Below are 57,671 nucleotides of genomic sequence, written 5' to 3'. Positions count from 1 at the left end.
TGGAAGGGGCGGCGCACCTGGTCGTATACCGCCAGGCAGTCGTCGGCCATGCGGTGGACGGAGTAGCGCTCCTGCACCACCCGGCGGCCATAGTCCCCCAGCTCCCTGGCCCGGTCGGGGGAGAGGGCCAGCGCCCGCAGAATGTCGGCCCGGAGCAGCTCCGGGGTGGACACAGGGTCGGTGCGGCAGCAGAAGTTGGTGTCCACCGCCTTCTCCAAAAGCTCCGGGCCGAACAGGCCGGTGTGCCCCTGGGCCCCGGAGAGGACCACGGGCTTGCAGGCGGCCATGGCCTCCAGCGCCGCCCGGGATACGCCCACAAACAGGCCGCAGGCGGCCACCAGCTGGTTGACGTCGGTGCGGGGGCCGGTGAGGATGACGCAGGGCCGGCCCAATTTGCGGTTGACCTCCTCCGCCTGGGCGTTCAGGGGCTCGAAGGCTCCGCCGCCCCCCACGATGAGGATGTGCAGCCCGGGATAGTCCTGGCACAGGGCGGGGGCCAGCTCCACCAGCTGACGGGCGGTGTACACCGTCTCCGGGTCCAGGCGGCTGACGTGGGCGATGACGGGGCCGTCTCCCAAGTCGAACTCCCGGCGGACCGTCTCACCGGTGAGGGCGGGGGAGAATTTATCCGTGTCGATGCCGTTGATGGTCAGAGTGATGTGCTCCTGGGGGACATTATACTGGCGGATCAGATAGTCCCGGATGTCCTCGGACACGGCCAGGGTGCGCTCCCCCCAGTTGGACAGCAGACGCAGGGCCCCGCTGACCTGATACACCCCGTGGCAGGAGGTGACGAAGGCGAAGCCCATGGACTTTTGCAGCCGCCCGCACAGAAAGGCGGGGATGCGGGCGTGGGCGTGGACGATGTCGGGCTTCTCCCGGGCGATGATCTGGCGCAGGATGCGCTGGGCCTGGAGCATACTGCCCACAGACCGGCGGTTCAGGGGGGCGGCGTAGTGCCGGATGCCTGCGGCCTCGATCTCCGGGACGTACACGCCCCCATTGGACACCACCGCCACCTGGTGGCCCCGGCTTTTCAGTTCCTTGGACAGCTCCACGATGTGGGTCTCCGCGCCGCCGATGTCCAGGCCCATGGTGGCCATGAGAATCTTCATAGGAAACCTCTCTTTCCGGCTTTAGCCGATGGAAGTCACGGTGCCGGTGAACTGGGCATAGGGGGTGTAGAAATTCCGGGAGGCGTTGATGCCCAGGTCATAGATGCGGTTGAGCTGATAGCGGCCCTCGCTGATGAGACCCTCGCCCTGAATGGTCAGGACCAGGTTCACGCTGTCCTGGGCGGGGGCGCTGACCACCGTGCCGTCATACAGCTCGGTGAGCTTTCCGGAGGGCTGGACCTCAATGCTCTGGATGGCACCCAGGGTGCCGCCGGTGCTGTAGTCCTGGTCATAGACCAGGTCCCCCTCCTGAACGGCATCGGCCACATACTGCCGGACGTTGTACGCCGTCACCTGATAGGTGATGGGGGTGTTGGTCACCCGGGTGCTGGTGTGGGACAGGCTGGTGTTCTTCACATACAGGGCGGCGGCCATCACCAGAACCACCAGGACCACCACCACGTCGATGACGCTGATCTTGCCAAACAGGCGGCCGTTTTTATCCATCAGTTTCATTTGCTCACACCCTCCCGTTCCATGGCGATGACAGGGCCGCTGGCCATATAGCCCTCACCCCGGAGGTACATGGTGGCCCCTACCCGCAGGGCGTAGCCGCCGCCCAGGGTGACGGCCTCGTCAGTCACGGTGCAGGGGGACTCCACCGTGACCAGCACGTCCTCATAGCCGTCCACGTCGGCCAGGACATATTCCCCGTTCACCTGATCCAGGATCAGGCTCTGGCAGGGGACGGCCTGGGCGCTGACCACGGTGCCCACGTCGTAATTTTTGATGTTGTCGGCCAGCTGGTCCCCCTGGTGGATGGCCTGGGCGGACCCGGCGGGCCAGCGCTGGAAGCAGACGGTGTACTGCACCGAGGCGCTGCTCACCCCGTCGCCGGAGGCGGCGGCGGGCCGGGTGAAGCGCCACATCAGAAAGACGGCGGCGGCCAGGGCCAGCACCAGGACGATGCCGTCGAACAGGTTCAGCCGCAGACGGAATTGGTTGTGCTCCTTCATTTGGATGCTCCTTTCAGGACATTCTCATAGATTTGTTCGGTGTTCCGGGCGAATACCTCGCCGGTGAACCGGGACTGATAGGTTTCCAGGGCCTTTTCCCGCATGATGGCCACCTCTTCCGGGTGATCCATCAGCTCGGCCATGGCGTCGGCCAGGGCGGCGCTGTCCTTGCTGGGGAACAGCAGGCCGTTCTGCCCGGAGGTGATGACGAAGGGGTTGCCGCCATAGTCGCTGGCGATGGTGGGCAATCCCAAGCTCATGCCCTCCAGCAGGGCCATGCTGGTGGCCTCGGTGCCGTAGGAGGCGTTGAGCTGCACGTCCAGGATGTTCAGCAGGGCGGCGGCGTCCGAGCGGAAGCCCAGCATCTGCACCACGTCCTCCACTCCCATCTCGGTGACGGCCCGGGTGACCTCCTCCTCAAAGGCACCGGTTCCGGCCACCAGAATGCGGAAGTTGGAATAGCCCCGGTCCTTCAGCAGCTTGGCGGCGTACACCAGATACAGGTGGCCCTTATAGTCCTCGATGCGGGCCAGGATGCCAAAGGTGAATACGTCCGGCTCCAGGCCGAGAGACCGGCGCAGGGCGGCCTTCTCCCCGTCAGAGATGGGAGAGACAGGGGCCACGCCGTTCATGACCACGGTGATCTTTTTGGGGGAGATGCCCCCCTCGGTCAGGTTGTCCCGGGTGGCGGGGCTGACGGCGATGATGTGGTCAGCATAGTGCTCGTTGAGCAGCTTATTCACCCAACGGCCCGGGGGATATTTCAGCTTGGCGGGGACGGGGAAGGCGGAGTGCCGGCTGTAGACCACGGGTACATGGCAGCGCTTGGCGGCGATGCGGCCGGACAGGGCCCCGTGGGTGTGGACCAGGTCGGGCCTGACCCGGCGGATGAGGGCCTGAAGGGCCTTCACGTCCTGGCTGGCATAGGAGCAGTCTGCCATGCCGTCCACCTCGTACACGGTGACCTCTGCCTCCTCCAGCAGGGGCTTGAGCAGGCTGCCCCGGGGGATGGCCACCAGGGTCTCGAACTTGTTCCGGTCGGCGTAGCGCAGGTAATTTAAGATCACCCGGCCTGCGCCGCCGATGTTGGTGTCGCTGATGATGTTCAGTATGCGGATCATACAAAAAGCCTCCCTTCCGGCAGGGACGTGCGCCGGGCGCTGGCGGCACCCAGGGCCAGCACGGCCCAAAACAGGAACATGACCCGATAGTTATAGAAGGAATAGTCCGTCATGGCCTGGACCAAGAAACCGCACACTCCGGCAGTAAAGGCGATCTGGAGCAGTCGGCTGGCCGGGTCCTTCTCCCGGCTCATGGCGGAGCAGAGCATGCGGAAATAGACGAACAGCAGCAGCAGGAACACCCCCAGGGCGGCGATGCCCGCATCGCACACGATCTGCAAAAACAGGTTGTGGGCGTGGGGGGCCACGATGCCGTTATAGCTGTAGGCGGGATAGACCATGTTAAAGGCCCCGTCCCCCGGGCCGATGCCGCACAGCCAATAGTCCTTGAGCATGGCCAGGGTGCCCATCCAGATGTACACCCGGTAAGACGTGGAGTTATCTGTCAGGTTGCCGATGCTGGTAAAGCGGGAGATCACCGTCTCCGGCAGGACGAAGTACAGTCCCACCAGGGCGAAGGGGGCCAGCAAGATCAGCTGGGGGTGCCACAGCACGGCAAACACCGCCCCGGCAAACAGAAGGCCCAGCCAGGCCCCCCGGGAGAAGGTGAGGATCATGCACACGCACATCACCCCGCAGCAGGCCAGGTAGTAAAGCCGCCGGGGCCAGTCCTTTGCCGACAGCAGCTTGGCCCCGCCGACGGGGATGACCAGCAGCAGATATTGGCCCATCATGTTGGGGTTGCCCATGGTGGCGGGGACCCGGAAACGGATGGAGGAGAACATGTCGCTGTCCACCCAGGCCGCCGACTGATAGCCCCAGCCGAAGAGATACTGCAAAATGCCGTAGAAGGACACCAGCGCCCCCACCGTGACCACCAAGGCCAGCAGGGTATCCAGCTGGCGGCGGGTGGTAATGGCGTTGTACAGCGCCACGGCAAACAGGATAAAGGCCACCGACAGCACGCCGGGCAGCAGGCTGGTCTTCAGATTGACGGAGAACAGGGTGCCCGCCAGATAGACGGCGGCGTACAGCAGGATATACCGGTTGGTGGGGGCCCAGGCCAGGGTGCGGTTTTTGTCCCGCACCAGCGCCAGCAGCAGACTGGCATAGCCCACAAGGGCCAGGCCCAGCACCAGAATGGAGGGGCTGAACTTGCACAGCACCGGGGCCAGCACCACCGGCAGGGCGCACCAGAACCAGGTGTGGAGAAAGACGCTGCCGGAGAACAGCCTGTCCAGATGCAGGGCTTTGTACAGCCGGCACAGACCGCCCCGCACCAAGGACCACAGGCGGAAGAACACGCTGTTCTCCGACGCCCCGGGCACCCAGCCCGCAGGGTGCAGGAACCACTGCACCACCCGGCTGCTGCGCCACTGGCGGCCACACCACAGGCACAGAACGGACAGCAGGCGCCACAGACAGCTGCCGTCTAAAATTTGTTTCATTTGTTCCATGACTCGACCTCACTTTGCATGGCGGCGGAAGGGCCGCCGGGATTAGAATTCAAGAGAAGGAGACGGGGGAATCAGTTCCCCTTGCCCCGGGCCAGGGAGACCACCAGCTTGGCCTCGGGCACGGCCAGGGCCAGGGTGAGCAGGAAATAGACCGCCAGGCCGACCAGGGCGCAGCCGCCCAGACAGAGCAGCTCCCCCAGCTTGCCCCCGGGGAGCACGCCGCCCAGCAGGTACAGCGTCCCGGCGGCGGCCAGACCGGTGGCGGCGGCGGAGAGCAGCATTTTCAACAGGTCCCGGGCCATGCCGCCGTCCAGCACCCCCTCCCCCCGGCGCTGCATGGGCAGCAGCAGGAGCAGGGCGTATACCGTGGAGGACACCGCCGAGGAGAAGGCCAGCCCCGCCACCCGGAAGGGCCCGGTGAGCACCATGCACAGGGCGATGTTCACCAGGATGGACACCGCCCCGGCGACCAGAGGCGTTTTCCCGTCCTGCCGGGCGAAATAGGCCCGGCTGAGGATGTTCTGCACGGCGTAGCCCGCCATGCCCAGGGACAGGAAGACCAGGGCGGCGGAGGTGATGTCCACGGCGAAGCCGTCAAACTCCCCGCCCCCGTACAAAAAGGAGATGAGGGGCCGGGAGACCGCCATCAGTCCGGCGGACATGGGCAGCACGAAGTAGAGGCTGCTGTGGACCGTCTGGCGGATGGTGTCCCGAAAGGCGCTCTCGTTGCCCCCGGCGGTGAGCCGGGACAGGCGGGGGAAAATGACGTTGGTGATGGACAGGATAAAGGTGCCCGCAATGACCAGATACAGGTTGTTGGAATACTCCATGGCGGACACGCCGGCCCCGTCATACAGCCGTGAGCCGAAGCGGGAGTTGATGACCAGGTTGATGGGCTGCACCCAGGTGGACACCATCACCGGGCCCATCAGGGCGAAGACCTTGCGCATCCCCTCGCTGCCTATGGCGCACATGGGCCGGAACCGATAGCCCGTGGCCTTGAGGGAGGGCAGCTGGATCAGACCCTGGAGCAGCCAGCCCAGCAGATAGGCCCCGGCCAGACCGTAGATGCCGAAGGTGTGGTCGAAGAAGAGAAAATAGACGATGATGACCAGGTTAGAGGCCGCCGACATCAGCGCCGGGGCGGTGAACCGGTCCTGGGCCTGCAAAACGCCCACCAGGGAGAAGGCCACCCCGGAGAAGAGCACCGTGGGGAACATGACCCGGGTGAGAGAGGCGGCCAGGGCGGTGGTGGCCGGGTCGGCATAGTCGGCAAACAGGGCCACCAGGACCTGGGGGAACAGCATCCCGATCAAGGTGAGGGCCCCGGTGAGCAGGGCCATAACGGTGATAAAGTTCCCGGCAAAGCGAAAGGCCTCCTTCCGGCCCTTTTTCTCTAAAAACTCGCTGAACACGGGGATGAAGCATGCGGCGATGGCCGAGGCGAACACCGCATCGAAAAACACCCGGGGGATGCGGCTGGCGGTGAAAAAGGCGTTGGCTTCTACCCCCACGCTGTAGTGGATGGCCAGCAGGCGGTCCCGGTAAAGGCCCATGACCTTGCCCAGCAGGGTGACCAGCATGACCACGCTGATGGTTTTGGCCGCGTTATTTGACTGTTGCTCCAAGGGTCGACCTCCTTCAGATTTCGGGAGAGGTTTTGAAAAGACGGCGGCAGTGGCCGCAATCGACTTATTGTACACCAATACGGGCACGTTTTCAACTGTCGGGGCAGAGCATTCACAGCTTGTTCACAGTTGCGGGGAACGGCACAGGATTCCAGGAGAAATTCCTGCGCGTTTGGTTGAAAAGACGGGGAAACCCTGCTATAATGTGCGGGAATACAGGGCTCCCGGCCCGGACACGGGGGCTTGGAACGGGAACAGACCGCGTCCGGGAACCGCAAAAGGGCGGAAACGCCGCCCGGATACAAAAAGGAGCGAGCATGAAAACAAGCACAAAGATCGGCCTGCTGCGGCGGGTGACGGCACTGGCCCTGGCGGTGGTGCTGTCCATCCCCAGCGCCCTTGCCGCCGCAGGGGACAAAAAGATACAGACCAGCACACAGCTGGTCAGCGGACTGAGCTATCAGAACACGGTGACGGCCAACAACGGCAGCCGGGTGGAGAGCTTCTCCCTGGAGCTGGAGCCCGGGGCGGCGGCCCGTCCCATCCTGCTGCAGTCGGCGGGCACGGTGTACGGTGCGGCCACCATCAACAAGGCGGTCAGTCGGGCGGAGAGCCTGGGCTATCATGTGCTGGGGGCCATCAACACCGACTTTTTCGCCACCTCCACCGGCGTGCCCATGGGCATCGTCATCGAGGACGGGGACTATCAGTCCAGCCCGGAGAACGAGGCGGCCATGACCGTCACCGACGGCAAGGTAGAGCTGGTGGAAAGCCCCAAGATCCAGCTGACCCTGACCAACCAGACAAACGGCACCCAGATCCACCCCCAGCACCTGAACAAGGTCCGGGCGGCCACCGGGGGCATGTACTTAATGAACCGGCACTTCTCCACCGTGTCCACCCGCACCTCCACCTCCGGCTGGTATGTGCGCATGAAGCTGGTGGACGGCAGCGAGGGGGCCAAGCTGGCCCTGAATACCGATTTGACCCTGCAGGTGACGGAGCTGCTCCAGTCCGCCTATCCCCTGGACATCGGGGAGGACGAGTATGTCCTCACCGCCGACGATGCCTCCGGCTATCTGTTCAACTATCAGACCTTCGCCGTGGGGGACAAGATCACCCTGCGGGCAAGCTGTGACGACCAGACCCTTTCCGGCGCCCAGTGGGCCGGGGGCGTGGGAGATATCATGGTGAAAAACGGCTCCCTCACCGACAGCAGCAAGTGGAACTATATGAAGGATGGCCGGGCCCCCCGCACCGCCCTGGGCGTGAAGGCGGACGGCACTCTGCTGGTGTACGCCGTGGACGGCCGCCAGAGCGGCTATTCCATCGGCCTGAGCCAGAAGGACCTGGCCGAAGAGATGCGGGACCGGGGCTGCCAGTGGGTGGTGAATCTGGACGGGGGCGGTTCCACCGCCATCTCCGTGTGGTATCCGGGCCAGAGCGCCATCTCCATCAAGAACATCCCCTCTGACGGGCGGCCCCGCAGCTGTGCCACCTATCTGCTGCTGGTGGCCGACGAGAAGGGGGACGGCGTCCCCACACGCCTGGCCCTGAAGGAGGAGGGGCAGACCGTGCTCACCGGCTCGGAGTTCACCCTCCCCGGGGCGGTGGCCCTGGACAAGGGGCTGAACGTGACCAGCTCCGGCGTGAGCGATGTCTCGATCACCTCGGGCAGCGGCCTGGGGACCATCACCAATGGCGTATACACCGCCGGGGGCCAGAGCGGCGTGGAGCAGCTCCAGCTCTCCTCGGACAGCCTTGGGGCGATGGGGACCTCTCAACTGAACATCGTCTCCAGCCTCACGGTGCTCACCGTGTCCAAAAAGGGCAGCTCCAACGCCCTGACCTCTATGACGGTGAAGCCGGGGGAGCGCGTGCAGATGGCCATTGCCGGCAGCTACTGGGGCCGTACCGCCCTGCGCAGCTGGAAGGGCGTGTCTGTCTCCGTCGCCGGGGACATCGGCACGGTGGACGAAAACGGCCTGTTCACCGCCGGGCAGAGCGGCGGCAGCGGCACCATCACCGTCGCTGCCGGGGGACAGACCAAAACCGTGAAGGTGACGGTGAAGGACACCCACGCCGACGTGCCCCAGGGCCACTGGGCCTATGAGGCGGTGGAATACTGCTATGAAAAGGGCATCGTGGGCGGCGTGTCCGCCAACCAGTTCGGCCGGGACTATCAGATCCGCCGGGGGGACTTTATGCTCATGCTGTATAACGCCGTGGGCCGCCCCACTGTGTCCGCCGGCTGCACCTTTACCGACGTGAGCCAAAGCGACTATTACTACAAGGCCCTGTCCTGGGCCCAGAGCGCGGGCCTGGCCTCGGGCACCGGGGACGGGAGCTATTCCCCCACCAGCTCCGTCACCCGGGAGCAGGCCTTCACCATCCTGCGCAAGGCCATGCCACTGCTGGGCAAGACCTGCCCGGATGCCAGCCTGTTGGTGCTGGACGCCTTCTCGGATAAGGACAAGATCGCCGACTACGCCAAGGGCCACACTGCCACCCTGGTGGCCCAGGGAGTGGTCAGCGGCAAGGGCACGGGCATCGACCCCAAGGGCAACCTGACCCGGGCGGAGATGGCGGCCCTGCTGTATAAGCTGATGACCTATACCCCCATCACCGACGTGCCCACCGACCCGGTGACCCCCAGCCAGCCGGAGACGCCCGAGCAGCCCAGCCAGCCGGAGACGCCGGACACCCCGGATACTCCGGTGACCCCCGAGCAGCCTGACACGCCGGACACCCCCGCCCAGGAGGTCTCTCTCACCCTGGATGTGAGCCAGCTGGCCCTGAATGCCGGGGAGAGCAGAGCGCTCATCGCCACCCTGTCCCCGGAGCAGACCGGGGCGGTCGTCACCTGGAGCTGTAATGGGGCCTGCGCCGCCGTCTCTGCTGACGGCACGGTGACCAACCTGAACACCGCCGCCGGGACGGTCCAGGCGGTCATCACCGCCGCCTGGAGCGGGAAGAGCGCCAGCTGCGTGGTGGACTGCCAGCCCGCCCAGCGCACAGGCACCGTCTTTAATGCGGACGTGGGCCTGAATGTGCGCTCCGGTCCGGGCACCGACAACCCGGTGGTGGACCGGCGGAAAAACGGGGATGTGCTGATCGTGGAGCGCGTGGAAAACGGCTGGTGCAAGGTGCTGTACCGCAGCGCCGCCGGCCAGGCCGCCCGGGGCTATGTCTCCGCCAGCTACCTCCAGTTGTCCAACTGAATCTGAAACGACAACGAGCCGCCCCGTTTTTGGGGCGGCTCGCTTTATCTGGAAAGAAGCCTTCCCCCTGCCAGGGGGAAGGTGGCCCGAAGGGCCGGGAGACTGTCAAAAAAGCCTGTCATTGCGAGGAGGCCCAACGGGCCGACGTGGCAATCCGTTCCAAAAAGCTATGATTATCGGTATATTTTCGGCTTTTGAGTTACGGATTCCCACGTCGCTTCGCTCCTCGGAATGACAGAAACGGGTTTATTGACACGCTGGCGGCCCGAAGGGCCGGATGAGGGCGGCGCTCAGTCACCCATCACCGGTCATACCCGTTGGGGTGGCTTTTGTGCCAGGCCCAGGCGGTGGCCACAATGGTGTTCAGGTCGGCAAACTGAGGCTTCCAGCCCAGGACGGACTTGGCCTTGTCCGAGGAGGCCACCAGCTGGGCCGGGTCCCCTGCCCGCCGGGGGCAGACTTCCGCAGGGATGGGGTGGCCGGTGACAGAGCGGGCCACGTCGATGACCTCCTTCACAGAGAAGCCCACGCCGTTGCCCAGGTTGAACACGTTGTTCTCCCCCCCGGCGAGGAGATAGTCCAGGGCCAGAATGTGGGCCTGGGCCAGGTCGGTGACGTGGATATAGTCCCGGATGCAGGTGCCGTCGGGGGTGGGGTAGTCGTCGCCGAAGATGGAGATCTTCTCCCGCTTGCCGTTGGGGACCTGGAGGATCAGGGGGATGAGGTGGGTCTCCGGGTCGTGGGCCTCGCCAATGGCCCCGGAGGGGTGGGCGCCGCAGGCGTTGAAATACCGCAGGGCCACATAGCGCAGGCCGTGGGCCCGGCTGGTCCAGCACATCATGCGCTCCATGGCCAGCTTGGTCTCGCCATAGCAGTTGGTGGGCTGGGTGCGGTCGGTCTCCAGAATGGGCACCCGCTCAGGTTCGCCATAGGTGGCGGCGGTGGAGGAGAATACGATCTTGTCCACCCCGTGGGCCACCATAGACCGCAGCAGAGTGGTGGTGCCGCACAGGTTGTTGTCGTAATACTTCAGGGGGTCGGCCATAGACTCGCCCACCTGGGAGGAGGCGGCGAAGTGGATGACGCCGTCGATGTGCTCGGTCTGGAACAGCTTGTCCATAGCTGCCCGGTCCCGGATGTCCGCCTGATAGAAGCGGGCCTTGGGGTGGACGGCGGCCCGGAAGCCGGTGAGCAGGTTGTCGGCCACCACCACGTCCCGTCCGGCCTGGATGAGCTCGTACACAGTGTGGGAACCGATATATCCGGCTCCGCCCAGAACAAGAATTGCCATAGTTTTTTCCATCCTTCCTGTGTCGGGGCGGAAAGGCCCCAAATTCGATAACAGATCGAGATTTTTTCAAATAAAAATACAAATTGAGATACAAACTGCCGCCAGGGACAGCTTGACAAGAACAAAATAGCATGTTCAGCCCCGGTTTTCAAGGGAGTGTATGCTTTTTCCATGGCACTGCGGGCAAAAAAGGACAGATTTCCCCCGGTTTCGGGTCCGGGGCGTGGTATGCTCAGAGGGAAAACAGGCAGAGAGTGGAAAAAGGACGGCTTGACAACGCCGGAGGATACCTTTATTATAATGCGTACTGAACAAACCGCAAGGGCGGTTTCTTCGGCAAGAGAGAAAACAAAAAACACAGGGAGATGGTCAGGCCGTGAACGCCGAGTATATTACCAGCCGAAAAAATCCGCTGATGACCCGCATCCGCCGCCTGACGGCCAGCCGATCCTACCGCCGGGAACAGGGGCTGTTCCTGGGGGACGGGGCAAAGCTGCTGGAGGAGGCGCTGAAGTGGGACGCACCTTTGGAGACCGTGGTGCTGACAGAGGGCGTTGATGCCCCAGAGCTGCCCGACGGGGTACGTCTGGTGCAGGTGCCCGGGGACGTGATGGCCTCTATTTCGCCCATGGAAAGTCCGCAGGGAGCCCTGTTCCTGTGCCGCACGGCAGAGACCGCCCTGCCGGAGAGATTGCTTGGGGCGCACTATCTGGTGCTGGACGGGGTGCAGGACCCGGGGAACGTGGGAACCATCTGGCGCACCGCCGACGCCCTGGGGGCGGACGGCCTGATCCTGGTCAACGGCTGCGCCGACCCCTGGAACCCCAAGACCGTGCGGGCGACGATGGGGGCCTGCTTCCGCCTGCCCGTGTATGAGAGGAATGCCGACGGTCTGGCCCAGTGGCTGGGGGAGCAAGGGATCCCACTTTACGCCACCGCCCTGCGGGAGGACACGGTGGACCTGCGGAAAGCGGAGCTATCCCGCTGCGCCGTGGTCATCGGCAGCGAGGGCCGGGGGGTGTCAGAGGGGCTGCTCTCCCAGAGCGCAAAGACCCTGAAAATTCCCATGCGGGCCCGGTGCGAATCGCTGAACGCCGCTGCCGCCGCCACCGTTGTGCTGTGGGAGATGGGCCGCTAGACCTTCTGCCGGTTTGCCCGGACATAGGCCATGCGCACCAGAACGATGGCCAGGGTGAGCAGGGCGGCGAAGAGGAGATAGGCCGGGACATAGCTGCCCGTCCGGTCGGCCAGGAGCCCGGGCACCGGGCCGAACAGAATGACTCCCACGGTATAGGCCAGGTTGATGGCCTGCACCGCCCGGGGGAAGTCCCCCGGCCCGGCCAGATCGGCGGCCCACACCGACGGGGATACGGCGGAGATGGGCAGCCCCAGGGAGAAGAACCCCACCGCCAGCACGGGCAGCAGGGGCCCCTCCCCGGCGGGGAGGCAGCACAGTGCCGTCCCCGCCATCACACCCAGATAGCAGTAGCTGTCTCCGGCTGCCGCCCCCCAGCGGTCATAGATCTGCCCGCACAGCACCTTGCCCACACAGATGCAAACGCCGGATGCGGATACCAGTCCCGCCAGGAACAGGGGGGCATAGCCCAGGGTGGCATAGTGGACCGTCAGGTGGGAAAAGCCGGGGCCGCCCACGCCGCCGATGAGAAAGCCGGCGGCCATGGCGGCCAGATAGGCCGGAGGACCGGAGGAGCTGCCGGAGTGGGGCGCGTCAGTTTTGGGTGCGGCCCCGCCCAGGGGCTCCAATCCCAGCTGGGCCGGATCGCTGCGCACCAGCAGCCACACCGCTGCGGCCAGGACGATCAGAACGGCCCCCTCCCACCAAAAGGCGGCCTGAAGCCCCTGCTTCTCCATGACATGGGCCAGCAGGGGAGAGGCAGCGATGCTGGCTACCCCGCTGCCCGCTGAGGCCAGCCCCAGGGCCAGGTTCCGGCGGAGCCGGAACCACCGGCCGATGAGCAGAGACAGAGGGACCATTCCCCCATAGCAATAGCCCAGGCCGGTGAAGGCGGCGGCCACGCAGTACTGCCAGAACGCCCGGGCTGCCCCAAAGCAGAAACAGGACAGGGCGATGAGGACCACCCCCAGGGTCATGCTCCGCCGCAGTCCCAGCCGGGCACACACCCGGTTCACTGTGAGCAGAGCGATGAGGATGAACAGACTGCGGACGGTGGTGATGAGGGAGCCCTGGGCGTTGGTAAAGTGCCGCAGGGCGATGATCTCCGGCTGGTACACGGCGAACACGTTGACCCCCAGGCCCACGGTGGACAGCAGGGTCAGCGCTCCGCCCAGGCAGACAAGCCAGGCATAGTGAGGACGGTTCATACGGGATGGCTCCTTCTCTGCCGTTTTTGCGGCAGCTTGCTTTGATACAACCATACCGTAGTGCGATGCATTTGTAAAGAAAAATCCGGTCTAATGTAAGGGGGGGCACTTTTTATGGCGGAGCTGAAATATTGGCTTTGGCTCACCAGCCGCAAAGGGATGGACTCGGTCCGGGCCCTGAAGCTGCTGGAGCGGTTCGTCACCCCGGAGCAGGTGTACTACGCCGACGAGGGGGATGTCGCCGAATTGGGCCTCTCCCCCAATCTGGAGCGGAGCCTGGCCGACAAGAGCATGGATGCCCCGGAGGCCATTCTGGGGGAGTGTGACCGGCTGGACGTGCGGGTGATGACCATTCAGGACGCGGACTATCCCATGCGCCTGCGGCAGATCGCCGACCCGCCGGCGGTGCTCTATCTCAAGGGAAGGCGGCTCCACTTTGACGAGGAGGCGGCCATCGCCGTGGTGGGGGCACGGGAGCCCACCGCCTATGGCCGCCGCTGGGCCGAGCAGTTCGGCATGGAGCTGGCCGGCGGGGGCGCGTTGGTGGTGTCCGGCATCGCCCAGGGCTTGGACACCTGCGCCGTGCGGGGGGCCCTGAAGGGCGGCGGCCCGGTGGCCTGTGTGCTGGCCGGGGGCGTGAATGTGCCCTATCCCGTGCAGAATCGGTTTCTCTATGACGATGTGGCCGCGGCGGGGGTGCTGGTGTCGGAATATCCCCCGGGGTCGCCCCACGACTGGCGGAATTTTCCCCGGCGCAATCGGATCTTAAGCGGCCTGTGCCTGGGGGTGCTGGCGGTGGAGTGCCGCCCCTTCGGCGGGACCATGAGCACGGTGAACCACGCCGTGGAGCAGGACCGGGACGTGTTTGCGGTGCCAGGGGCCCTGGATGCTCCCATGAGCGAGGGGACCAACCGCCTCATCCAGCAGGGGGCCAAGCTGGTCACCTGCGGCCGGGACATTTTGGAGGAATATTGGGGCCGCTTCCCGGACAAGCTGGGCCGGGCAGCCCCATTGACCCCGGAGGCCGCCCGGGCCCGGATGGCGGACAGCGTCCAGGCCCAGGAGCGGGAGAGAGCCGCCCAGCAGGCCGATACCGCCGCCGAGCCGGAGCCTGCCCCGGCCAAGAGCGGACGGGAGCTGATCCCCCGCAGCGAGCAGAAACGCCGCTTTACCGATGACGAGCTGGCCCTGCTGGCCGCTTTAAAAGATGGGGAGCGCACCGCCGACCAGCTGGTGGAGCTGACCCAGATCCCCGCCAAGCGGGTGCTGTCCGCTTTGACCATGCTGCAGATCCAGGCCGCCGTGGCCGAGCATCCGGGCCGGCGCTTCTCTGCCCTGGTGGAACTGGAGGAGTGACCCTCCGACGCAGCAAACAAAACACACAACAGACTTTTTTAGACTTTTTAAGATAGTTCCGGCATTTTTCGCGCCGGACAGGAAGGTGAAGGGAATTGGCGAATAAAACAGACCTGGTGATCGTAGAGTCCCCGTCCAAGGCCAAGACCATTGGAAAATATCTGGGACCGGGCTATGAAGTAAAGGCGTCCATGGGCCATGTGCGGGACCTGCCAAAAAGCAAGCTGGGCGTGGACATCGAGGGCGGCTTTGCCCCCGACTATCAGCCCATCAAGGGCAAAGAGGACGTGATCGGCGACCTGAAGAAGGCGGCCAAAAAGAGCGGCCGCGTCTATCTGGCCACCGACCCGGACCGGGAGGGGGAGGCCATCTCCTGGCACTTGAAGGAGCTGCTGGGCATCCCGGACGACAAGACCTATCGGGTGACCTTTAACGAGATCACCAAAAAGGTGGTCAACGACTCCATTGCCGCCCCCCGGGCCATCGACCAGGACCTGGTCAACGCCCAGCAGGCCCGGCGCATTCTGGACCGCATCGTGGGCTATCAGCTCTCCCCCCTGCTGTGGCGGAAGATCCGCCGGGGCCTGTCCGCCGGACGGGTGCAGTCGGTGGCCACCCGCCTGGTGGTGGAGCGGGAGGAGGAGATCCGGGCCTTCCAGCCCCAGGAGTACTGGTCCATCGAGGCCGCTCTGGCCCGGGTGGCCCCCAACCTGGGCAGCTTTAAGGCCCAGTTCTATGGCCGGGAGAAGAAGATGGAGCTGCACTCCGCTGCCCAGGCCCAGGCCGTAGTGGACGCAGTGGAGCAGGGCGACTTCTCCGTCTCCCGGGTGAAGCGGCAGGAGAAGAACCGCCAGCCTGCCCCCCCGTTTACCACCTCCACCTTGCAGCAGGAGGCCTCCCGCAAGCTGAACATGACCCCCGCCCGCACCATGTCCATCGCCCAGCAGCTGTACGAGGGCATCGACATCTCCGGCGAGGGCGCAGTGGGTCTGATCACCTATATGCGTACCGACTCCCTCCGTCTGTCGGAGGAGGCCCTGGCCGCAGCCAAGGATTTTATCCACCACCGGTATGGCCCGGAGTACTACCCCCCCGCCACCCGGCACTTCAAGACCAAGGGCAGCGCCCAGGATGCCCACGAGGCCATCCGTCCCTCCGACGTGACCCTGACCCCGGAGGACATCAAAAAGGACCTGACCGGGGAGCAGTATCGCCTGTATAAGCTGATCTGGAGCCGCTTTCTGGCCTGCCAGATGGCCAACGCCGTGTACGACAGCCTGTCCATCGAGGTGGAGAACAGCGGCTATACCTTCCGGGCCAGCCACTCCAGCCTGAAATTCTCCGGCTTTACCGCCGTGTATGAGGAGGGCAAGGACGAGGAAGAGGAGGAGCGCTCCTCCCCTCTGCCCGACCTGAAGGAGGGGGAGGCCCTGGACAGCCAGGGGCTGACCCAGAGCCAGCACTTCACCCAGCCCCCCGCCCGCTACTCCGAGGCCAGCCTGATCCGGGCCCTGGAGGAGAAGGGCATCGGGCGGCCCTCCACCTATGCCCCCACCATCTCCACCATCCTGAACCGCTATTATGTGGTGAAGGAGGGCAAGGCCCTGCGGCCCACCCCCCTGGGCGAGGTGGTCACCGGCCTGATGAAGGACAAATTCCAGGATATCGTGGACCCCACCTTCACCGCCCAGATGGAGGAGAAGCTGGACGAGGTGGAGGAGGGCAAGACCGACTGGAAAAAGGTGCTCTCCGACTTCTATCAGGACTTTGAGAAGGAACTGACCCGGGCGGAGAAGGAGCTGGACGGCGAGCGCATCAAGGTCCCCGACGAGGTGTCGGAGGAGATCTGTCCCCAGTGCGGGCGGAACCTGGTGGTGAAGATGGGCCGGTTCGGCCAGTTTTTGGCCTGCCCCGGCTGGCCGGAGTGCGACTTCACCATGCCCATGGTGATCGAGATGCCCGGCAAGTGCCCCAAGTGCGGCGGGCGGCTGCTCAAGCGCACGGGCAAGAGCCGCACCACCGGCAAGCAGTATACCTTCTACTGCTGCGAGCGGTGCAGCAGCCGGGACGAGGCCAACAAGTGCGACTTCCGCACCTGGGATGTGCCCGTGAAGGACAACTGCCCCGTGTGCGGCCAGACCATGTTCAAAAAGGCGGGCCGGGGGGCCAAAAAGCCCTTCTGCATCAACGAGAGCTGCTCCAACTTCACCCCGGAGGACAAGCGGGGCGGCTGGCAGCGCAAACCCGCCGCCGCAAAGACGGAGGATGCCGCCGCCGAGAGCGCAGAAGCCCCCAAGACCGCCAAAAAGCCCGCCGCCAAAAAGACGGCGGCGACGAAAAAGACCACCACGGCGAAAAAGACCGCTGCCGCAAAGAAAACGACCACGTCCAAGAAGACCACCGCCGCCAAGAAGGCGACCACGGCGAAAAAAACCACCGCCGCCAAAAAGACCACGACGGCGAAAAAGACGGAAGAATGATCTGACACAGGGGGGAGACCCCGAAAGGAGAACGCTATGGAACCTGTTATTGTCATCGGCGCAGGGCTGGCGGGCAGCGAGGCCGCCTGGCAGCTGGCCCGGCGGGGCATCCCCGTGGAACTGAGAGAAATGAAGCCCCAGAAGATGTCCCCCGCCCACCACACGGAATATTTTGCCGAGCTGGTGTGCTCCAACTCCCTGCGCTCTGACCAGCTGGAAAACGCCGTGGGGCTGCTGAAGGAGGAGCTGCGCCGCTGCGGCTCCCTCATCATGGCCTGTGCCGACGCACACCGGGTGGAGGCCGGCGGCGCCCTGGCGGTGGACCGGAACGCCTTTGCCGCCGCCATTACCGAGAAGATCCGCAATCACCCCAACATCACTGTGGTGGAGGGGGAGGTGACGGAGATCCCTGCCGAGGGCAACGTGATCTTCGCCACCGGGCCCCTGACCTCGGAGAACCTGTCCCAGGCCATCGGCGGGCTGTTCCCCGACAGCAAATACCTCAACTTCTTCGACGCCGCCGCACCCCTGGTCACCTTCGAGAGCGTGGACATGGACAGCGCCTGGTTTGCCTCCCGGTATGACCGGGGCACGCCGGACTACATCAACTGCCCCCTGAGCCGGGAGGAGTACGAGGCATTCTGGCAGGAGCTGACCCACGCCCAGGAGGCGGAGGTACACGGCTTTGAGGATGCCGGCGTGTTCGAGGGCTGTATGCCCGTGGAGGTCATGGCCCGCCGGGGCCTGGACACCCTGCGCTATGGCCCCCTGAAGCCCGTGGGCCTGAAGGACCCCAAGACCGGGGAGGAGCCCTATGCCGTGGTGCAGCTGCGCAAGGACAACGCCCAGGGCTCCATCTACAACATCGTGGGCTTTCAGACCCACCTGCGCTGGCCGGAGCAGAAGCGGGTATTCTCCATGATCCCCGCCCTGAAAAACGCCGAGTACATTCGATATGGCGTGATGCACCGCAATACCTTCCTGGACTCCCCCCGGCTGCTGGACCGGTATTACCGGGTGAAGGGCCAGGAGCGGCTGATGTTCTCCGGCCAGATCACCGGCGTGGAGGGCTATGTGGAGTCCACCGCCTCCGGCTGCCTGACGGCCATGGAGCTCTCACGCCGTCTGGAGGGCAAGCCCCCCATCAACTTCCCCCGGGAGACGGCCATGGGGGCCATGGCCCTGTATGTCAGCGACCCCAGCGTGGTGAACTTCCAGCCCATGAATGTGAACTTCGGCCTGATCCCCCAGCTGGGCTATCGGGTGAAGGGGAAGCGGAATAAGAACGCCGAGATATCCAAGCGTGCCCTGGAAAAGCTTGCCGAGCTGGACCTGGGCTGAGGGAAAGGACGGGATGGATATGAAGATCATTGTAGATGCCATGGGCGGAGACAACGCCCCCCAGGCCCCTGTGATGGGTGCCGTAGAGGCCAACCGGGAATATGGCGTTGGCGTTATTCTGGTGGGCCGGGGGGAGACCATCCTGAAGGTCCTGGAGGACAACGGCATCAAGGAGCTGCCCGCCGGGGTGGAGATCGCCCACGCCAGCGAGGTGGTGGAGATGTGCGACAACCCGGCCACCGCCTTCCGGGAGAAGAAGGACTCCTCCCTCACCGTGGGCCTGAACCTGCTGAAAAGCGGAGAGGGGGACGCCTTTGTCTCCGCCGGGTCCACCGGTGCCCTGCTGTCCGGGGCCACCCTGGTGGTCAAGCGCATCCGGGGCATCCGCCGGGCCGCCCTGGCCCCCGTGGTGCCCACAGGCAACGGCGGCGCAGTGCTCATCGACTGCGGGGCCAACGCCGAGTGTCCCCCAGAGTATCTGCTGCAGTTTGCCTATATGGGCTCCTACTACGCCGAGCACGTCCTGGGCCGCCCGGAGCCCCGGGTAGGTCTGCTGAACATCGGGGTGGAGCCCTCTAAGGGCACCAGTCTGCAGACCGCCGTCTATCCCATGCTGGTGGAGGCGGGAAAGGCGGGCCGCATCAACTTTGTGGGCAATGTGGAGGCGCGGGAGGCCGTGGAGGGCGCGGTGGATGTCATCGTGTGCGACGGCTACTCCGGCAATATCTTCCTGAAGACCATGGAGGGCACCGGCCTTTACCTGGTGCGGGAGCTGAAGGGCGTGTTCACCAAGAACCTGCTGACCAAGCTGGCCGCTGTGCTGGTGTCCGGCGGGCTGAAGCAGATGAAAAAGCTGCTCAGCTCCAGCGAAGTGGGGGGCACCGCCCTGGTGGGCATCTCCAAGCCCGTCATCAAGGCCCACGGCTCCTCCGATGCCTACGCCATCAAAAACGCCGTCCGTCAGGCCAAGCAGTATGTCTCCTCCGGCATCATCGAGAGCATCACCGAGAACGTGGACGTCATGCGCCTGGACCCGCCTTTAAAGGCGAAGGAGGCCGCCAAGGAAACAGCCCCCGAGCAGGCATAAGCACACCGCCCTGATTTCGGCGGGGATATTCGTGCAGTATTTCCGCCGGGAGTTTGGCCGGGAGGGGTAAAACGAAAATCCCCCGGGCGGGGGATTGCAGCGTGTCGATAAACCCTTTTCTGTCATTCCGAGGAGCGCAGCGACGTGGGAATCCGTAACCAAAAAGTCGAGAATGTGCTGATACTCGTGAGTTTTAGGAACGGATTGCCACGTCGGCCCGTTGGGCCTCCTCGCAATGACAGGCTTTTTCGACAGTCTCAAATCCCCCGGGCGGGGGATTGACAATTTACCAAATCATGTTATACTGAAATCAAAGGGAGGCGCTGCCGGTAGGACGGGAGCCCCTCCAATCATTACCTGAAGAAGTAATCGTTAGCTGGGCAAGCTAAGGCGGTTACTTCTTTTTATTGTTAACTTGCAGGAACAAGTTAATGACACCAACGACCAGAATTCCAATTTGGACCAAATCAGAATAAGTAAAAATGGCAATATTAAACAGAGCGTTGTCTGAATTTCAGACAACGCTCTGTTTTACTTTTGGTATTTAGTCCTCTTTGTTTTTCATCAGCAGGTACATAACGGCCTTTTGGGCGTGGAGCCGGTTCTCGGCCTCGTCGAAGATCTCCTGGGCGTGGGCCTCGAAGACGTCGGCGGTGATCTCCTCCCCACGGTGGGCGGGCAGGCAGTGCTGCACCATGCAGTCGGGGTGGGCCAGGTCCATCAGCTCCTGGTTGATCTGATAGCCCTCAAAGGCCTTGGCGCGGATGGCACGCTCCTCCTCCTGGCCCATGGAGGCCCACACATCGGTAAAGATCACGTCTGCGTCCACGGCGGCATCCTTGGGAGCGCGGTGGAGGGAGAAGCGGAAGCTGGGGTCGCTGCGGGCAAAGTCCAGCACCTGCTCGTCGGGCTCATAGCCCTCGGGGCAGGCCACTGCCACCTCCATGCCGCACTTCAGACCGCCCACGATGAGGGAGTTGGCCATGTTGTTGCCGTCGCCGATGTAGCACATTTTCAAGCCCTCCAGAACGGCCTTGTGCTCCCGCACGGTCATCAGGTCGGCCAGCACCTGGCAGGGGTGGCAGAAGTCGGTCAGGCCGTTGATGATGGGGATGGTGGTGAAGCGGGCCAGCTCCTCCACCTCCTCCTGGGCGAAGGTGCGGATCATAATGCCATCGCAGTAGCGGTCCAGCACCCGGGCGGTGTCCTCCACAGGCTCGCCCCGGCCAATCTGGCTCTCCTTGCCGGACAGGAACAGGGCGTGGCCGCCCAGCTGGAACATGCCCGTCTCAAAGGAGACGCGGGTGCGGGTGGAGTTCTTCTCGAAGATCATGGCCAGGGTCTTGCCATGGAGATAGTCGTGGACGATGCCGTGCTTCTGGTTATATTTCAGCTGGTCCGCCGTGTTCAGGATGTTCAGAATGTCCTCCTTGGACAGGTCCAGCAGCTTTAACAGGTCTTTCTGCATGATAAACGCCTCCCGGTGATTTTTTCAGCTTAGGACAGGGTGTTTTTGAGGATGGCCAGCCCCTTGTCCATCTCCTCCTGAGAGATGACCAGAGGGGGCAGCAGTCGCAGGCCGGGCCCGGCGGTGAGACACAGCAGGCCGTGCTCCGCCAGCGCGGCGGCCAGCTCCCGGTTGGTCCTGTCGCCCTTGACCTCGATGCCGATCATCAGGCCCATGCCCCGGGTCTTGCCCAGGCAGGGGATGTTCATGGCCTCGATCTGGGTGCGGAGATAGTCCCCCTTCTCCTTCACCTTGTCCAGAAAGTCCTGGTCGATGGTGTCCAGCACGCAGCAGGCGGCGGCGGCTCCCACGGGGTTTCCCCCGAAGGTGGTGCCGTGGGTGCCTGCGGTGAACACATTGCGGCACTTCTCGCTGGCCATCACGCCGCCGAAGGGCAGGCCTCCGGCGATGCCCTTGGCGAAGGACACCGCATCGGGAGTGATGCCGTACTGCTGGAAGGCGAACAGGGAGCCGGTGCGGCCCACGCCGGTCTGTACCTCGTCAATGAGCAGCAGCCAGTCCCGCTTTTCACACAGGTCGGCCACGGCAGAGACAAAGGCCCGGTCCAGGGGCAGCACGCCGCCCTCCCCCTGAATGAGCTCGAACATCACAGCGCACACGTCGTGACCGGCCACCGCCTCCACGCTGTCCAGGTCGTTGGCATCGGCATAGCGGAAGCCCTCGGGGAAGGGGAAGAAATAGTCGTGGAACTTGTCCTGACCGGTGGCGGTGAGGGTGGCCAGGGTGCGGCCATGGAAGGAGTTGTGCAGGGTGAGAATGGTGCCACGGCCCTTGCCGTATTTGTCATAGGAGTACTTCCGGGCCAGCTTGATCATGGCCTCGTTGCCCTCGGCCCCGGAGTTGGCGAACATCACGTTGGACATGCCCGCCCGGGTGCACAGCTTTTGGGCCACCTTGGCATAGGGCTCGGCGTAGTACAGGTTGGAGATGTGGGCCAGCTTGGCGGCCTGGGAGGACACCGCATCCACCCAGGGCTGATAGTCATAGCCCAGGGAGCACACGCCGATGCCGGCAGTAAAGTCGATATACTCTTTTCCGGCCACATCCCACACGGTGGCCCCCTTGCCGTGGTCCACGGCCACGGGGAAGCGGCTGTAGGCGGGCATCACATACTGTTCGTCCAGGGCACGGATCTCTTCAAATGTCATAAAAATTCCTCCGCTTTCAGTGTACCAGCATGGTGCCGATGCCCGCGTCGGACAGCAGCTCAATGAGGATGGAGTGGGCCACCCGGCCGTCCAGAATGATGGCGGAGTCCACGCCGGAGCGCACTGCCTCCACGCAGCAGTCCACCTTGGGGATCATGCCGCCGGAGATGACGCCCTCCCGGACGAGCGCGGGGACAGAGGACAGCTGCAGCTCGGAGATGAGGGTAGCGTCGTCCTTGGGGTCCCGCAGCAGGCCGCGCACGTCGGTGAGGAGGATGAGCTTCTCCGCCTTCAGGGCCACGGCCAGCTTGGCGGCGGCGGTGTCGGCGTTGATGTTATAGGCGCAGTCGGCATCCGTCCCCTGGGCCACGGTGGACACCACGGGGATATAGCCGTCGTCCAGGGCATCGGTGACGGGGCTGGGGTCCACATGATGGATCTCGCCCACCAGGCCCAGCTTCTCGCTGAGCTGCTTGGCCTGGAACATGCCGCCGTCCATGCCGCACAGGCCCACGGCCCGGCCGCCCATGCGGTTCAGAGTGGCCACCAGGTTCTTGTTCACCCGGCCGCACAGCACCTGCTGCACGATGTCCATGGTCTCTTCGTCGGTATAGCGCAGGCCGTCCACAAACTTGGACTCCTTGCCGATTTTGGTCAGCATCTCGTTGATCTCGGGGCCGCCGCCATGGACCACCACCACCCGGATACCCACCAGGTTCAGCAGCACGATGTCAGAGATCACGGCCCGGCGCAGGTCCTCGGAGATCATGGCGTTGCCGCCATATTTGACCACGATGGTCTTGCCGGAATATTTTTGGATATAGGGCAGCGCCTCGGCCAGCACCTGAGCGCGGTCCACCTCGTTAAAAGCCATGGGAAAGGCCCCCTTTTCAGTATGTTTGGTTTAGATTTCTTGTGAATTGCCCGATGGGCGCAGATCAGGTGCGGTAGTCGCCGTTGATCTTCACATAGTCATAGGTCAAATCGCAGCCCCAGCACTCGGCGCTCTCGTCCCCCTCGTGCAGGTCCACGTCGATGATGACCTCCTTCTCGGTGAGGATGGTCTTGGCCTTGTCCTCGTCAAAGTCCACGCCGTCGCCCTGCTTGCACACCAGGATAGACCCGGCCTGGGAGCAGAAGGACACATCCACATGCTCGGGGCGGAAGGGGGCCTTGGAATAGCCCATGGCGCACAGCACCCGGCCCCAGTTGGCATCGGCGCCGAACATGGCGGCCTTTACCAGGGAGGAGCCCACCACGGCCTTGGCCAGGCGCTCGGCGCTCTCCTCGCTGCGGGCCCCGTGCATCTTGCAGGTGACCAGCTTGCTGGCCCCCTCGCCGTCCCCGGCGATGGCGCGGGACAGATGGCGGCAGACCTCCTCCAAAGCGGCCAGGAAGGTCTCATAGTCCTGGTCCTTCCACTCAATGAGGCTGTTGCCTGCCATGCCGTTGGCCAGCACCACGCACATGTCGTTGGTGGAGGTGTCCCCGTCCACAGTGACCCGGTTGAAGGTGCGGGCGACCACCTCGTGGAGGGCATCGCTGAGCATTTCATGGGTGATGGCGCAGTCGGTGGTGACAAAGGCCAGCATGGTGCCCATGTTAGGGTGGATCATGCCGGAGCCCTTGGCGATGGCGCCCAGGCGGACCTCCTTGCCCCCGATGGTCAGGGAGACGGCGATCTCCTTCTTCACCGTGTCGGTGGTCATGATGGCGTGGGCGGCGGCATCGGAGCCGTCGGCAGACAGGGCGGCGGCGGCCTGGGGCAGCCCGGCCTGGATGGCGGAGATGTTGATGGTCTGGCCGATGACACCGGTGCTGGCCACCACAAAGTCGCCGGGCTCCCGGCCGGTGGCGGCGGCGGCGGAAGCGCTCATGGCCTCGGCGTTCTCATGGCTCTGGGGGCAGCAGGCGTTGGCGTTGCCGCTGTTGGCCACCACGCCCCAGGCCACGCCGTTTTCCAGGTGGTCCATGGTCACATACAGGGGGGCGGCCTTCACCCGGTTCATGGTATAGGTGGCGGCGGCGGCGCACTCCTTCTCCGACAGGATCAGGGCCAGGTCGTTCTTATCCGGGCTGCTGCCCGCCTTCACGCCGCAGTGGACACCGGCGGCGGTAAATCCCTTGGCGGCACACACGCCGCCGGAAATCTGATTCAGCATAGTGATCTTCCTCGCTTTCCTTAGATGACAGGGGCCGCGCCCCTGGAAGTTGTTTGGATGACTGATCAGTCCATGTTCAGCCCGGTGGTCTCCGGGAAGCCCAGCATGATGTTCATGTTCTGCACCGCTGCGCCGGAGGCACCCTTGCCCAGATTATCAAACTGGGCGGTGAGCAGGGTCTGGTCGGTGTGGCCGGATACGGTGATGGTCAGATAGTCTTTGCCCGCCAGGGCGCTGGTGGCCAGACGGGGCGTCTCGCCGCCGAAGGGCAGCACCCGCACCATCTCCTGCCCCTCGTAGTAAGAGGAGAGCATCTCGCAGATATCCTGGGCGGTGGGGGAGCCGTTGAGCAGGCGATTTTGCAGCATGACGGAGGTCATCATCCCCTGGCGAATGTCCCCCAGAATGGGGACGAACACGGGGGCGCTGTCCAGTCCGGCCAGCTTTTGCATCTCGGGCAGGTGCTTGTGGGCAAGGCCGATGGAATAGAGGCTGGGGGCATCCAGCAGGGGGCTGCGGTCGGGGGCCTCGTACTCGGCGATCATCTTCTTGCCCCCGCCGGAGTAGCCGGTGAGGGAGAAGCAGGTGACGGGATAGTCCCGGGGAAGAACACCCAGTTCGGTGAGAGGGGCGGCGGTGGACAAAAAGCCGGTGGCGTGGCAGCCGGGGTTGGCCACCCGGCCGGCGAACTTGATGCGCTGGCGCTGGCCGGGCAGCAGCTCGGCAAAGCCGTATACCCAGCCCTGGGCGGTGCGGTGGGCGGTGGAGGCGTCGATGACCCGGGTTTTGGGGTTGTCGATCAGGGTGACCGCCTCTTTGGCAGCGGCGTCAGGCAGGCAGAGGAACACCAGGTCGGCCTCGTTCAAAAACTTTCGGCGTTCCTCCAGGTCCTTGCGCTTGTCCTCGTCAATGAGCAGCAGCTGGATGTCGTCCCGGCTGCCCAGGCGCTCGTAGATCTGCAGGCCGGTGGTGCCCTCTTTCCCGTCAATATATACCTTGGGTCGATTCATACGATGATCCTCCCTTATGCGTTGCGCTGGTCTCAGCCGTTATAACCGGCAAAGCCCTCGCTTTCATTTACATTATAAAGTCCATAAAAGGACAGGGTGTCCTCCGGGCTCACTTCTTCCTTGGGGCCCTGATTGGTCCACAGGAGAAAATACTCCGGCAGGTCGGCCAGTTTGGCCCCGGGGCAGTAGAGCATGACCTCCTGGGCGTTGTCCAGACCATAGGGGTCGGTGCTGACATAGCGCATCTGGTCCCGGATGACCTCGTTGCCCGGGGTATCGTACAGGTGGATAAATTCCAGCTCCATAGAATAGATGCAGGGCCCCTGCTCCACAGGAGGGCTGAACCGGCCGCTGAAATCGCACTGGTACACGGTGGCATCATAGCCGTCCCCCGTATCCCCGGCATCGGTGTCCTCGTAGTGGCCGGTGAAGGTCCCGTCCGCCTGGATGGAAACTTGGGTGGACCAGGCCCCAGTGCCGCTGGAGAAGACAAAGATTTGGGGCAGCTGGGAGAACAGGTCCTCCTGAGGCTCCTGCGCCTGGGGTTCCGGCTGGCCCGGATCGGGCTGCTGGGACTGGTCCGGGTCCTGGGAGGGCTGGGGGGCATCCTCTTGCCCCGGAGCGCTGTCGCCGCTCCCCTCTGCCGGGGACTGAGGCGTGCTTTTGGCGGCGGCGGGCGCTTCCTCTCGGACCGCCGCAGAAGTGCTCACTGCGCTCTGTGACGGCTGAGACTGATCCAGCGGGCTCTCATCCCGGCTGCCGCATCCGGCCAGCAGCAACAGCGCCGCCGCCAGGGCCAGGGCCCGCTTTTTTATGTGATACATCGGTTCTCTTCCTTCCCGGATAAAATGCGCAGGCGGGGGCTTGCCCCCGCCGCGAAAGGCTTTTCGCCACAATCATACCCGGTCCGTGGCCCTTTTGCAACTGTTTTCCACAATGTCCTGCATTTTTGTGGATTATTTCTGGGGTCAGCAAGTGCTTTTTTAGGCTGAACGGAGAACGGCCCTCTCAGTCACGGCTTACGCCGTGCCAGCTCTCCCGCAGGGAGAGCCAAGTATGCTGCGCTGTTATTGCCAGGAGCGCAGCACCCGCAAGGGGTACGCCGCATCCGTATCCCCGTCCAACAGCAAAGGGAGGTGGCACGGGCGCAGCCCGTGACGGAAGGATTCCGGCCCCCGGAAAGCTGTCCTAAAACCGGAATCCCTCAGTCAGCTTCGCTGACAGCCCCCTTTAACAAGGGGGCCAAGGGACGGGGGTTACGGATTGCCACGTCGGCCCGTTGGGCCTCCCTATCCCTTTTGTCCCTTCGGGACATTTCCCCTTGACAAGGGGAATCGGCCTCGCAATGACAGGCTTTTTTGACAGTCTTGCCTCCCCCTTTGGGGGAGGTGTCCAGTGCGCACACTGGGCGGAGAGGGCCTGCCGCCTTACTTGGTGTGCTCGCCGACAAACTGGCGGATGAGTTCGATCTGCTTCTGCACGCTCTCCTTTGCGGGGCCGCCATAGACCTTGCGCTCGTTGACGCAGGTCTTCAGGGCCAGGGCATCGTACACGTCCTCGTCGAACAGGGAGGAGATGGCCCGGAAGTCCTTCAGGGTCAGGGTGTCCAGGGTGTCGCCGGACTTGATGCACATGTTCACCAGGCGGCCCACGATCATATAGGCCTCCCGGAAGGGCAGGCCCTTCTTGGTCAGATAGTCGGCACAGTCGGTAGCGTTGATAAAGCCGCCGGCGGCAGCCTTGGCCATGTTCTTGGGCCGGACGGTGAGGGTGTCCACCATGGCGGCGAACACGGGCAGGCACAGCTCCACGGTGTCGATGGCGTCGAAGATGGCCTCCTTGTCCTCCTGCATATCCTTGTTATAGGCCAGGGGCAGGGACTTCATCATGGTCAGCAGGGTGACCAGTGCGCCGTAGACCCGGCCCGTCTTGCCCCGGACCAGCTCGGCCACGTCGGGGTTCTTCTTCTGGGGCATGATGGAGGAGCCGGTGGAATAGGCGTCGTCCAGGTCCACATACTTAAACTCCCAGGAGCACCACAGCACGATCTCCTCAGAGAAGCGGGACAGGTGCATCATCAGGATGGACAGATCGGCCATCAGCTCGATGGCGTAGTCCCGGTCAGAGACGGAGTCCATGGAGTTGTCCGTGGGCTTGTGGAAGCCCAGGGCGTGGGCGGTCTGGAACCGGTCCACGGGATAGGTGGAGGTGGCCAGGGCCCCGGCACCCAGGGGGCACTCGTCCAGCCGCGCCAGGCAGTCCTCCAGCCGGGTCACGTCCCGCTTGAACATATTGGCATAGGCCATCATATAGTGGGCGAAGGTGGTGGGCTGGGCCCGCTGCAGATGGGTGTAGCCGGGCATCACCGTGTCCAGGTTGGCCTCGGCCTTTTTCACCAGCACCTGCTCCAGGTCCAGGACCTGCTTGATGATGGCGGGGATCTCTTCCTTTACATACAGGCGGGTATCCACGGCCACCTGGTCGTTCCGGGACCGGGCGGTGTGCAGCCGCTTGCCCGCGTCGCCGATGCGCTGGGTCAGCATGGCCTCGATGTTCATATGGATGTCCTCGTTGTCCATGGAGAACTCCACCTTGCCGTCCTCAATGTCGGCCAGAATGGCCTTCAGGCCCTCGATGATCTTCTCGGCCTCGTGCTCCTCGATGATTCCCTGCTTGCCCAGCATGGCGGCGTGGGCGATGGAGCCCCGGATGTCCTGCTGATACAGCCGGGCATCAAAGCCGATGGAGGAATTAAAGTCGTTTACCAGTGTATCGGTCTCCTTCTGAAACCGTCCAGCCCAAAGCTTCATAGCATATTCTACCTTTCATCATTCTCCCGCTTCGTCCATTGCTGTAGGGGCGGCCTGTGGCCGCCCGCAGGGAGCGAATGGCATCCCGGGCGGCCACAGGCCGCCCCTACGGGGGATCATTTAAACGCACAATTAAAATCCAATATGAAATTGAGAGTGGAGACGCGCGGGTCCCCACTCTCAAAAGCGTCTATTTGCGTCTTACTTCAGCTTGCCCTGGTCCCGCAGCGCCTGAACGGTGTCGGGCAGGCCCCACAGGTTGATAAAGCCCTGGGCGTCCTTCTGGTCATAGTCGCTCTCCTCAAAGGTGACCAGGTCCTCGGAGTACAGGGTCTCGGGGGAGGTGACGGAGGCGGTGATGATGTTGCCCTTATAGAGCTTGAGCTTCACAGTGCCGGTGACGTGCTTCTGAGTGTCCACGGCGAAGGCCTGCAGGGCCTCCCGCAGGGGGGTGAACCACTTGCCGTTGTACACCAGGTCGGCAAAGTCCACGGCCAGCTTCTGCTTCATATGCTTGGTGTCCTTATCGATGGTGATCATCTCCAGCACCTCGTGGGCGCGGTAGAGGATGGTGCCGCCGGGGGTCTCGTACACGCCCCGGTCCTTCATGCCCACCAGACGGTTCTCCACGATGTCCAGAAGGCCGATGCCGTTGTCGCCGCCCAGCTTGTTCAGCTTGCGGATGATGTCGCTGGCCTTCATCTTCTCGCCGTCGACAGCCACGGGCCAGCCCTTCTCAAAGTCCAGGGTGACATAGGTGGCCTGGTCGGGGGCCACGGCGGGGGACACGCCCATCTCCAAAAAGCCGGGCTCGTCATACTTGGGCTCGTTGGCGGGGTCCTCCAGGTCCAGACCCTCGTGGCTCAGGTGCCACAGGTTCTTATCCTTGGAGTAGTTGGTCTCACGGGAGATCTTCAGGGGCACATTGTGGGCCTCGGCATAGTCGATCTCCTCGTCACGGCCCTTGATGGACCACTCACGCCAGGGGGCGATGATCTTCATCTCGGGGGCGAAGCGCTTGATGGCCAGCTCGAACCGGACCTGGTCGTTGCCCTTGCCGGTGCAGCCGTGGCAGATGGCATCGGCGCCCTCCTTCTTGGCGATCTCCACCAGGCGCTTGGCGATGACGGGACGGGCAAAGGCGGTGCCCAGCAGATAGTCCTCGTACTTGGCGCCCATCATCATAGAGGGGATGATCACGTCGTCCACCATCTCGTCGGTCAGGTCCTCAATGTACAGCTTGGAGGCACCGGTCTTGATGGCCTTCTCCTCCAGACCGTCCAGCTCGCTGCCCTGGCCCACGTCGGCGGAGACGGCGATGATCTCGGGGTTATTGTAGTTCTCCTTCAGCCAGGGGATGATGATGGAAGTATCCAGACCGCCGGAATAGGCGAGCACAACTTTTTTCACTTCAGCCATGATGCATTTCCTCCATAAAAGACAGTTTGGAAGGGGAATTCCGCACGTTTTGCGGAAGAATGGGCCTTCCTGTTGTTTCAGTGTTGTCAGTCTATCACTCCTTGGACGGAATTGCAACCCCCTATTCGCATAGTTATCCATATTTTTTCCCGGCTTATCCGTATATTTTCACCAAAAATGAATATTATGCAGAAAATCACTGAATTTTATACATTGTCGTGCATACAGAAGCAGCCAGGGACTTGCCTTTTGGGCCGGAATGGGGTACACTGAGAAAAATTCAAACAAATAAAAAAGAGTGAATATCGAAACAAACGAGGTGCATCTTTATGCCAAGGCTCTTCTGGCAGGTTCTATCCTATTATCTCATTGCGGTGAACGTCCTGGCCTTTGTCCTCATGGGCCTGGACAAGCGCCGGGCCAAAAAGAACGCCTGGCGCATCCCGGAGAGGACCCTGTTCCTCCCAGTCATTTTCGGCGGGGCCCTGGGGGGCGTGGCGGGGATGCGCCTGTTCCGCCACAAGACCCGCCACTGGTATTTTCAATATGGCTTCCCCCTGCTGCTGCTCCTCCAGCTGGCCGGGGCGGGCTGGTGCCTTTGGCGGTTCCGGGGATAAAAAAATTTCTTCTTTCGGTATAGTTCTCCAGCGATCGGTCCAGACTATCCCCAGACCCAATGCAAAGGAGGCTTGGACCATGCAGGCAAAGCACAAGGACCGCACCCAGCGCACCCAGACCCAGGATGCCCGGCAGCCCCAGGAGCCGCAGAAGCAGCCCCAGACACAGAACAGCCGGCAGACCCCCAGCAGCCGCTGAGACGCCCGACTCATGTGCATCCTCCCGCCGCCGGACCGCAGCCACGGTCCGGCGGAATTTTTGCGTTTCACACAAAAGTTCACAAATAAAATCTTGACTGCTGGGACAAATATTATATAATTTGCTTAGAAAGCCGGAGAAAGGGGGGCTGATCCATGAAACGAAACATCGTGATCCCGGCGGCAGTGACAGCTGTCCTGCTGCTGGTCATCAGCGGCGTGCGGGAGAGCCGCTATACCTATGAGACCCAGCCCGGCGGCTGCGTGCAGGTACAGGGCGGCGGCTTTGCCGGGCGGCAGTATCCCGGCGGCATGTCCATGGGGACGGGGACCGGGGGCGGCCTGCTGTTCTGGGTGGACCAGGGCGGCCCCGAGCTGGAGCTGACAGCGGAGTTTCCCGACAGGGCCGTCCCGGTGACTGTCTCCCTGGGGGAGCTGGGCGGCACGGACGGAACGCCGGTGTTCGTCCCGGCCGACGAGAACTATTATAAGGTCTGGGTGGATGTGTCTGCCCAGGTGATGCGGACGGATGTCTATCGGGTGGACCGGCGCACCGGGATTCGGGAGCTGTGGAACAGCACCTATGCCACGGAGGAGGTCCAGGCCGTGCCGGAGGCCGTCCCGGTGGAGACATAAGAAACATAAGAGAGCAAAATTGGCCGCCGCTAGAGCCCTGAAATGGGGCTTTGGCGGCGGTCTTTAACATTTCTTAAGAAAATTCGCCCTTGCAACTTCATAACGGTGTGTTATGCTAGACACAAGAGACAAGAAATCTGATGACGCAAGGGAGAGCAGCCTATGTATACCATTTTGATCTGTGACGACGACAAGGACATCGTCTCCGCCCTGGACATCTATCTCACCAGCGAGGGCTATCGCACCCTGAAGGCCTATAACGGCCGGGAGGCCATCCGGGCTGTGGAGCAGAACGAGGTCCATCTCATCCTGATGGACGTGATGATGCCCGAGCTGGACGGCATCCGGGCCACCGCCAAGCTGCGGGAGGGGAACAACGTGCCCATCATCCTCCTCACCGCCAAGAGCGAGGACGCAGACAAGATACTGGGCCTGAACATCGGGGCGGACGACTATATCACCAAGCCCTTCAACCCCCTGGAGGTGATGGCCCGGGTGAAGTCCCAGCTGCGGCGGTATACCAGCCTGGGGGGTGCGGACAAGGGCCCCGGCCTGCTCACCGTGGGACCCATCACCATGGACGACGGGGCCAAGCGGGTGACGGTGGACGGGGAGCCGGTGGCCCTCACCCCCATCGAGTACAACGTACTCAAGCTGCTGCTGTCCCACCCGGGACAGGTGTTCTCCTCCGCCCAGATCTATGAGCAGGTGTGGAACGACCCGGCCTATGGCTCGGAGAACACGGTGGCCGTCCACATCCGCCACCTGCGGGAGAAGATCGAGATCGACCCCGCCGACCCCCGGTATTTAAAAGTGGTGTGGGGCCTGGGCTATAAGCTGGAGGAGGGCGTGCGATGAAGGAGACGAGACACGCCGGCCGCAGCGGAGTATGGGCGGCCGCAGCGGCTATGGCGGTGTGCGCCCTGCTGGCGGCCTATTTAGGACTGAGCGCCCTGTCCACTCTGGAGTGGCAGGGGGTCTATTGGCAGGACAGCCGCCAGTTTCAAACGCTGTGCCAGAGCTGGAACGACCGGGTGGCCACCTCCGTGGCCGACTCCATCGCCCTGGAGAGCGACACCATCAGCTATGTGGAGCGCCAGCAGCTGGAGGGCGCCATGGCGGAGTTTGAGGCGGATGCGGACGCCAGCCAGACCAACTATCGCTTCCGCCTGCTGGACCGGAGCGGGAAGGAGCTGTCCTCCAACCTGGGGGATGGGGAGAGCCTGCTGACCGCCGTGGATCACATCGGCTATGCCAGCTTTGTCCCCGGGGCCTACGCCGCCGAGGGGCTGGACAGCTATGTCTATTACGCCCAGTACTACGGCTGGACGCGGCAGCCCAACCAGACGGCCTCCGACCGGGAGGACGTGGCGAGAAACGGTGAGGACGCCGACGGCCAGTATATCCTGGAGTATGGCGTGGCGGCTGAGCCGCAGATCGACGACAGCTTCTACCGGCTGCGGCAGGAGATCACCCGGGCCCAGGGGCAGTTTGCCTTTCGGGTGGGGGTGGGTGCGGCGCTGCTGCTGGCGGCGCTGGCCAGCCTGGTCTGTCTGCTGTGCCTGTCGGCGGGGGAGGGCTGCGTCCCCACCTGGCAGGAGAAGATCTATCTGGAAGTCTATCTGCTGGGGGCAGGGGCTGTGGACGTTCTGCTGACAGCGGCGGCGGGAATGGCCTGTCAGGCGGCCGCTGCGGGTGAGATATGGTCAGAGCGGGCGGAGATGCAGTGGCAGGCGGACCTGGTGATCGCAGGGGGAGCTGCCGCCTTCGCCGGGGCCATGCTGTGTACAGCACTGCTGCTGCGCACGCTGGCGGTGCGCCTGCGCACGGGCACCCTGGGCCGGACCAGCCTGCTCTGCCGGGGCTGGAGCGCAGTGTATCGGGGCGTGGGGGACTTGGTCCGCCAGCTGCCCCTGACCTGGCGGACCATCGCGGGCTTTTTCGTCTATCTGCTGGCCAATGTTCTGTCTGCGGCCATGGGCTATGGCGGCGGGCTGCTGGTCATCCTGGTCAATGGGGCGGCCCTGGTGCTGCTGTGCCGGTGGACGACCAGCTTTGCCCGCCTGCGCCGGGGCAGCCGGGCCATCGCCGCCGGGGACCTGAACTATCGGGTGGACACCGCCCGGATGCCCGCCGACCTGCGGGCCTATGCCGAGGACCTGAACAACATCTCCATCGGCCTTGCCGGGGCGGTGGACGAGAAGATGAAGAGCGAGCGCTTTAAGGCCGAGCTCATCACCAACGTCTCCCACGACCTGAAGACCCCCCTTACCTCCATCATAAATTATGTAAACTTATTGAAGACCACCCAGCAGACCGACCCCAAGGCGGCGGAGTATATCGAGGTGCTGGACCGCAAGTCCCAGCGGCTGAAAAAGCTCACCGAGGACCTGGTGGAGGCCAGCAAGGCATCCACCGGCGTGCTCAGCGTCAGCCGGGAGAAGATCGGCATGTCCCAGCTGCTGGACCAGGCCCTGGGGGAGTGGACAGAGAAGCTGGAGGAGCGGAAGCTGACGGTGGTGACCACCGTGCCCGAGGGGGAGACCTGGGTCTATGCCGACGGGCGGCACCTGTGGCGGGTCATCGACAACCTGCTGTCCAACTGCGCCAAATACGCCATGGAGGGCACCCGCATCTATGTGGAGCTCTCCCGGGGGAAGGGCCAGGTGACCCTGTCGGTGAAGAACGTCTCCCGGGAGGCGCTGAACGTCCCGGCGGAGCGGCTGATGGAGCGCTTTGTCCGGGGGGAGGAGTCCCGCAGCAGCGAGGGCTCCGGCCTGGGGCTGTCCATCGCCCGCAGCCTCACCGAGCTGCAGGGGGGCGAGTTCCGGCTCACTGTGGACGGGGACCTCTTTAAAGCAGAAGTCACCCTGCCCCAGGCCAACTAAAGAGCCTGTGCGGGACTTGAAAAGAGGGCTGTTCCAGAGAAAATTGGAATAAAAATGGGAAAACAAAAAAGAAATCGCATAAAATATGAACAAACATCACTTATTTTGTTAACATTAGCACTCGCCTATTGACTCTGCCAAAATTGGTGCTATGATATAGTTGTTCCAAGAGAGAGGGGCTTGAGAGAGTCCCCCGGGAGGAACGATAAGATAACAAACAACGGTAACAAGATTCGACAACGTCCGGTTTGGCCGGACGGCCTGAGAACGGTTTCAAGTTGAATGGAGGAATAATTATGTTACCTAGCATTTTTGGTGAGAATTTGTTCGATGATTTCTTCTCTGATCCCTTCGGTATGATGAATCCCCACGGCCACGACCCCCTGTATGGCAAGCACGCCAAGAACCTGATGAAGACCGACGTGCGGGAGACCGAGAACAGCTATGAGCTGGATGTGGACCTGCCCGGCTTCAAGAAGGACGAGGTCAACGTGGATCTGAAGGACGGCTACCTGACCATCAGCGCCGCCAAGGGCGTGGACAAGGACGAGCAGGACAAGGCGGGCAAGTACATCCGTCAGGAGCGCTATGCCGGCGCCTGCAGCCGCAGCTTCTTCGTGGGCGAGGCCGTCAAGCCCGAGGAAGTCTCCGCCAAGTACGAGGACGGCATCCTGAAGCTGTCCGTGCCCAAGGCCGGGGAGAAGGCCCTGCCCAAGACCACGACCATCGCCATTGACTGACGGGTCGCCTGTCACAGGTAAACGCAGAACATAACAAACCGCCCCCGCCGCTGCAAGCAACGCAGCGGCGGGGGCGGTTTGCTGTCTTGCGGGGGAGCGCCGAAAGCCGGGTTCACCCCAGCTTCCACTGGCTGCTCTCCTGCTGGAGCTGCTCCATGTGGGCGAAGATGCCGCCGGACTGGCGCAGCTGGGCGGGGGAGCCCTCCTCGGCCACGGCGCTGTCCTTCAGCACCACGATCTTGTCCGCCCCGGCCACGGTGCGCATCCGGTGGGCGATCATCAGCACCGTCTTGTTCTGGATGAGCCGGGACAGGGAGGTCTGGATGGCGGTCTCGTTCTCCACGTCCAGGCTGGCGGTGGCCTCGTCCAGGAGGATGATGGGGGCGTCCTTTAAAAAGGCCCGGGCGATGGACACCCGCTGGCGCTCGCCGCCGGAGAGCTGACAGCCGTTCTCCCCGATGTTGGTGTCCCAGCCGTCGGGCAGCTTTTCGGCGAACTCGTCCACCTTGGCCAGGCGGGCGGCGGAGAGGACCTCCTCGTCGGTGGCGTCCTTGCGGCCGATGCGGATGTTCTCCATCAGGGTGTTGTTGAACAATGTCACGTCCTGGAACACGATGGAGTACAGGCCCATCAGGGTCTCCGGGGCGATCTGGGATACGTCCATGCCGCCCACAGTGATCCTGCCCCGGGTGGCGTCCCAGAACCGGGCGGCCAGGCGGGACACGGTGGTCTTGCCCCCGCCGGAGGGACCGACCAGGGCCGTGACCTCCCCCTGGCGGGCGGTGAAGGACACGTCCCGCAGGACGGCCTCCCCGTCGTTGTAGGCAAAGCCCACGTGGTCAAAGGTGACGTCGCAGCCGCTGTTGGTCAGCTGCTCGGCCCCGGTCTGAACGGGGCAGTCCATGATCTCGTTCATCCGCTGGATGTTGGTGCTGGTGGCGATGATGGCCGCCAGGTTTTGCAGGCTGCCCTCCAGGGGGTCATACAGCCGGGAGACGGTGAGCAGGAACAGGAAGAAGGTGAGCACGTCCAGCTCCCCCCGGGTGAGCAGCCAGGCCCCGGCCAGGGCGGTGGTGGCCATACCCAGCCGCAGCACCAGCCCGGCGGACACCACAAAGGTGGCCGTGCCGAATTCCGAGATAATGGCCCGGTGCTCCATGGCCCGGATCTTTCCGGCCAGGCCCTGGAAATAGGTATCCTGGGCGTTGTTGGCGCGCAGGTCGGCCATGGTCTCCACATACTCCTGGATGCCGTCCTCACAGGCGATGCGGGCGGCCATAGACCGGCGGGAGAAGCCCTCCTGCACCCGGGCGGCCAGGGCCACAATGGCAAAGGCCACGGGCAGGGGCCACACGGCGGCCAGAGCCATCTTCCAGTTGAAGGCCAGCAGCCCCAGGGCGATGACCACGGTGGAGACGCAGGCCCCGATGAGGGGACAGACGAAGTGGGACTGGCTGGTCTCCAGCACGGCGCAGTCGTTCATGATGGAGGCGGTGAGGTCGGCCAGGTCCTTTTTCCCGAAGAAGGACAGGGGCAGCCGCCGCAGCTGCTCGGCCAGACTGACCCGGCGCACCCCGGTCTCCACGTAGGTAGCCAAAAAAGTGCCGTTATATTGCAGCCAGGTGCTGACCACGATGAACAGGCAGCAGGCCACGCAGGCGATGAGATAGAAACCGCCCCGGCCCGCCAGGCCGCCGTTCAGCAGGTCCCGCACCAGGCAGTAGAGCAGGCCAACAGGCAGCATAAAGGCGACATTTTGCAGGGCGCAGAACAGACTTCCGCGGATGGTGTCGTCCGCCCCCTTGGAGGACAAGGCGAAGCGGCGCTGTAATTTTTGTTTCATGGTTCAAGCCTCCTTTGCCACGTTCCAGGCCACCGACTGCTGATACTCGTTCCACATGCGGCCAAACAGGCCGGGGCTCTGACTCAGCTGGGCGAAGCTGCCCTGCTGGACCAGGCGGCCCTCCTCCAGCACGAAAATTTTGTCCGCCCCGGTGACGGTGGACAGCCGGTGGGCGATCATCAGCACCGTGCGGCCCTGGGCCAGGCGAGTGAGGGCGGCCTGGACCTTCCGCTCGTTGTCCGGGTCGGCAAAGGCGGTGGCCTCGTCCAGGATGAGGACGGGGGCGTCCTTTAAAATGGCCCGGGCGATGGCGAGGCGCTGCATCTCGCCCCCGGAGAGATAGACCCCCTGGCTGCCGATGACGGTGTGGACCCCCTGGGGGAACTTTTCAATGATGTCCATGCACTGGGCCTGCTCCAGGGCGGCCATCACCTGGTCCTCGCTGGCGTCCGGGCGGCCCAGGCGCACGTTGTCCAGGATGCTGGCCTTAATGAGACGGCTGTTTTGCAGCACAAAGGACACGGTGTCCATCAGCTGGCCGGGGTCCATATCCTTCACGTTCACCCCGCCGATAGACACGGTTCCGGAGGTGGGGTCGAAGAACCGGGCGGCCAGGCTGGCCAGGGTGGACTTGCCGCCGCCGGAGGGACCGACCAGCGCCGCCGTCTCCCCCGCGCCGATGGTGAGGGAGATATCCTCCAGGGCGTTTTTCGTCCCGTCATAGCGGAAGGTGACGTGGTCAAAGACCACAGCGCTGTCCTTGGGGGACTGGGGCCGGGCCGGGCGGCTGAGGGCGGGGGCATTCAGCACCGCGTCCATGCGCTTGAGGGCGTCGGTCACCAGCATGGTGTTCTCGCTCATCAGCATCAGCTTGGACAGGGTGAGGGAGATCACCGGGGTAATGATGATGTAAAACAGCAGGTCCAGCAGCAACGCCGCCGTGACCCCCTTGCCGGAGAGCCAGAAGCCGCCCACGATCAGGAAAACGAACACGCTGTTCACCGCCAGGGTATAGGCGGTCATGGGCCCCCGCAACTGCTTGGTATAGGCGATGGTCCAGCGCTGGTAGTTGTCGATGGTGTCCTTGAACTTTTGGAAGGAGAACACCGTCTGGCCAAAGGTCTTGACCACGGGGATGCCCCGGACATACTCCACCGCCTGGTTGGACATGTCGGCCAGGGCGTTTTGATACTCGGTCATCTTCTCCTGCATGGACTTGCCCGTCATGGCGGACATGCAGGCAAAGCCCAGGGCCACGGGCAGCAGACTGAGCAGGCCCAGCCGCCAGTCAAAGGCCAGCAGCAGCACCAGCAGTCCGGCCACCGTGGCCATGGCCCGGTATTGGTCGGGGAGCTGGTGGGCCAAAAAGGTCTCCGCCGCCCCGGCGGTGTCGGCAATGGTGCGGCGGAGCTTGCCGCTGCCGGACACCTGGATCTGCCCCAGGGGCAGGCGGGCGATGTGCTCTGTGAGGGCCAGGCGCAGATTGGTGGCGATGCGGAAGGCGGCCAGGTGGGAGCACATCAGCCCCGCGATGTACAGCAGGACGGACAGCACGGCAAAGCCCACCGCCCGCCAGCCCCAGGGGACGATGTGAATGGCGGCGGCAAAGTCGGGGGCGGTCTCCAGCACCTCCTTTAAGATGCGCCAGATGTACCAGAATGGGACCAGCGCCACCAGGGCGCTGACGGCGGACAGGACCCAGGAGAGATAGGTCAGCACCCGCCGCCCCCCGGCATAGCCCAGCAGCCGGGAGAGATCGGACGATTTTTTCAAGTGGCATACCTCCTAGAAAAAGAGTGATAGCCAGTTAGTTATAACTAACCGACGGGGAAAAACTAAGGGGCAAAAGCCCCGTAGTTTGCAAAGGGAACTTACGCCTGCCCCATGATCCTGGCCCAGCCGGCGGTGAAGAAGTCGTTCAGCTCCTCCAGATAGCGCTGGGCGGCGGCGGGGGGCATGTCGTGGAGGACGATCTCGAAATAGCCCTTCATCATGGCGGTGACCAGGATGTGCTCCAGCCAGGGATCGATGGGGGGGACGGGCTGGTCCAGCTGGGCCAGGGTCTGGTAATACCGGTGGGTGGAGTCTACCTCCCGCTCCACGATCTCGTCGATGAGAAAGGCATATTTGGTGCCCTCGGCGCACCGGAGCAGCAGATGGCAGGCGTCCCGGTGGGCGAACATATATTGCAGCATGTCCTTCATGCACTGGCGGCTGATCTTGCCCATCTGCTCGGGCTGCTGCTCTAAGGGCAGACTGGCAAAGGCGTCTAAGGCGGCCTGATAGGTGGCCAGGATGGTGTCGTACACCTCCCCCACCAGGGCGCGGAACAGCTCGGCCTTGCTGCCGTAGTAGCCATAGAAGGCCCCGGTGGTCACCCTGGCGGTCTTGACGATGTTCCGCAGGGAGGCCTCCTGAAAGCCCTTCTCCAAAAACTCGTCCCGGGCGGCGGCGTGGATGCGCTCCAGGGTGGAGGGATGTTCTGCGCTCATAGGCGGGCCTCCTCTTATTTTCAGATCATTCTCAGAAATATAGCAGTGTTATATAACGGTGTTATAATAAAACAACGGGAGAAGTTTGTCAAGAAAAAACCGCCGCGCAGAAGAAAATTTCTGCGCGGCGGCGGTCAAGTTCCAATTTGCTTACAGGTTGGCCTTCAGGGCGTCCACCCGGTCGGTCTTTTCCCAGGTCAGGTCCAGGTCGTCCCGGCCGAAGTGGCCATAGGCGGCCAGCTGGCGGTAGATGGGGCGGCGGAGCTTCAGGTCCCGGATGATGGCACCGGGGCGCAGGTCAAAGGTCTTTTCCACGGCCTGTTCCAGCTGGGCATCGGACACGGTGCCGGTGCCGAAGGTGTCCACCCGGATGGAGACGGGGCGGGCCACACCGATGGCGTAGGCCAGCTGCACCTGGCAGCGCCGGGCCAGACCGGCGGCCACCACGTTCTTGGCCACCCAGCGGGCGGCATAGGCGGCGGAGCGGTCCACCTTGGTGGGGTCCTTGCCGGAGAAAGCGCCGCCGCCGTGGGGGGCGCTGCCGCCGTAGGTATCCACAATGATCTTCCGCCCGGTGAGGCCGGAGTCCCCCTGGGGGCCGCCCACCACAAAACGGCCAGTGGGGTTGACATAAATTTTAGTCTCCTCGTCCAGCAGGTCGGCGGGCAGGATGGGCTTGATGACCAGGTCGATCATGTCCCGGCGGATCTGCTCCAGATCGACCTCGGGGCCGTGCTGGGTGGATACCACCACCGCGTCGATACGCTTGGGGGTGTTGTCCTCGTTGTACTCCACGGTGACCTGGGTCTTGCCGTCGGGCCGGAGGTAGTTCACCAGACCGTCCTTGCGGACCTGGGTCAGGCGCATGGACAGCTTGTGGGCCAGGGACAGGGGCAGGGGCATCAGCTCGGGGGTCTCGTCGCAGGCATAGCCGAACATCATGCCCTGGTCGCCGGCACCGTTGTCCAGACCGTCGTCCTGCTCCCCCTCCTTGGCCTCCAGGCACTTGTCCACACCCATGGCGATGTCGGGGGACTGCTCGTCGATAGAGGTGATGACGGCGCAGGTGTCGCAGTCAAAGCCGAACTTGGCCCGGTCATAGCCGATGTCCCGCACCACCTGGCGGGCGATCTTGGGGATGTCCACATAGCAGGAGGTAGTGATCTCGCCCATCACATGGACCAGGCCGGTGGTCACTGTGGTCTCGCAGGCCACCCGGGCCTGGGGGTCCTTGGCCAGGATGGCATCCAGCACCGCGTCAGAGATCTGGTCACAGATCTTGTCGGGATGCCCCTCGGTGACGGATTCGGAAGTAAATAATCTTTTTGCCATTTTGAAATTCCTTTCTTGTCGGGAGGATGAAAAAACGCTCCGTACCAGACGGAGCGCGAACAGCCTTCACACCCTCATCTTGCGATACGCTTCGCCGGATTTGGCACCTTGCATTTAAGCAGGTTGCCGTGGTGTCATAGGGCCGGTCCCTCAACCACTCTTGATAAGGCTATTGAATTTTACATCCTGATTATATCAGTTTTTTTTCCGGTGGTCAACTGGTTTCAGAGAAAAATCCGGCTCCCAGCGAATGCTGAGAGCCGGATGCATTCTATCGGGGAAAAGAGAGACTCAGTGCTCCTCGGAGAAGTGGTGCTCACGCTGCAGCACGGGGTTGACGCCCACCTTCTTGCCGTCCTCGTAGATGTAGAAGCCGGCACCGCTCTTGCGGCCCAGGAAGCCGGCAGTGACCATCTTCCGCAGCAGCAGGGAGGGGTGATACTTCTCGCCATACTCGTGAGACAGCACGGTCATCACGTTCAGCAGAATGTCCAGACCCACCATGTCGGCCAGCTCCAGGGGGCCCATGGGGTGGTTGCAGCCCAGCTTCATGCCGTTGTCCATGTCCTCAACGCTGCCGATGAAGGAACCCACGACCACACAGGCCTCGTTCAGCATGGGCAGCAGAGCGCGGTTGACGATAAAGCCGGGCTTGTCGTCGGCCAGGATCATGGTCTTGCCCAGGCGCTCGCCCACTTCCTTGATGTCGTCCAGGACCTCCTGCTCGGTGAGCAGGCCGAAGATGACCTCGCACAGCTTCATCTTGGGCACGGGGGAGAAGAAGTGCATGCCGACCACGCGGGAGGGACGCTTCGTGGCAGCGGCCAGAGCGGTCAGGGAGATGGAGGAGGTATTGGAGGCGAAGATGGTCTTGGCGGGGCACAGGTCCTCCAGCTCGGTGAACACGGCCTGCTTGGCCTCCAGGTTCTCGTAAATGGCCTCGATGACCAGGTCGGCCTTCTTGGCACCCTCCATGCCGCTGTCCACGGTCAGATGGGTCAGAGCCTCATCCATGGCCTCCTGGGTCATGCGGCCCTTGCTGACCTCCCGGGCCAGGGCCTTTTTGATGACCACCTGGGCGCGCTCCACGGCGGCCTGCTGCTTATCATTCAGGGTGACATCAAAGCCGCTGGTGATGGCGTTCTGGGCGATACCGCTGCCCATCAGACCGGCGCCGACAACAAAGATATTCTGAATCGCCATTGCAATATCCTCTTTTCATTTTTTTGAATTTTATGTTTGGGTCTCTCATCCCGCCCTTCCAGCTGCGGAAAGAGAAACGCTCACTTACATTTGCATATCTTAGCACAGCGGCGATTTCCTGTCTTAGCGGAAATCGTCTAAAAATCGTCTTATCTTAACCTTAGATACTTGGGATACCTGGGAAGGCGGCATTAATAGCGGTTGAGCTGGGCGCTGCCGTCGTCCTGACCCTTCTCAATGGTGCGGACCACGGCGTAATAGCCATAGTCCTTGTTCACCTGCACCCAGAAGCGGTCGCCCGCCCGCTTCCCCATGAGGGCTGCCCCCATGGGGGACTCCTTGCTGATGAGGCCGTGGAGCACGTCCTGGCGCACGGTGGTCACCACCTGCCAGGTCTCCTCCTCGCCGTCCTCCTCCAGATACACTGTCACCTTGTCGTAAAGGCCCACGGTGTCGCTGGCTGAGTGGTCCTCGATGACAACGGCGGTTTTGATCATGTTTTCCAAAAAGCGAATGCGGCTCTCGTTCTTGTTCTTGTCCCGCTTGGCCGCCTTATATTCAAAGTTCTCACTCAGGTCGCCGAAGGAGCGGGCCACTTTTACCTCCTCCAGCAGCTGGGGGCGCAGGGTGATCCGGCGGTAGTCCAGCTCCTCCTGCATTTTTTTCAGGTCCATTTTGGTCAATTCGTTGTGCATGTCTGCCTCCACAAGGGGCCTGCGGCCCCACGCAAATAAACCGTCTATTTTTCGTCTGCAAACTTAAAGAAGAAAAGTGAAGAGATGAAAATGAAACGGTTTTTTAAGCCTCCCATCCGGCCAGGTAGTCCTTCTGCTCCTGAGTCAGCTGGTCGATGGCCAGGCCCATGGCAGCCAGCTTTACCCGGCCGATCTGATCGTCGATCTCGTCGGGCACCTGATAGACCTTCTTCTCCAGCGTGTCCTTGTGGCGGGCCAGCCACTCCAGGGACAGGGCCTGCACGGCGAAGGACATATCCATGATCTCCGCCGGGTGGCCGTTGCCCGCGGCCAGGTTGACCAGGCGGCCCTCTGCCAGCACGTTCAGAGTGCGGCCGTCGGCCAGGCGGTAGCCCTGGATGTTTGCCCGGCGGGGGAAGTTCTCCTGAGCCATGTCCGCCAGGGCGGCCACGTCCACCTCGCAGTCGAAGTGGCCGGAGTTGCACAGGATGGCATTGTCCTTCATCACGTCAAAGTGCCGCCGGACGATCACGTCTTTGCAGCCGGTGGCGGTGACGAAAATATCGCCCAGACGGGCGGCCTGATCCATGGGCATGACCCGGAAGTTCTCCATGGTGGCCTCCAGAGCCTTGAAAGGGTCCACCTCGGTGACGATCACGTTGGCACCCATGCCCTTGGCCCGCATGGCGATGCCCTTGCCGCACCAGCCGTAGCCGGCCACCACCACCGTCTTGCCCGCCACCATCAGATTGGTGGTGTGCATAATGGCATCCCAGGAGGACTGGCCGGTGCCGTATTTGTTGTCGTAGTAGTGCTTGGCCTTGGCATCGTTCACCGCCATCATGGGGCAGGGGAGGATGCCCGCCTTCTCCCGGGCCACCAGGCGGTGGATGCCGGTGGTGGTCTCCTCGCACCCGGCGATGAGGCGGTCGCCATACTGGGCGCACTTGCCCCCCAGCAGGGAGATGAGGTCGCCGCCGTCGTCCACGATCAGGTGGGGGCGGCACTTCAGGGTCTCCACCAGCAGATCCTCATACTCCTCCGGGGTGACACCGTGGACACCATAGGTGTCCACGCCCAGGTCGGCCATGGCGGCGGCCACGTCGTCCTGGGTGGACAGGGGGTTGCAGCCGGTGAGATGTACGTCGGCCCCGCCCTCCCGCAGTACCAGGCCCAGGTTGGCGGTTTTGGCCTCCAGGTGGACGGACACGGCGATGGTCAGCCCGGCAAAGGGCTTCTCCCGGCGAAAGCGCTCCTCGATGCCGGACAGGGCGGGCATAAAGTCCCGCACCCACTGGATCTTCTGGCGGCCGGAGGGGGCCAGACTGGGGTCTTTGACGATACTCATGGCGGATTCTCCTTATTATATAATGATATATAGTCTGCCGCCGAAAACCGGGCGGCCTGTGCTTGTCAAACTATCTTATCACATTTCCCCGGGCAAAAAAAGGCTTTCGTCCCGGAATTATTCACAGTTTAGATATAGACTTTCCAGCCTAAAGCGGGTAGAATATTTTTTAAAGTTTAATTCACAACGAGGAGGCATGTCCATGAAAGCCATCTCCCGCTGGCTGGACCGGTTCTGCTATGACCACCCCAACTTCGGCATTCCCGAACTGATGAAATACATCGCCGTCGGAAACGTCATCGTCTTTGTACTGGATATCGTTACCCGTGGCTACGCCACCATGATGCTCATGTTTTCCCCCAGTGCGGTGCTCCATGGACAGATCTGGCGGCTGTTCACCTTTATTCTGATCCCCTTGAACCGCTTTAACCCCAGTCGGCCGCTCACCCTGCTGTGGTTTGTGATGAGCACCTTTTTCTATTATTGGCTGGGTACGTCGCTGGAGCGGCAGTGGGGCACCACCCGGTTCAACGTGTTCTATTTCCTGGGCGTGGTGCTGAACCTGATCCTGGGCTTTGTCCTTAATGTGGGCGTGTCCATGTATTATGTCAACATGTCCCTGTTCTTCTCCTTCGCCACCCTTTACCCGGACATGCAGGTGCTGCTGTATGGCATCCTTCCCCTGAAGGTGAAGTGGCTGGCCTGGTTTGATGTAGCGCTGTTCGGGTATGACATCGTCAGCAATCTGCTCTCCAGGGCCTGGGCCTGGGCGCTGATGCCTGTGGTCGCCATTTTGAACTATCTCATCTTCTTCTGGGAGGACCTGGCGGGGATGCTGGGCCGCGGCCGGGAACGGGCAGCCTACCGGACCAACCACCGGACCATCCAGTTCAAAAAGGCCCAAAAGGACATCCAGCAGCGCAAGGGCTACCTCCACAAATGTGCCGTCTGCGGCATCACCGACGCCGACGACCCCAACATGGAGTTCCGCTACTGCTCCAAATGCAACGGCTATTACTGCTATTGCATGAAGCATATCAATGACCACGTGCATGTGCAGTGAGGGGATGGAGCAAAAAATTCGGCGGGCCCGAAATATGGGCGATAATCTCCGCCGCCTGCGGGGAATGCACGGCCAGTCCCAGGAGAAGTTGTGTGTCCAGCTCCAGCGCATGGGCTGCGACATTGGCCGCACCACCTACGCGAAATACGAGGCAGGGGAACTGAATATCCGCGCCAGCGTGCTCATTGCCTTAAAACAGATTTATGACTGTACCTATGACGACTTCTTTTTGGGGTTGGATGTCGTACAGGAAAAGACCGCGCTGTAAGATAACAGGGCGGTCTTTGCATTTATTCCGGCTTTTCTCTTAAAATTCCCCACTCTGGCAGGGGCAGCCTTTGCATGGCACCGAAGGTGCGCTCTTTCAGTTTGGGATAGCGGCCCTGGAGTTCGTAGATCAGGTCTTTGATCTCTTGGCGCTTGGTATAGCCGTCAGCGGGACACGGATTGTGGACCACGGGCAGCTGGAGGCGCTGGGCGGTGTGGCGGACAAGATTTTCTCCGCAGTAGAGCAGGGGGCGGATCTGGGTGATGTCGGTGCGGCTGAGATAGGTGACGGGTTGAAAGCAGGACAGCCGCCCCTCGAAAATAAGGGACATATAAAAGGTCTCCACGGCGTCGTCATAGTGGTGGCCCAGGGCGATCTTCCGAATGCCCCGCTCCTGAATGGCCTGGTGCAGGGCACCCCGGCGGAGCTTGGCGCACAGAGAGCAGGGGTTCTTCTCCTTCTTGACATCAAAAATCATGTGATGGATGTCGCTCTTCAGCAGGGTATAGGGTACGTCCAAACGTTGACAATAGTCGGCCACAGGCGTAAAGTCCATCCCCTTGCGCCCCTCTGCGTGGCCCATGTCCAGGGTGAATGCCTCCACTGTGAAGGGCACGGGGTAAAAGGTCTGCAGTTTTGCCAGTGCGGTGAGCAGGATGAGGGAGTCCTTGCCCCCGGACACCCCTACGGCTACCCGGTCACCGGGCTGTATCATGTCATAGTCGGCCACGCAGCGGCGGACCAGGGATACGATCTTATTCATGGTAAACCTCCTTGACGGAACGAAATAAGTTCCCGCAGCAGAAAAGAAAAACGAAAATTGAAATCGAGATTTAAAGAGCAAACAACAGGAAACACGAGGAATCGAGAGATTTTATCGAGATAAATCAATTTTTCTCAAAAAGACCGTTGACACCCGGCCACCATCGTACTATAATACAAAACGCTCCGATTGTACAGCGTCGGGGCGCTATCTTTGTATCCGCGACCAGAAATGGTTGAGATCATTATTTAGGATTGGAAAATGGAGGTTTCACCTATGTCCACGTTTATGGCAAACAAGGGGAACATCGTGCGTAAGTGGTATGTCCTGGACGCCGCTGGCAAGCCCCTGGGCAAGACCGCTGCCCTGGCCGCCGACCTGCTGCGCGGCAAGCGCAAGCCCGAGTACACCCCCCACGCTGACTGCGGTGACTTTGTCATCGTCATCAACGCTGAGAAGGCCGTTCTGACCGGCAAGAAGCTGGATCAGAAGTTCTATCGTACCCACTCCGGCTGGGTGGGCGGCCTGAAGGAAGTCAAGTACCGCACCCTGATGCAGAGCAAGCCCGAGCTGGCCATGAAGCTGGCCGTTCGCGGCATGATGCCCCGCAACGTCATCACCAAGGACTCCCTGTCTCGTCTGCACATCTACCGCGGCGGCGAGCATGAGCACGCCGCCCAGAAGCCCGAAGTCTGGGCCGCCGAGTAAGAGGAGGTAACGAAGCATGTATAAGAGCAAGAAGCCTTATTTCTATGGCACCGGCCGTCGGAAGTCCTCCGTGGCCCGTGTGCATCTGTTCCAGAACGGCACCGGTGCGATCACCATCAACGGCCGTGACATCGACGAGTACTTCGGTCTGGAGACCCTGAAGCTGCTGGTCCGTCAGCCCCTGGCTGCCACCGAGCAGCTGGGCAAGGTGGACATCGTTGCCACCGTCACCGGCGGCGGCGTCACCGGCCAGGCCGGCGCGATCCGCCACGGTGTTGCCCGCGCCCTGCTGCTGGTCAACGAGGAGTACCGCCCCATCCTGAAGGCCGCCGGTCTGCTGACCCGCGACCCCAGAATGAAGGAGCGCAAGAAGTACGGCCTCAAAGCCGCCCGTCGTGCGCCTCAGTTCAGCAAGCGCTGATTTATCTGGGTTACAAGCCTCAAACCCGGGAATCCCAAGGATTCCCGGGTTTTCTTTTTTGTAGACAGCCGCTGCCAGTCATTGCCGTTTTCTGTCACACGCAGCCACAAAAAGCAGCGGCACCCCGCAATTTTACCGCTTTGACCGTCCGACCCAGCCGGGATTTCCCTATATGCTGGAGTTTTTTTCCCGAAAGGGCGACATTTTTGAGAAGGAAACGGTAGGCCCGTGCGTCCCGATTCCCTTGGGGAATGAGGTCTCCAGCCCGTCATCTCCTGCCCACCATTCAGTGGGAGATGCAGGATGAAGCTGGCCCGGGTGTACAGCCATTTGAATCGCCTGGTATGAAAATGAGCTGACCAATATCGTATGTGAGGGGCGCAGCAATCCCTCTGTCCCCATTATTCTGATTGGAATAGAACCATGAAGCAAAAAAGCTCCCCCGCCCTTAGGTCCCGGATGAGACCCTTGGGCGGGGGAGCTGCTGGTTTAAGAAACTCAGGCGTTGCCGAACTCGCTGAAGAAGCGGTCGTGGATGGCCTGGACGGCGCGGTCCGCGTCCCGCTCGTCCACCAGAACGGACACCTTGATCTCGCTGGTGGAGATCATCTGGATGTTGATGCCGGCGGAGTACAGGGCCTCGAACATCTTGGAGGCCACGCCGGCGTTGTGGGCCATGCCGGCACCCACGATGGACACCTTGGCCACATGGTCATCCACCTGGATGGACTTAAAGCCGATGGACTCCTTCAGCTCCTCCAGAATGGCCTTGGCGGTCTGGGCGTCGTCCCGGGCCACAGTGAAGCTGATGTCCTTGCTCTCGTCCCGGCCGATGGACTGCAGGATGATGTCTACGTTGATGTCCTTCTTGGCCAGCAGGGAGAAAATCTTAAAGGCGATGCCGGGCTGATCGGCCAGACCCACCAGGGCCAGGCGGGCTACGTTCTTATCCTTGGCAACGCCGCTGACGTGAATTTTTTCCATGGTTTTTACAACCTCCTTGACTTTCGTGCCGGGCTTTCCGCTGAAGCTGGAAAGGACCTCCATATTGACGTTATACCGCTTTGCCATCTCTACCGAGCGGTTGTGCAGCACCTGAGCACCCAGGCTGGCCAGCTCCAGCATCTCGTCGAAGGTGATCTCGTCCAGCTTGCGGGCCCCGGTGACATGGCGGGGATCGGCGGTGTACACGCCGTCTACGTCGGTGTAGATCTGGCACAGGTCTGCGTGCAGGGCGGCGGCCAGGGCGACGGCAGAGGTGTCGGAGCCGCCGCGGCCCAGGGTGGTGATGTCGTCATACTTGTTGATGCCCTGGAAGCCGGCCACCAGCACGATCTTCTTCTTGTCCAGCTCCTTCTGGATGCGCTCGGTGCGGATACGCTTGATCCGGGCGCTGCTGTAGGAGGAGTCGGTGAGCATCCCGGCCTGCCAGCCGGTGAGAGACACGGCCTGATAGCCCATGCGCTCGATGGCCATGGCGCACAGGGAGATGGAGATCTGTTCGCCGGTGGCCAGCAGCATATCCATTTCACGCTTAGAGGCGCTGGGGTTGATCTCCTGGGCCTTTTCAATCAGGTCGTCGGTGGTGTCGCCCTGGGCGGAGAGGACAGCCACAACGCTGTGGCCCTTGCGATAGGTTTCGGTGATGATGCGGGCCACATTGCGGATGCGGTCGGCATCGGCGACGGAAGTTCCGCCGAATTTTTGTACGATCAGTGACATATGTGTCGTTCCCCCTAAAGGTCAAATCATATGAGGCGGTGAAAAGCGGATGGTCCGCTCTTCATTTTATGTCCGCGCCCCGGCGGGCGAACTTCAGTCCAGCACGCGGAAGCGGGAGCGGACATCCAGACTCTGAAGCTTATCCTTGATCTGAGGCTCGGTCATGGCCGCGGTGAGGAAAGCAACTTCACCGGCAGGTGCCCCGGCACGGGCCAGCAGCTGGATATCGCCGCAGGCCAGACGGACCTGGTCCACAGGGGCCTGGGCCCGGACATACCACCGGGAGGTGATGATGTCGGGGGAGACCACCAGATCGGTGGCACCGGGGCCCCACTCGTTGCGGTGATCCCGCTTCAGGTCCTTGGCGATGTCAATTACGTCTGCCACCACGGCGGAGGCAGTGGGCAGCTTGCCAGCCCCCCGGCCATAGAACATCACGTCACCGATGGCGTTGCCGGTGACGGCGATGGCGTTGAACACGTCCTCCACGCCGGAGAGAGGATTGCTGGCGGGCACCAGGTGGGGGGCCACAAAGGCGCACACCTTGCCCTCTGGCTGGCGGATGCAGCGGCCCAGCAGCTTGATCTTATAGCCGCAGGAGTCGGCATAGGCCACGTCCTCCAGGGTGACGTTGCGGATACCCTCGGTGGGCACCTGGTCGGGATAGACATGCTGACCGAAGGACAGGGCGGCCAGAATGCAGATCTTCCGGCAGGCATCGTGGCCGTCCACGTCGGCGGTGGGGTCCTTTTCGGCATAGCCGTTGTCCTGGGCCTCCTTCAGGGCCTGCTCAAAGGTGAGACCGGCCTTGATCATCCGGGTGAGGATATAGTTGGTGGTGCCGTTGAGAATGCCGGTGACCTGGGTCAGCTCGTTGGCCGCCAGGCAGGAGGTGAGGGGCCGCAGGATGGGGATGCCGCCGCCCACGCTGGCCTCGAACAGATAGCTCACGCCGTGCTCCTTGGCCAGCTGAAGCAGCTCATAGCCGTGGGTGGCCACCAGCTCCTTGTTGGAGGTGACCACGCTCTTGCCCGCCTTCAGGGCCCGGGTGGTAAAGTCCAGGGCGATCTTGGCACCGCCGATGGTCTCCACCACGATGTCCACCTCGGGGTCGTTCTCGATGACGGAGAAGTCCTTTACAAAGCAATCCTTATAGGGGCTGTCGGGGAAATCCCGCACGTCCAGGATGTATTTCAGGCGGAGCAGATCGTCCACCCGCTGGTCAATGAGACCGCCGTTTTTCGTCAGCACCTCGGCCACGCCGGAGCCCACAGTGCCAAAACCCAAAATCGCTACGTTTACCATTGCATTCACCTCATAGTTTCTGTCTTGCGGTCGGGCTGTCCGGCCCGCCGCCGAAAGTCGAAGATCATCCGGCCAGTATCTCGCACTTGAGCACCCCGGGGCTGGCCTTGGCATCCCCCAGGACATCCTCCAGAGAGCGGCGGAGTGTAGAGGTCTCCGCAGTCATGGTGACCACGGCGCAGCCGTTGGCGGGGATGTTCTGGTTGATGGTGAGGATGTTCACGCCCGTCCCGGCGAACACGTTCAGCACGCCGGACAGAATGCCCGGCTCATCCTTCAACAGGATCTGGAACGTGACGATGCGCCCGTGAAGCATGTCGTTGAAGGGGCGGACAGAGTCCTTATATTTATAAAAGGCGCTGCGGCTGATGCCTACGACCCGAGTGGCACTGTTTACGGTAGTTTCCTCCCCGGTCTCCAGCAGGCGTTTGGCCTCGGCCACCTTGCGGAAAATCTCGGGCATGGCGTCGGCCTCTACGATGAAATACTTTGCCGGCGTGTTCATGGCCTCTCCTCCAGTCTACTCGCCCTGCGTGTCCGTGTTGCGCGGGCATTTGTTTTCCGATGGGAACTATTGTAGCACAGGTCGGAGGAGGGCGCAACGGTTACTTTCCCCAACAAGTGTAAAAAAATTCAGCCGTATTTTTCCCCCTTCCGTCGAATTGTACAACAATACACAGAAACAGATGTTTTCGCAGAGACAACAGGGGGTATCCCCGCGGAATAAAACCAAGGCCCTCCGCCTGGGTTTCCCCAAACGGAGGGCCTTGTGTGGATAACGAAATGGGTTTGTCTCACCCGATGTCCTGAGAGGGGGGCGGCTCCGGTGTGGTGGGCTGGGTCTGTCCACCGGTGTTTCCACCGGGCTCGCTGGGAGCGGCGGGGTCGGTGCTGGAGCCGGAGGGATCGGGGGCGGGCTCGTCCGGGTCTTCCGGGTCAGCGGGGGCCGGGTCGGGGACCACAGTGCTGGAGGTGTGGACCTCACAGCTGCCGTAGGACTCCACCACGCTCTTGCGGTACATGTTGTCATTGGCGGTGGCGGTGCCGATCTGCTTGCGGTCATAGTCGGGCAGGCACATGGTGATGATGCTCTCCTCCGGGCAGTACTCCCCGGCCAGGTGATAGAGTCCGGTGGGATTGCCGTTAGAGCCCAGAATGGGGGAGTCCTTGCACATGCGCACCACACTGTCGGCGGTGTGGATGGTGCAGGCCCCGGTGGGCACGTCGCTCTGGAAGACGGAGTCGCTGGCGGCACGGCTGCCCCGGGGGTCCATGGCGCAGTACTCTGTGGCCAGCATGCCGCTGTCCAGGCAGTACTGCACGCTCTTCAGGCCGTTGGCAGAGAAGAAGGACTTGTTTTCCAGCCCCTGGTGGACCTGGCTCATCACCTTTTTCCACAGCTGGGCGGCGGGGTTGCCCGAGGTGCGCATCTTCTCGTTCTGATCATAGCCGGTCCAAACGGCAGCGGTGTAATAGGGGGTATAGCCCACGAACCACCGGTCATAGTTCTGGCTGGTAGTACCCGTCTTGCCGGCGGCGGTCATGTTGGACAGGGCGGCCTCGTAGCCCGTACCGCTGGTGACCACGTCCCGGAGCATGGAGTTCATATAATAGGCGGTGGACTCCTTGATGACGGGCTCATGCACGGTGCTGTTGTCCAGCAGGACCTTGCCCGTGCTGTCCTCCACCCGGGTATAGGTGCGGGAATAGGTGTACACGCCCTTGTTGGGGAAGGTGGCAAAGGCTTCGGCCATGTCACGGGTACACACGCCCTTGGTCAGGCCGCCCATGGCCAGAGGGGCCACGTCGATATCGCTGCTCACCTTACCGTTTTTGGAGATCATAGAGTCTACCAAATCGATGTGATACCGGTTCTGGACAAAGTTGAAGCTCTCCTGGGGGGTGACCATGTCGGCCAGCAGGCGCACGGCGATGGTGTTCACCGAGTGGGTCAGGCCGCTGCGCACCGTGGTCAGGCCCTTGTACCGGGCGGCACCCGAGTTGATGGGCCAGCCGGTGCCGTTGCTGTCGTTATAGGGGTAGTCATCCACCACCGAGATGGGGGAGACCTTGCCCAGCTCGATGGCCGGGGAATAGACAGACAGGGGCTTTAAGGACGAGCCCGGCTGCCGCTGGGCGGTGTTGGCGTAGTTATTCAGCAGGTTCTGGGTCTTTTCCCCGAACTGGCCCACAATGGCCACCACGTCGCCGGTGGAATTGTCGACGATGGTGATGGAGGACTGCATGGCGTTGCCCCGGGCGGAGGTATAGTTCAGGTTGGCCCGGTTGGAATAGACCTCCTCTGCGATGGCCTGGATCTTGGGATCGATACAGGTATAGATGCGCAGACCGCCCCGGCTGAGCAGCTGGGCCACCCGCTTGTCGGACAGGTCATACTTCTCTTTCAGATCCTGCTTCACGTCGGACAGGACGGTCTCCTCATACCAGGAATACACCTCCTGCTCGCTGGAGGCGGCGTTTTCGCCCCGGACGAAGACCAGCTCTTCGGCCACGGCCTGGTCATGCTCGGCCTGGGTGATCATGCCCTGGGCCAGCATCTGGTCCAGCACATTCTCCTGCCGCCACTTGTTCCACTGCTTGGCATCCCACACCTCGCCCTCCTTGTTTTTCACCCGGGCCAGGGAATAGGGCCCGTAGCGGGAGGGGTTGTTGGTGATGGAGATCAGGCTGGCGCACTCGGCCAGGTCCAGTTCGGACACGGACTTGCCGAAATAGGTGTAGGCGGCGGAGCCAACCCCCTCACACCGGCTGCCCAGGGGGATGACGTTGAGGTACCAGGTGATGGTGTCCTCCTTGGAGTTGTTCTGGGTGAAGCGCAGGGCCCGGACGATCTCGGTGACCTTGCGCTTGACGGTGGTCTCGTTATAGCCGGTGAGGTTTTTGATGAGCTGCTGGGTGATGGTGGACCCGCCGGAGATATCTCCGCCGGTGAACATGTCCAGAACAGCCTTGGATGTGCGCCTCCAGTCCACGCCGGAGTGGTCCCAGAACCGCTTGTCCTCAATGGCCACGGCGGCGTTGATGAGATCCTGGGGGATGTCGTCATAGTCCACCCAGATGGAGCTGGTGTCGCTGAGGAGGGTGACCAGCTCCTTGTCCTCCCCGGTGTCCGGGTCGGTGTAATACATCACGCTGTTTTGCCCCAGGGTGAAGTCGTCCAGGCTCAGGTCGGCCATGGGGAAGATCACCGTTTTGACATATACGGCGGCAAAGCAGCACAGAATGGCCCCTGTGCACAGGAATACCAGCAGCAGAGTGCCCAGGATAAAGGACAGCCGTCCGTGTTCCCGGCGCGGCCGGCGGGAGCGGCTCCGCCGCGGCGCGGCCCGGCGGTCTTCGTGGGTGTGCTCCGCCTCCCGGCTGGGATGGCGGCGGGGGGGATAGTCGCTGTTTTCATAAAGCGAGCGGTCGGAATGATACTGATCTGACACGTTGTTACCTCCAGTCGGGTGCGGCAAGCCGCCCTCGACGGTCATATTGAACGGAAAGAACGAAACTTTCCAGGGTACTTTTGTCCCAGCTGCCCAAAGCAGCAGCAAAAAGACAAATAACATTATACCATATTTTACTCGTTTGTCCACTGTAAGCTGTGACAGAGGGCGGTTTTAACGGCCCACCCTCTCAGTCACGGCTCTGTCATTGCGAGGAGACCCAGCGGGTCGACGTGGCAATCCGTAACTCTCGTCCCTTGCCCCTTTGTGAAAAGGGGCTGTCAGCGAAGCTGACTGAGGGACCCGGTTTCCTGGCAGCTTTCCTGTGGCCGGAATCCTTCCGTCACGGGCTGCGCCCGTGCCACCTAGCCCTATCCCTTTTGTCCCTTCGGGACATTTCCCCTTGATAAGGGGAATCGGCCTTTGACAAGGGAGGCTGATGTTGCAGAAAACATATCGTCCCCGCAATTGCGAAAAAGAGGAAGCCCAGAGCGGGCTTCCCCAAAAGTCGATTTTAATTGTGGCGCATGGCTTTTATCGTTTGCAGAATGGCGGCCTTTTGCGGCAGCGTCAAGTCTACCCAGCTGTCGAACAGCTCTTTCAGTTCCGGTGTCAATTCTACCATTTCTCCCTCAGCAAAGAATTGAGACAGGGAGATGCCGAATCCGGCACAGATCGCTTCCAGCGTGGTGATGGACGGAACCGTGTTGCGGTGGTAGATGTTTGCAATGGTGGAGTTGGAAAGACCGCAATTCTTGGCCAGCCGGTATTCCGACCATCCCCGCTCGTCCAATAGCTGGTGCAGCCGCTGAAGTGTATCCATCCTCTCGCCACCTTTCTGTTCTGAATCTATTTTACCGTTTTGTTGAATGACATAATACTGTTCACATGTATCGTTTGTATGACTTGATTAAACGACATGGATGATCGGAGGAATTTTACTGCCAGGATAAAGTGTACGGAAGCGGATAAGGTATGCACAAAAAAGCCGGTAAAACTGCCCAAAATTTGCTCTGCAAAAATTTACAGCCCCGGCTCTTGCATTTTTTCCGCTGACGGGGTAAAATAGGGTCATCAAAGCAAGGAGGTGCCCTCTGCATGAGTGAAGAGTTCGGCCCCGATTTTATCTCAGTCACCGACGAAGACGGCAACGAATTCGAGTTGGAGCTGATCGACACCCTGGAGCACGAGGGCGTCACCTATTATGCCATGCTTCCCGCTGTGGAAGAGGATGAGGAGACCGGAGAGCCCGTGGACGTGGATGCGGACGACGAGGAGTTCGGTCTGGTCATCATGAAGGCCATCGAGGAGAACGGCGAGGAGATCCTCTCCACCCCGGACACGGACGAGGAGCTGGATGCCATCTATAATCTGTTTATGGAGCGCTTCTTCGAGGACGAGGACGATCAATAAACGCACCACATATCTTCCTGCTCGGTGCGTGATGGGCTCTTTTAAACCCACATTTCTTAAACGGGACGCCAACTCACGGCGTGGCTTGCAGGCCTCCCGGCCCCCTTTGAGGTGCGTTGGAAGTTGGAAGCAGATAAACGGCGTGGAAGCGACCCACCTGCCATTTCGTGCAGGTTCTAAACGGGTTCACACGGCCAGAGCGGGGGATATAGAAAAAGAAATTCTTTTGGCCGCGGCGCACAGGCGCTGCGGTCCTTTCTTTTGCACGGTTTTCCGTTTATGGAGGTCAGGGCGGAAGACAAAAAATAACGTAAACAAAATGTAAATCCGTGCCACAGATGCCGCCGCCCTCTTGTCATCGGGGCGGTTTTTTAGTATAATACCCTGGAAACGCCGCCAAAGGGCAGCCATCACTTTGAGAGGACTGAACAAACCGTGAGTGAGAACAAGCACAAAAAAGCCCAGGAGGAGAAGCACAGCAACGTGAAGTACGCCGTAGTGGGCGTGCTGAGCGTGGTGTTGGTGGCTTTCCTGCTGGTTTGGAACACCGGGATCATCCAGCGCAATGCCGCTGCCGTCACCGTGGACGGGGAGAAGTACTCCGCCGCCGACGTACAGTATTACCTGCGCAGCCTGATGCTGCAAAACGGCATCAGCTCCACCTCCTCCCTGAAGTCCATGACCATGAACAGCACCACCGGGGAGACCATGTATGACTATCTGAAGAGCCAGGCTGTGGAGCGCCTGGTCACCTGCGCCGCCCTGGATAAGCAGGCCGGGGAAGAGGGCTTTGCCATGTCCGACGACACCCAGACCCAGGTGGACGACCAGCTCAAGCAGCTGGAGGAGCAGTGGGTCTCTGCCGGTTATCAGAGCCGGGATGCCTTTATCCGCGCCAACTACGGCCCCTATATGACCTATGACCGGCTGGTGGAGCTGTTCACCCGGGATATGCGGGTGAGCGAGTACTCCACCCAGTTCTCGGATGGCCTGAGCTATTCCGATGCCGACTATGAGAAGTATTACCAGGAGAACGCCAACACCCTGGACGAGTACACCCTCACTCAGTTTGTGTTCAACGCCACGGTGGACACCGTGGATGCCGACGGCAACGCCATTGAGATGACCGACGACGAGAAGACCGCCGCCCTGGAGCAGGCCAAGACCGAGAAGCAGGCCCAGGCCCAGGAGCTCCAGTCCAAGCTGGAGGCCGGGGAGGACCCCGCCCAGCTGGCCCAGGAGTACGCCGACCAGCTCACCGGCGACCCCAGCGTCTCTCAGGTCATGTCCGGCAGCAGCGTGGCCTCTGCCTCCTATGCCCAGTGGGCCCAGGACACCGCCCGCCAGAAGGAGGATGTGACCCTCAGCGAGTATGATGCCGGTCCTTCCAGCTATTATTACTATGTGGTCCGCTTCGAGGGCCGCGCCCGCAACGATGAGAACACCGCCACCGTCCGCCACATCCTGGTGGCTGCAGAGCAGGACGAGGGTGCCTCCGAGCCCACCGAGGACCAGTACGCCGCCGCCAAGACAAAGGCCGAGGAGCTGCTGGAGCAGTGGAAGTCCGGCCCCGCCACCCAGGAATCCTTTGCTGAACTGGCCAAGGCCAACAGCGCCGACACCGGTTCCGCCGCCGACGGCGGTCTCATCACCGACATCTACTCCGGCTCCGGCTATGTGTCCACCTTTACCGACTGGGCCCTGGATGCCGCCCGCCGGCCCGGCGATACCGGTATCGTTCAGAACACCGGCAGCAGCGTGAAGGGCTGGCACATCATGTATTTCGTGGGCCGGGACGGCGACCCCGTGTGGAAGCTCACCGCCAAGACCGCCATGGAGAACAATGATTACACCACCTGGCAGAACGCCGCCAAGGAAAAGGTGTCCTACACCACCGGCCTGGGCCTGAAGTTCGTCCAGTGATCTGAACCCAAACAAACACCCCGGGATGCCAGCCGTCCCGGGGTGCTTTTTGCCCCCAAACAGACCGCTGGTGAGAAAATCAGAGTTTTTTCAAAAAAACGAAAAAAACTGTTGACAAACGCTGCATCAGCAGTTATACTAATCAATGTTCTGACGAGCACGGACGATTAGCTCAGCTGGTAGAGCATCCGCTTGACGTGCGGGAGGTCACAGGTTCAAGTCCTGTATCGTCCACCAAACAGTTTGTACCCGAACCCAGTTCTTTATGAAAAGGGTTCGGGTATGTTTTTGTTCGCAGAAAGTTTTGCGAAAGGACTGCTCAGAACGGCAGACGAACAAAGGCAGGGTATCACCGTGGCGGTGGTATCCTGCCTTTTGTTCTGCGGAATCAAGTTCGCTTTGTGCGAACTTGGTCGTCATACCAGGGATGTTCTTTCCTTGGCGGATGTGGTATACTCGGCTTAGTTCAACAAAGTGGAATTGTTTTAAATCTTCTCGATTGCACCTTCTTGACCTTCGGACGAGGAGTCTCCCTCGTTCAAAGTTCTCACAAAATTTCTCTTTAACGATTTCTTTTTCCGGTATTTTCTGTCCCTCGGATTTCCTCATGATAGAAATAATCCACGATCACCGGATGTCCCTGCGGGACTCTTCCATAAGGCATTTCATTATCCACAAAGGGACAATCATACTTCTTAGCCATTTCCTCAGCTTTTACTTCAAGCGCTTCAAAGTAGCTGCGGTTATGCTTGTTATAGATCTCATCGTAAAGCGGTACAAGGTCAGGATATTTTCCGGCGATATATTCCATGATCGTCTTCTTGAAGCCGCCCCGAAGATTGAGGTTTTCGAGCCAGAACAGATCACACTGATCCTTTACCCGCTCAAAGATGGATTCAAAATCCGTGATGCCAGGGAATACCGGAGATACGAAACAGACTGTACGGATACCTGCATCATATACCTGCTTCATAGCAGCGATGCGCCGCTCAATGCTCGAAGCAGAGTCCATATCGTTCTTGAAATTTTCATCCAGTGTGTTGATCGACCATGAAACGGTCACTCGTCCAAGGTTCTTCAGCAGATCAATATCCCGTACCACAAGATC

General features: G+C 62.0%; 47 protein-coding genes, 1 tRNA gene, 1 other RNA gene and 1 riboswitch (1 of these 50 running past the window's edge). Of the genes, 19 read left to right on the top strand and 30 right to left on the bottom strand.

Annotated elements, in window-relative coordinates; all coding sequences use genetic code 11:
* The 6 genes from csaB to murJ all read right to left on the bottom strand — a co-directional run.
* On the bottom strand, window positions 1-1,115 hold the 5' portion of the coding sequence (csaB, locus tag H8S55_RS12145) for a polysaccharide pyruvyl transferase CsaB (RefSeq protein WP_186879173.1). It extends 1,096 nt beyond the left edge of the window; only the first 1,115 of its 2,211 coding nucleotides appear in the window; the start codon lies at window positions 1,113-1,115; the stop codon falls past the left edge of the window.
* Window positions 1,116-1,136: 21 nt separating this feature from the next.
* On the bottom strand, window positions 1,137-1,631 hold the full coding sequence (locus H8S55_RS12140) for a DUF4330 domain-containing protein (protein WP_186879172.1): 495 nt from the start codon (window positions 1,629-1,631) through the stop codon (window positions 1,137-1,139).
* Window positions 1,628-2,131 carry a DUF4330 domain-containing protein gene (locus H8S55_RS12135; protein WP_186879171.1) on the bottom strand — a complete coding sequence of 168 codons (504 nt, stop codon included), beginning with the start codon at window positions 2,129-2,131 and terminating at the stop codon, window positions 1,628-1,630. The genes H8S55_RS12140 and H8S55_RS12135 overlap by 4 nt, the downstream gene beginning before the upstream one ends.
* Window positions 2,128-3,252 (bottom strand): glycosyltransferase family 4 protein, encoded by a 1,125-nt coding sequence (locus H8S55_RS12130; RefSeq protein WP_186879170.1) that lies wholly within the window; start codon window positions 3,250-3,252, stop codon window positions 2,128-2,130. Before H8S55_RS12130 ends, H8S55_RS12135 begins: the two co-directional genes overlap by 4 nt.
* Window positions 3,249-4,709 (bottom strand): O-antigen ligase family protein, encoded by a 1,461-nt coding sequence (locus H8S55_RS12125; protein ID WP_207721852.1) that lies wholly within the window; start codon window positions 4,707-4,709, stop codon window positions 3,249-3,251. Before H8S55_RS12125 ends, H8S55_RS12130 begins: the two co-directional genes overlap by 4 nt.
* 71 nt (window positions 4,710-4,780) lie before the next feature.
* Window positions 4,781-6,337, bottom strand: coding sequence for a murein biosynthesis integral membrane protein MurJ (gene murJ / locus H8S55_RS12120; protein WP_186879168.1), 1,557 nt, complete (start codon window positions 6,335-6,337; stop codon window positions 4,781-4,783).
* Window positions 6,338-6,654: 317 nt separating this feature from the next.
* Between murJ and H8S55_RS14395 the strand changes: the two genes are divergently transcribed.
* On the top strand, window positions 6,655-9,558 hold the full coding sequence (locus tag H8S55_RS14395; RefSeq protein ID WP_186879167.1) for an S-layer homology domain-containing protein: 2,904 nt from the start codon (window positions 6,655-6,657) through the stop codon (window positions 9,556-9,558).
* Window positions 9,559-9,859: 301 nt separating this feature from the next.
* On the opposite strand, the gene galE is transcribed toward H8S55_RS14395, so the two are convergent.
* A complete protein-coding gene (gene galE, locus H8S55_RS12110) occupies window positions 9,860-10,849 on the bottom strand; it encodes a UDP-glucose 4-epimerase GalE (protein ID WP_186879166.1) in 990 nt (329 codons plus the stop codon).
* A gap of 376 nt (window positions 10,850-11,225) precedes the next feature.
* On the opposite strand from galE, the gene H8S55_RS12105 reads away from it, so the two are divergent.
* Window positions 11,226-11,987: a TrmH family RNA methyltransferase gene (locus tag H8S55_RS12105; RefSeq protein WP_366467958.1), complete on the top strand. Its 762-nt coding sequence runs from the start codon at window positions 11,226-11,228 to the stop codon at window positions 11,985-11,987.
* Here H8S55_RS12105 and H8S55_RS12100 read toward each other — a convergent pair.
* Complete coding sequence (locus H8S55_RS12100; protein WP_186879165.1) at window positions 11,984-13,192, bottom strand: MFS transporter; 1,209 nt, start codon at window positions 13,190-13,192, stop codon at window positions 11,984-11,986. The two genes, H8S55_RS12105 and H8S55_RS12100, sit on opposite strands and share 4 nt — an antisense overlap.
* A gap of 114 nt (window positions 13,193-13,306) precedes the next feature.
* Here H8S55_RS12100 and dprA point away from each other — a divergent pair, with 114 nt between their 5' ends.
* From dprA to plsX, 4 genes are all read left to right on the top strand, one after another.
* The gene (dprA, locus tag H8S55_RS12095; RefSeq protein WP_186879164.1) at window positions 13,307-14,548 is read left to right on the top strand and encodes a DNA-processing protein DprA; all 1,242 of its coding nucleotides are present in this window, start codon (window positions 13,307-13,309) and stop codon (window positions 14,546-14,548) included.
* Window positions 14,549-14,643: 95 nt separating this feature from the next.
* Window positions 14,644-17,028, top strand: a complete 2,385-nt coding sequence (gene topA, locus H8S55_RS12090) for a type I DNA topoisomerase (protein ID WP_186879163.1) — start codon at window positions 14,644-14,646, stop codon at window positions 17,026-17,028.
* Window positions 17,029-17,064: 36 nt separating this feature from the next.
* Window positions 17,065-18,369 carry a methylenetetrahydrofolate--tRNA-(uracil(54)-C(5))-methyltransferase (FADH(2)-oxidizing) TrmFO gene (gene trmFO, locus H8S55_RS12085; RefSeq protein WP_147562791.1) on the top strand — a complete coding sequence of 435 codons (1,305 nt, stop codon included), beginning with the start codon at window positions 17,065-17,067 and terminating at the stop codon, window positions 18,367-18,369.
* 19 nt (window positions 18,370-18,388) lie between these two features.
* Window positions 18,389-19,456: a phosphate acyltransferase PlsX gene (gene plsX, locus H8S55_RS12080; protein WP_147562790.1), complete on the top strand. Its 1,068-nt coding sequence runs from the start codon at window positions 18,389-18,391 to the stop codon at window positions 19,454-19,456.
* 544 nt (window positions 19,457-20,000) lie between these two features.
* On the opposite strand, the gene argF is transcribed toward plsX, so the two are convergent.
* The 8 genes from argF to H8S55_RS12040 form a co-directional block, all read right to left on the bottom strand.
* Window positions 20,001-20,924, bottom strand: a complete 924-nt coding sequence (argF, locus tag H8S55_RS12075) for an ornithine carbamoyltransferase (RefSeq protein ID WP_147562789.1) — start codon at window positions 20,922-20,924, stop codon at window positions 20,001-20,003.
* Window positions 20,925-20,953: 29 nt separating this feature from the next.
* Complete coding sequence (locus H8S55_RS12070; RefSeq protein WP_186879162.1) at window positions 20,954-22,132, bottom strand: aspartate aminotransferase family protein; 1,179 nt, start codon at window positions 22,130-22,132, stop codon at window positions 20,954-20,956.
* A 16-nt stretch (window positions 22,133-22,148) separates the two neighbouring features.
* The gene (gene argB, locus H8S55_RS12065; RefSeq protein WP_147562787.1) at window positions 22,149-23,006 is read right to left on the bottom strand and encodes an acetylglutamate kinase; all 858 of its coding nucleotides are present in this window, start codon (window positions 23,004-23,006) and stop codon (window positions 22,149-22,151) included.
* 64 nt (window positions 23,007-23,070) lie between these two features.
* On the bottom strand, window positions 23,071-24,291 hold the full coding sequence (gene argJ / locus H8S55_RS12060; RefSeq protein WP_186879201.1) for a bifunctional glutamate N-acetyltransferase/amino-acid acetyltransferase ArgJ: 1,221 nt from the start codon (window positions 24,289-24,291) through the stop codon (window positions 23,071-23,073).
* A 68-nt stretch (window positions 24,292-24,359) separates the two neighbouring features.
* Window positions 24,360-25,304, bottom strand: a complete 945-nt coding sequence (argC, locus tag H8S55_RS12055) for an N-acetyl-gamma-glutamyl-phosphate reductase (protein ID WP_186879161.1) — start codon at window positions 25,302-25,304, stop codon at window positions 24,360-24,362.
* Between the two features lie 32 nt (window positions 25,305-25,336).
* A complete protein-coding gene (locus tag H8S55_RS12050) occupies window positions 25,337-26,128 on the bottom strand; it encodes a hypothetical protein (RefSeq protein ID WP_186879160.1) in 792 nt (263 codons plus the stop codon).
* Window positions 26,129-26,731: 603 nt separating this feature from the next.
* Complete coding sequence (gene argH, locus H8S55_RS12045; protein ID WP_186879159.1) at window positions 26,732-28,114, bottom strand: argininosuccinate lyase; 1,383 nt, start codon at window positions 28,112-28,114, stop codon at window positions 26,732-26,734.
* Between the two features lie 201 nt (window positions 28,115-28,315).
* Entirely contained in the window at window positions 28,316-29,533 is a 1,218-nt protein-coding gene (locus H8S55_RS12040; protein WP_186879158.1) for an argininosuccinate synthase, read from the bottom strand.
* A gap of 329 nt (window positions 29,534-29,862) precedes the next feature.
* On the opposite strand from H8S55_RS12040, the gene H8S55_RS12035 reads away from it, so the two are divergent.
* The 5 genes from H8S55_RS12035 (at window position 29,863) to H8S55_RS12015 (ending at window position 34,612) form a co-directional block, all read left to right on the top strand.
* Window positions 29,863-30,150, top strand: a complete 288-nt coding sequence (locus H8S55_RS12035) for a DUF1294 domain-containing protein (RefSeq protein WP_186879157.1) — start codon at window positions 29,863-29,865, stop codon at window positions 30,148-30,150.
* A 354-nt stretch (window positions 30,151-30,504) separates the two neighbouring features.
* Window positions 30,505-30,984, top strand: coding sequence for a hypothetical protein (locus tag H8S55_RS12030; protein WP_186879156.1), 480 nt, complete (start codon window positions 30,505-30,507; stop codon window positions 30,982-30,984).
* 162 nt (window positions 30,985-31,146) lie between these two features.
* Window positions 31,147-31,842: a response regulator transcription factor gene (locus H8S55_RS12025; protein WP_186879155.1), complete on the top strand. Its 696-nt coding sequence runs from the start codon at window positions 31,147-31,149 to the stop codon at window positions 31,840-31,842.
* Window positions 31,839-33,872 carry a sensor histidine kinase gene (locus tag H8S55_RS12020; protein ID WP_186879154.1) on the top strand — a complete coding sequence of 678 codons (2,034 nt, stop codon included), beginning with the start codon at window positions 31,839-31,841 and terminating at the stop codon, window positions 33,870-33,872. The genes H8S55_RS12025 and H8S55_RS12020 overlap by 4 nt, the downstream gene beginning before the upstream one ends.
* A gap of 296 nt (window positions 33,873-34,168) precedes the next feature.
* Window positions 34,169-34,612, top strand: coding sequence for an Hsp20/alpha crystallin family protein (locus tag H8S55_RS12015; RefSeq protein ID WP_186879153.1), 444 nt, complete (start codon window positions 34,169-34,171; stop codon window positions 34,610-34,612).
* Between the two features lie 112 nt (window positions 34,613-34,724).
* Here the strand turns inward: H8S55_RS12015 and H8S55_RS12010 are convergent, their stop codons facing one another.
* From H8S55_RS12010 to H8S55_RS11980, 7 genes are all read right to left on the bottom strand, one after another.
* A complete protein-coding gene (locus tag H8S55_RS12010; RefSeq protein WP_186879152.1) occupies window positions 34,725-36,455 on the bottom strand; it encodes an ABC transporter ATP-binding protein in 1,731 nt (576 codons plus the stop codon).
* Window positions 36,456-36,458: 3 nt separating this feature from the next.
* Complete coding sequence (locus tag H8S55_RS12005; RefSeq protein WP_186879151.1) at window positions 36,459-38,228, bottom strand: ABC transporter ATP-binding protein; 1,770 nt, start codon at window positions 38,226-38,228, stop codon at window positions 36,459-36,461.
* Window positions 38,229-38,326: 98 nt separating this feature from the next.
* Window positions 38,327-38,947, bottom strand: coding sequence for a TetR/AcrR family transcriptional regulator (locus tag H8S55_RS12000; RefSeq protein WP_186879150.1), 621 nt, complete (start codon window positions 38,945-38,947; stop codon window positions 38,327-38,329).
* Between the two features lie 150 nt (window positions 38,948-39,097).
* Window positions 39,098-40,279 carry a methionine adenosyltransferase gene (metK, locus tag H8S55_RS11995; RefSeq protein WP_186879149.1) on the bottom strand — a complete coding sequence of 394 codons (1,182 nt, stop codon included), beginning with the start codon at window positions 40,277-40,279 and terminating at the stop codon, window positions 39,098-39,100.
* A 71-nt stretch (window positions 40,280-40,350) separates the two neighbouring features.
* Window positions 40,351-40,449, bottom strand: a riboswitch (SAM riboswitch).
* 121 nt (window positions 40,450-40,570) lie between these two features.
* Window positions 40,571-41,482 (bottom strand): 3-hydroxyacyl-CoA dehydrogenase family protein, encoded by a 912-nt coding sequence (locus H8S55_RS11990; protein WP_147563896.1) that lies wholly within the window; start codon window positions 41,480-41,482, stop codon window positions 40,571-40,573.
* Window positions 41,483-41,673: 191 nt separating this feature from the next.
* Complete coding sequence (locus H8S55_RS11985; protein WP_186879148.1) at window positions 41,674-42,177, bottom strand: GreA/GreB family elongation factor; 504 nt, start codon at window positions 42,175-42,177, stop codon at window positions 41,674-41,676.
* 103 nt (window positions 42,178-42,280) lie between these two features.
* Window positions 42,281-43,525: an adenosylhomocysteinase gene (locus H8S55_RS11980; RefSeq protein WP_186879147.1), complete on the bottom strand. Its 1,245-nt coding sequence runs from the start codon at window positions 43,523-43,525 to the stop codon at window positions 42,281-42,283.
* A gap of 202 nt (window positions 43,526-43,727) precedes the next feature.
* Here H8S55_RS11980 and H8S55_RS11975 point away from each other — a divergent pair, with 202 nt between their 5' ends.
* The gene (locus H8S55_RS11975; RefSeq protein WP_243200601.1) at window positions 43,728-44,588 is read left to right on the top strand and encodes a rhomboid family intramembrane serine protease; all 861 of its coding nucleotides are present in this window, start codon (window positions 43,728-43,730) and stop codon (window positions 44,586-44,588) included.
* A 34-nt stretch (window positions 44,589-44,622) separates the two neighbouring features.
* Window positions 44,623-44,856, top strand: a complete 234-nt coding sequence (locus H8S55_RS11970; protein WP_366467947.1) for a helix-turn-helix domain-containing protein — start codon at window positions 44,623-44,625, stop codon at window positions 44,854-44,856.
* A 22-nt stretch (window positions 44,857-44,878) separates the two neighbouring features.
* On the opposite strand, the gene H8S55_RS11965 is transcribed toward H8S55_RS11970, so the two are convergent.
* Complete coding sequence (locus H8S55_RS11965) at window positions 44,879-45,619, bottom strand: tRNA 2-thiocytidine biosynthesis TtcA family protein (RefSeq protein ID WP_147563900.1); 741 nt, start codon at window positions 45,617-45,619, stop codon at window positions 44,879-44,881.
* A 276-nt stretch (window positions 45,620-45,895) separates the two neighbouring features.
* On the opposite strand from H8S55_RS11965, the gene rplM reads away from it, so the two are divergent.
* Window positions 45,896-46,327: a 50S ribosomal protein L13 gene (gene rplM / locus H8S55_RS11960; protein ID WP_147563901.1), complete on the top strand. Its 432-nt coding sequence runs from the start codon at window positions 45,896-45,898 to the stop codon at window positions 46,325-46,327.
* Window positions 46,328-46,343: 16 nt separating this feature from the next.
* Entirely contained in the window at window positions 46,344-46,748 is a 405-nt protein-coding gene (gene rpsI / locus H8S55_RS11955) for a 30S ribosomal protein S9 (RefSeq protein ID WP_147563902.1), read from the top strand.
* A 498-nt stretch (window positions 46,749-47,246) separates the two neighbouring features.
* Here rpsI and H8S55_RS11950 read toward each other — a convergent pair whose 3' ends face one another.
* The 5 genes from H8S55_RS11950 to H8S55_RS11930 form a co-directional block, all read right to left on the bottom strand.
* On the bottom strand, window positions 47,247-48,470 hold the full coding sequence (locus tag H8S55_RS11950; RefSeq protein ID WP_147563847.1) for an aspartate kinase: 1,224 nt from the start codon (window positions 48,468-48,470) through the stop codon (window positions 47,247-47,249).
* A 93-nt stretch (window positions 48,471-48,563) separates the two neighbouring features.
* Complete coding sequence (locus tag H8S55_RS11945) at window positions 48,564-49,775, bottom strand: homoserine dehydrogenase (RefSeq protein ID WP_186879146.1); 1,212 nt, start codon at window positions 49,773-49,775, stop codon at window positions 48,564-48,566.
* Between the two features lie 64 nt (window positions 49,776-49,839).
* Window positions 49,840-50,280: an ACT domain-containing protein gene (locus tag H8S55_RS11940; protein ID WP_147563845.1), complete on the bottom strand. Its 441-nt coding sequence runs from the start codon at window positions 50,278-50,280 to the stop codon at window positions 49,840-49,842.
* Between the two features lie 289 nt (window positions 50,281-50,569).
* Complete coding sequence (locus tag H8S55_RS11935; protein WP_186879145.1) at window positions 50,570-53,227, bottom strand: transglycosylase domain-containing protein; 2,658 nt, start codon at window positions 53,225-53,227, stop codon at window positions 50,570-50,572.
* 514 nt (window positions 53,228-53,741) lie between these two features.
* The gene (locus H8S55_RS11930) at window positions 53,742-54,050 is read right to left on the bottom strand and encodes a helix-turn-helix domain-containing protein (RefSeq protein ID WP_147563843.1); all 309 of its coding nucleotides are present in this window, start codon (window positions 54,048-54,050) and stop codon (window positions 53,742-53,744) included.
* Window positions 54,051-54,325: 275 nt separating this feature from the next.
* Here H8S55_RS11930 and H8S55_RS11925 point away from each other — a divergent pair, with 275 nt between their 5' ends.
* From H8S55_RS11925 to H8S55_RS11910, 4 genes are all read left to right on the top strand, one after another.
* Entirely contained in the window at window positions 54,326-54,640 is a 315-nt protein-coding gene (locus H8S55_RS11925; RefSeq protein ID WP_147563842.1) for a DUF1292 domain-containing protein, read from the top strand.
* A gap of 11 nt (window positions 54,641-54,651) precedes the next feature.
* A non-coding RNA gene (gene ssrS, locus H8S55_RS11920) (6S RNA) lies at window positions 54,652-54,850 on the top strand.
* Between the two features lie 225 nt (window positions 54,851-55,075).
* Complete coding sequence (locus H8S55_RS11915) at window positions 55,076-56,563, top strand: peptidylprolyl isomerase (RefSeq protein WP_186879144.1); 1,488 nt, start codon at window positions 55,076-55,078, stop codon at window positions 56,561-56,563.
* A 161-nt stretch (window positions 56,564-56,724) separates the two neighbouring features.
* Window positions 56,725-56,800, top strand: a tRNA-Val gene (locus tag H8S55_RS11910).
* 325 nt (window positions 56,801-57,125) lie between these two features.
* Here H8S55_RS11910 and H8S55_RS11905 read toward each other — a convergent pair.
* Window positions 57,126-57,671, bottom strand: a 546-nt coding sequence (locus H8S55_RS11905; RefSeq protein WP_366467942.1) for a radical SAM protein, incomplete at its 5' end; no start/stop codon positions are given.

This window comes from Flintibacter faecis, from assembly GCF_014287875.1.
Taxonomy (GTDB): domain Bacteria; phylum Bacillota; class Clostridia; order Oscillospirales; family Oscillospiraceae; genus Lawsonibacter; species Lawsonibacter faecis_A.
Note: the sequence above shows the minus strand (reverse complement) of the source record. Positions and strands in the feature narration are given on the sequence as shown.

Coding starts and splice junctions, on each gene's coding strand:
- H8S55_RS12140 (WP_186879172.1), bottom strand. CDS start 1,631: ATGAAACTGATGGATAAAAACGGCCGCCTGTTTGGCAAGATCAGCGTC.
- H8S55_RS12135 (WP_186879171.1), bottom strand. CDS start 2,131: ATGAAGGAGCACAACCAATTCCGTCTGCGGCTGAACCTGTTCGACGGC.
- H8S55_RS12130 (WP_186879170.1), bottom strand. CDS start 3,252: ATGATCCGCATACTGAACATCATCAGCGACACCAACATCGGCGGCGCA.
- H8S55_RS12125 (WP_207721852.1), bottom strand. CDS start 4,709: ATGGAACAAATGAAACAAATTTTAGACGGCAGCTGTCTGTGGCGCCTG.
- H8S55_RS14395 (WP_186879167.1), top strand. CDS start 6,655: ATGAAAACAAGCACAAAGATCGGCCTGCTGCGGCGGGTGACGGCACTG.
- galE (WP_186879166.1), bottom strand. CDS start 10,849: ATGGCAATTCTTGTTCTGGGCGGAGCCGGATATATCGGTTCCCACACT.
- H8S55_RS12100 (WP_186879165.1), bottom strand. CDS start 13,192: ATGAACCGTCCTCACTATGCCTGGCTTGTCTGCCTGGGCGGAGCGCTG.
- dprA (WP_186879164.1), top strand. CDS start 13,307: ATGGCGGAGCTGAAATATTGGCTTTGGCTCACCAGCCGCAAAGGGATG.
- trmFO (WP_147562791.1), top strand. CDS start 17,065: ATGGAACCTGTTATTGTCATCGGCGCAGGGCTGGCGGGCAGCGAGGCC.
- plsX (WP_147562790.1), top strand. CDS start 18,389: ATGAAGATCATTGTAGATGCCATGGGCGGAGACAACGCCCCCCAGGCC.
- argF (WP_147562789.1), bottom strand. CDS start 20,924: ATGCAGAAAGACCTGTTAAAGCTGCTGGACCTGTCCAAGGAGGACATT.
- H8S55_RS12070 (WP_186879162.1), bottom strand. CDS start 22,132: ATGACATTTGAAGAGATCCGTGCCCTGGACGAACAGTATGTGATGCCC.
- argB (WP_147562787.1), bottom strand. CDS start 23,006: ATGGCTTTTAACGAGGTGGACCGCGCTCAGGTGCTGGCCGAGGCGCTG.
- argC (WP_186879161.1), bottom strand. CDS start 25,304: ATGAATCGACCCAAGGTATATATTGACGGGAAAGAGGGCACCACCGGC.
- H8S55_RS12050 (WP_186879160.1), bottom strand. CDS start 26,128: ATGTATCACATAAAAAAGCGGGCCCTGGCCCTGGCGGCGGCGCTGTTG.
- argH (WP_186879159.1), bottom strand. CDS start 28,114: ATGAAGCTTTGGGCTGGACGGTTTCAGAAGGAGACCGATACACTGGTA.
- H8S55_RS12040 (WP_186879158.1), bottom strand. CDS start 29,533: ATGGCTGAAGTGAAAAAAGTTGTGCTCGCCTATTCCGGCGGTCTGGAT.
- H8S55_RS12035 (WP_186879157.1), top strand. CDS start 29,863: ATGCCAAGGCTCTTCTGGCAGGTTCTATCCTATTATCTCATTGCGGTG.
- H8S55_RS12030 (WP_186879156.1), top strand. CDS start 30,505: ATGAAACGAAACATCGTGATCCCGGCGGCAGTGACAGCTGTCCTGCTG.
- H8S55_RS12025 (WP_186879155.1), top strand. CDS start 31,147: ATGTATACCATTTTGATCTGTGACGACGACAAGGACATCGTCTCCGCC.
- H8S55_RS12020 (WP_186879154.1), top strand. CDS start 31,839: ATGAAGGAGACGAGACACGCCGGCCGCAGCGGAGTATGGGCGGCCGCA.
- H8S55_RS12015 (WP_186879153.1), top strand. CDS start 34,169: ATGTTACCTAGCATTTTTGGTGAGAATTTGTTCGATGATTTCTTCTCT.
- H8S55_RS12010 (WP_186879152.1), bottom strand. CDS start 36,455: ATGAAACAAAAATTACAGCGCCGCTTCGCCTTGTCCTCCAAGGGGGCG.
- H8S55_RS12000 (WP_186879150.1), bottom strand. CDS start 38,947: ATGAGCGCAGAACATCCCTCCACCCTGGAGCGCATCCACGCCGCCGCC.
- metK (WP_186879149.1), bottom strand. CDS start 40,279: ATGGCAAAAAGATTATTTACTTCCGAATCCGTCACCGAGGGGCATCCC.
- H8S55_RS11990 (WP_147563896.1), bottom strand. CDS start 41,482: ATGGCGATTCAGAATATCTTTGTTGTCGGCGCCGGTCTGATGGGCAGC.
- H8S55_RS11985 (WP_186879148.1), bottom strand. CDS start 42,177: ATGCACAACGAATTGACCAAAATGGACCTGAAAAAAATGCAGGAGGAG.
- H8S55_RS11980 (WP_186879147.1), bottom strand. CDS start 43,525: ATGAGTATCGTCAAAGACCCCAGTCTGGCCCCCTCCGGCCGCCAGAAG.
- H8S55_RS11975 (WP_243200601.1), top strand. CDS start 43,728: ATGAAAGCCATCTCCCGCTGGCTGGACCGGTTCTGCTATGACCACCCC.
- H8S55_RS11970 (WP_366467947.1), top strand. CDS start 44,623: ATGGGCGATAATCTCCGCCGCCTGCGGGGAATGCACGGCCAGTCCCAG.
- H8S55_RS11965 (WP_147563900.1), bottom strand. CDS start 45,619: ATGAATAAGATCGTATCCCTGGTCCGCCGCTGCGTGGCCGACTATGAC.
- rplM (WP_147563901.1), top strand. CDS start 45,896: ATGTCCACGTTTATGGCAAACAAGGGGAACATCGTGCGTAAGTGGTAT.
- rpsI (WP_147563902.1), top strand. CDS start 46,344: ATGTATAAGAGCAAGAAGCCTTATTTCTATGGCACCGGCCGTCGGAAG.
- H8S55_RS11950 (WP_147563847.1), bottom strand. CDS start 48,470: ATGTCACTGATCGTACAAAAATTCGGCGGAACTTCCGTCGCCGATGCC.
- H8S55_RS11945 (WP_186879146.1), bottom strand. CDS start 49,775: ATGGTAAACGTAGCGATTTTGGGTTTTGGCACTGTGGGCTCCGGCGTG.
- H8S55_RS11940 (WP_147563845.1), bottom strand. CDS start 50,280: ATGAACACGCCGGCAAAGTATTTCATCGTAGAGGCCGACGCCATGCCC.
- H8S55_RS11930 (WP_147563843.1), bottom strand. CDS start 54,050: ATGGATACACTTCAGCGGCTGCACCAGCTATTGGACGAGCGGGGATGG.
- H8S55_RS11925 (WP_147563842.1), top strand. CDS start 54,326: ATGAGTGAAGAGTTCGGCCCCGATTTTATCTCAGTCACCGACGAAGAC.